Source organism: Rhizobium mongolense subsp. loessense, assembly GCF_900099775.1.
In the GTDB taxonomy this organism is placed as follows: Bacteria; Pseudomonadota; Alphaproteobacteria; order Rhizobiales; family Rhizobiaceae; genus Rhizobium; species Rhizobium loessense.
Genome location: NZ_FMTM01000006.1, coordinates 229,831 through 285,977, shown reverse-complemented (window position 1 = coordinate 285,977; position 56,147 = coordinate 229,831). Strand labels below are relative to the sequence as shown.

At 59.7% G+C, this 56,147-nt stretch carries 55 protein-coding genes and 1 tRNA gene (2 of these 56 only partly in view); 27 read left to right on the top strand and 29 right to left on the bottom strand.

Translation table 11 applies throughout. The features are described 5' to 3' along the window. Both BLP23_RS20675 and acnA read right to left on the bottom strand, forming a co-directional pair. On the bottom strand, window positions 1-180 hold the 5' portion of the coding sequence (locus tag BLP23_RS20675; protein ID WP_092586697.1) for a DUF1223 domain-containing protein. 561 nt of this gene lie to the left of the window's left edge; only the first 180 of its 741 coding nucleotides appear in the window; its start codon is at window positions 178-180; its stop codon lies beyond the left edge, outside the window. Between the two features lie 221 nt (window positions 181-401). After that, window positions 402-3,092, bottom strand: coding sequence for an aconitate hydratase AcnA (acnA, locus tag BLP23_RS20670; protein WP_092586696.1), 2,691 nt, complete (start codon window positions 3,090-3,092; stop codon window positions 402-404). 260 nt (window positions 3,093-3,352) lie between these two features. On the opposite strand from acnA, the gene ccmA reads away from it, so the two are divergent. From ccmA to BLP23_RS20645, 5 genes are all read left to right on the top strand, one after another. Further along, window positions 3,353-4,000 (top strand): heme ABC exporter ATP-binding protein CcmA, encoded by a 648-nt coding sequence (ccmA, locus tag BLP23_RS20665; protein WP_092586695.1) that lies wholly within the window; start codon window positions 3,353-3,355, stop codon window positions 3,998-4,000. A gap of 214 nt (window positions 4,001-4,214) precedes the next feature. Beyond that, the gene (gene ccmB / locus BLP23_RS20660) at window positions 4,215-4,874 is read left to right on the top strand and encodes a heme exporter protein CcmB (protein WP_092586694.1); all 660 of its coding nucleotides are present in this window, start codon (window positions 4,215-4,217) and stop codon (window positions 4,872-4,874) included. Window positions 4,875-4,932: 58 nt separating this feature from the next. Then, window positions 4,933-5,694, top strand: coding sequence for a heme ABC transporter permease (locus tag BLP23_RS20655; protein WP_092586693.1), 762 nt, complete (start codon window positions 4,933-4,935; stop codon window positions 5,692-5,694). Between the two features lie 3 nt (window positions 5,695-5,697). Continuing rightward, window positions 5,698-5,865 (top strand): heme exporter protein CcmD, encoded by a 168-nt coding sequence (gene ccmD, locus BLP23_RS20650; RefSeq protein WP_092586692.1) that lies wholly within the window; start codon window positions 5,698-5,700, stop codon window positions 5,863-5,865. Beyond that, the gene (locus tag BLP23_RS20645) at window positions 5,862-6,467 is read left to right on the top strand and encodes a DsbE family thiol:disulfide interchange protein (RefSeq protein WP_092586691.1); all 606 of its coding nucleotides are present in this window, start codon (window positions 5,862-5,864) and stop codon (window positions 6,465-6,467) included. Before ccmD ends, BLP23_RS20645 begins: the two co-directional genes overlap by 4 nt. Here the strand turns inward: BLP23_RS20645 and BLP23_RS20640 are convergent. The 5 genes from BLP23_RS20640 to dapF all read right to left on the bottom strand — a co-directional run bounded on the left by BLP23_RS20640 (window position 6,464) and on the right by dapF (window position 11,530). Next, entirely contained in the window at window positions 6,464-7,051 is a 588-nt protein-coding gene (locus tag BLP23_RS20640; protein ID WP_092586690.1) for a DUF2585 domain-containing protein, read from the bottom strand. The two genes, BLP23_RS20645 and BLP23_RS20640, sit on opposite strands and share 4 nt — an antisense overlap. Further along, the gene (locus BLP23_RS20635) at window positions 7,048-7,692 is read right to left on the bottom strand and encodes a septation protein A (RefSeq protein WP_092586774.1); all 645 of its coding nucleotides are present in this window, start codon (window positions 7,690-7,692) and stop codon (window positions 7,048-7,050) included. Before BLP23_RS20635 ends, BLP23_RS20640 begins: the two co-directional genes overlap by 4 nt. A gap of 62 nt (window positions 7,693-7,754) precedes the next feature. Beyond that, on the bottom strand, window positions 7,755-9,338 hold the full coding sequence (gene ftsY / locus BLP23_RS20630) for a signal recognition particle-docking protein FtsY (protein WP_092586689.1): 1,584 nt from the start codon (window positions 9,336-9,338) through the stop codon (window positions 7,755-7,757). Window positions 9,339-9,353: 15 nt separating this feature from the next. Beyond that, entirely contained in the window at window positions 9,354-10,628 is a 1,275-nt protein-coding gene (gene mtaB, locus BLP23_RS20625; RefSeq protein WP_092586688.1) for a tRNA (N(6)-L-threonylcarbamoyladenosine(37)-C(2))-methylthiotransferase MtaB, read from the bottom strand. After that, window positions 10,625-11,530, bottom strand: a complete 906-nt coding sequence (gene dapF, locus BLP23_RS20620) for a diaminopimelate epimerase (protein ID WP_092586687.1) — start codon at window positions 11,528-11,530, stop codon at window positions 10,625-10,627. The genes mtaB and dapF overlap by 4 nt, the downstream gene beginning before the upstream one ends. A 287-nt stretch (window positions 11,531-11,817) precedes the next feature. Here dapF and BLP23_RS20615 point away from each other — a divergent pair, with 287 nt between their 5' ends. The 12 genes from BLP23_RS20615 to BLP23_RS20555 all read left to right on the top strand — a co-directional run bounded on the left by BLP23_RS20615 (window position 11,818) and on the right by BLP23_RS20555 (window position 23,016). Next, on the top strand, window positions 11,818-13,776 hold the full coding sequence (locus tag BLP23_RS20615) for an elongation factor G (RefSeq protein WP_092586686.1): 1,959 nt from the start codon (window positions 11,818-11,820) through the stop codon (window positions 13,774-13,776). Between the two features lie 250 nt (window positions 13,777-14,026). Next, a complete protein-coding gene (locus BLP23_RS34650; protein ID WP_233426773.1) occupies window positions 14,027-14,338 on the top strand; it encodes a hypothetical protein in 312 nt (103 codons plus the stop codon). A gap of 137 nt (window positions 14,339-14,475) precedes the next feature. Beyond that, window positions 14,476-16,047: a signal recognition particle protein gene (gene ffh / locus BLP23_RS20605; protein ID WP_092586685.1), complete on the top strand. Its 1,572-nt coding sequence runs from the start codon at window positions 14,476-14,478 to the stop codon at window positions 16,045-16,047. Between the two features lie 16 nt (window positions 16,048-16,063). Further along, window positions 16,064-16,384 (top strand): chorismate mutase, encoded by a 321-nt coding sequence (locus tag BLP23_RS20600; protein WP_022717348.1) that lies wholly within the window; start codon window positions 16,064-16,066, stop codon window positions 16,382-16,384. 50 nt (window positions 16,385-16,434) lie between these two features. Continuing rightward, entirely contained in the window at window positions 16,435-16,803 is a 369-nt protein-coding gene (rpsP, locus tag BLP23_RS20595; protein WP_022717347.1) for a 30S ribosomal protein S16, read from the top strand. Between the two features lie 118 nt (window positions 16,804-16,921). After that, window positions 16,922-17,491, top strand: coding sequence for a ribosome maturation factor RimM (rimM, locus tag BLP23_RS20590; RefSeq protein ID WP_028739973.1), 570 nt, complete (start codon window positions 16,922-16,924; stop codon window positions 17,489-17,491). A gap of 7 nt (window positions 17,492-17,498) precedes the next feature. Further along, window positions 17,499-18,179, top strand: a complete 681-nt coding sequence (gene trmD, locus BLP23_RS20585; protein ID WP_092586684.1) for a tRNA (guanosine(37)-N1)-methyltransferase TrmD — start codon at window positions 17,499-17,501, stop codon at window positions 18,177-18,179. 224 nt (window positions 18,180-18,403) lie between these two features. After that, window positions 18,404-18,940 carry a 50S ribosomal protein L19 gene (rplS, locus tag BLP23_RS20580; protein ID WP_028739972.1) on the top strand — a complete coding sequence of 179 codons (537 nt, stop codon included), beginning with the start codon at window positions 18,404-18,406 and terminating at the stop codon, window positions 18,938-18,940. Between the two features lie 148 nt (window positions 18,941-19,088). Then, window positions 19,089-19,886, top strand: coding sequence for a transporter substrate-binding domain-containing protein (locus tag BLP23_RS20575; RefSeq protein ID WP_092586683.1), 798 nt, complete (start codon window positions 19,089-19,091; stop codon window positions 19,884-19,886). A gap of 16 nt (window positions 19,887-19,902) precedes the next feature. Further along, window positions 19,903-20,724 carry an amino acid ABC transporter permease gene (locus BLP23_RS20570; RefSeq protein WP_092586682.1) on the top strand — a complete coding sequence of 274 codons (822 nt, stop codon included), beginning with the start codon at window positions 19,903-19,905 and terminating at the stop codon, window positions 20,722-20,724. A 240-nt stretch (window positions 20,725-20,964) separates the two neighbouring features. Then, complete coding sequence (leuC, locus tag BLP23_RS20560) at window positions 20,965-22,374, top strand: 3-isopropylmalate dehydratase large subunit (RefSeq protein WP_092586680.1); 1,410 nt, start codon at window positions 20,965-20,967, stop codon at window positions 22,372-22,374. A 99-nt stretch (window positions 22,375-22,473) separates the two neighbouring features. After that, a complete protein-coding gene (locus BLP23_RS20555) occupies window positions 22,474-23,016 on the top strand; it encodes a SixA phosphatase family protein (RefSeq protein WP_092586679.1) in 543 nt (180 codons plus the stop codon). A 53-nt stretch (window positions 23,017-23,069) separates the two neighbouring features. Here BLP23_RS20555 and BLP23_RS20550 read toward each other — a convergent pair whose 3' ends face one another. Together BLP23_RS20550 and BLP23_RS20545 are read right to left on the bottom strand one after the other, a co-directional pair. Beyond that, the gene (locus tag BLP23_RS20550; RefSeq protein WP_092586678.1) at window positions 23,070-23,900 is read right to left on the bottom strand and encodes an aldo/keto reductase; all 831 of its coding nucleotides are present in this window, start codon (window positions 23,898-23,900) and stop codon (window positions 23,070-23,072) included. A gap of 137 nt (window positions 23,901-24,037) precedes the next feature. After that, on the bottom strand, window positions 24,038-24,586 hold the full coding sequence (locus tag BLP23_RS20545) for a L,D-transpeptidase family protein (RefSeq protein WP_092586677.1): 549 nt from the start codon (window positions 24,584-24,586) through the stop codon (window positions 24,038-24,040). Between the two features lie 144 nt (window positions 24,587-24,730). Here BLP23_RS20545 and BLP23_RS20540 point away from each other — a divergent pair, with 144 nt between their 5' ends. Together BLP23_RS20540 and BLP23_RS20535 are read left to right on the top strand one after the other, a co-directional pair. After that, window positions 24,731-25,414, top strand: coding sequence for a response regulator transcription factor (locus BLP23_RS20540; RefSeq protein ID WP_039846414.1), 684 nt, complete (start codon window positions 24,731-24,733; stop codon window positions 25,412-25,414). 13 nt (window positions 25,415-25,427) lie between these two features. Then, window positions 25,428-25,883, top strand: coding sequence for a cyclic nucleotide-binding domain-containing protein (locus BLP23_RS20535; RefSeq protein WP_092586676.1), 456 nt, complete (start codon window positions 25,428-25,430; stop codon window positions 25,881-25,883). A gap of 3 nt (window positions 25,884-25,886) precedes the next feature. Here BLP23_RS20535 and BLP23_RS20530 read toward each other — a convergent pair whose 3' ends face one another. The 6 genes from BLP23_RS20530 to tesB form a co-directional block, all read right to left on the bottom strand. Next, complete coding sequence (locus tag BLP23_RS20530; RefSeq protein WP_092586675.1) at window positions 25,887-26,690, bottom strand: exodeoxyribonuclease III; 804 nt, start codon at window positions 26,688-26,690, stop codon at window positions 25,887-25,889. A gap of 117 nt (window positions 26,691-26,807) precedes the next feature. Then, window positions 26,808-27,476, bottom strand: coding sequence for an outer membrane lipoprotein carrier protein LolA (locus tag BLP23_RS20525; RefSeq protein WP_022717334.1), 669 nt, complete (start codon window positions 27,474-27,476; stop codon window positions 26,808-26,810). Between the two features lie 137 nt (window positions 27,477-27,613). Further along, the gene (locus tag BLP23_RS20520) at window positions 27,614-30,280 is read right to left on the bottom strand and encodes an FtsK/SpoIIIE family DNA translocase (RefSeq protein WP_092586674.1); all 2,667 of its coding nucleotides are present in this window, start codon (window positions 30,278-30,280) and stop codon (window positions 27,614-27,616) included. A gap of 242 nt (window positions 30,281-30,522) precedes the next feature. Continuing rightward, window positions 30,523-31,959, bottom strand: a complete 1,437-nt coding sequence (locus BLP23_RS20515; RefSeq protein ID WP_092586673.1) for an ammonium transporter — start codon at window positions 31,957-31,959, stop codon at window positions 30,523-30,525. Between the two features lie 28 nt (window positions 31,960-31,987). Then, the gene (locus BLP23_RS20510; RefSeq protein WP_027511789.1) at window positions 31,988-32,326 is read right to left on the bottom strand and encodes a P-II family nitrogen regulator; all 339 of its coding nucleotides are present in this window, start codon (window positions 32,324-32,326) and stop codon (window positions 31,988-31,990) included. A gap of 223 nt (window positions 32,327-32,549) precedes the next feature. Then, window positions 32,550-33,434 carry an acyl-CoA thioesterase II gene (tesB, locus tag BLP23_RS20505; protein ID WP_092586672.1) on the bottom strand — a complete coding sequence of 295 codons (885 nt, stop codon included), beginning with the start codon at window positions 33,432-33,434 and terminating at the stop codon, window positions 32,550-32,552. A gap of 84 nt (window positions 33,435-33,518) precedes the next feature. Between tesB and BLP23_RS20500 the strand changes: the two genes are divergently transcribed. Next, window positions 33,519-34,733, top strand: coding sequence for a ubiquinone biosynthesis hydroxylase (locus BLP23_RS20500; protein ID WP_092586671.1), 1,215 nt, complete (start codon window positions 33,519-33,521; stop codon window positions 34,731-34,733). Here the strand turns inward: BLP23_RS20500 and BLP23_RS20495 are convergent. The 4 genes from BLP23_RS20495 to BLP23_RS20480 form a co-directional block, all read right to left on the bottom strand. Continuing rightward, window positions 34,730-34,918: a Trm112 family protein gene (locus tag BLP23_RS20495; protein ID WP_039846422.1), complete on the bottom strand. Its 189-nt coding sequence runs from the start codon at window positions 34,916-34,918 to the stop codon at window positions 34,730-34,732. The two genes, BLP23_RS20500 and BLP23_RS20495, sit on opposite strands and share 4 nt — an antisense overlap. A gap of 10 nt (window positions 34,919-34,928) precedes the next feature. Next, window positions 34,929-35,612, bottom strand: coding sequence for an LON peptidase substrate-binding domain-containing protein (locus BLP23_RS20490; protein WP_074069980.1), 684 nt, complete (start codon window positions 35,610-35,612; stop codon window positions 34,929-34,931). A 105-nt stretch (window positions 35,613-35,717) separates the two neighbouring features. Next, window positions 35,718-36,689: a thioredoxin gene (gene trxA, locus BLP23_RS20485; RefSeq protein ID WP_092586670.1), complete on the bottom strand. Its 972-nt coding sequence runs from the start codon at window positions 36,687-36,689 to the stop codon at window positions 35,718-35,720. 54 nt (window positions 36,690-36,743) lie between these two features. Continuing rightward, complete coding sequence (locus BLP23_RS20480) at window positions 36,744-37,253, bottom strand: prolyl-tRNA synthetase associated domain-containing protein (protein ID WP_092586669.1); 510 nt, start codon at window positions 37,251-37,253, stop codon at window positions 36,744-36,746. A gap of 253 nt (window positions 37,254-37,506) precedes the next feature. On the opposite strand from BLP23_RS20480, the gene BLP23_RS20475 reads away from it, so the two are divergent. Continuing rightward, window positions 37,507-37,581: transfer RNA gene (locus tag BLP23_RS20475), tRNA-Gly, on the top strand. 318 nt (window positions 37,582-37,899) lie between these two features. Here the strand turns inward: BLP23_RS20475 and BLP23_RS33260 are convergent. Both BLP23_RS33260 and BLP23_RS20470 read right to left on the bottom strand, forming a co-directional pair. Beyond that, the gene (locus BLP23_RS33260; RefSeq protein WP_139187093.1) at window positions 37,900-38,220 is read right to left on the bottom strand and encodes a hypothetical protein; all 321 of its coding nucleotides are present in this window, start codon (window positions 38,218-38,220) and stop codon (window positions 37,900-37,902) included. Between the two features lie 414 nt (window positions 38,221-38,634). Continuing rightward, window positions 38,635-39,213: a dioxygenase family protein gene (locus BLP23_RS20470; RefSeq protein ID WP_092586668.1), complete on the bottom strand. Its 579-nt coding sequence runs from the start codon at window positions 39,211-39,213 to the stop codon at window positions 38,635-38,637. 513 nt (window positions 39,214-39,726) lie between these two features. Between BLP23_RS20470 and BLP23_RS20465 the strand changes: the two genes are divergently transcribed. Then, on the top strand, window positions 39,727-41,058 hold the full coding sequence (locus BLP23_RS20465) for a glucoamylase family protein (protein WP_092586667.1): 1,332 nt from the start codon (window positions 39,727-39,729) through the stop codon (window positions 41,056-41,058). Here the strand turns inward: BLP23_RS20465 and BLP23_RS20460 are convergent. The 6 genes from BLP23_RS20460 to BLP23_RS20435 form a co-directional block, all read right to left on the bottom strand. Further along, window positions 41,055-42,095: an ABC transporter ATP-binding protein gene (locus tag BLP23_RS20460; protein WP_092586666.1), complete on the bottom strand. Its 1,041-nt coding sequence runs from the start codon at window positions 42,093-42,095 to the stop codon at window positions 41,055-41,057. The two genes, BLP23_RS20465 and BLP23_RS20460, sit on opposite strands and share 4 nt — an antisense overlap. Further along, window positions 42,092-43,765, bottom strand: coding sequence for an ABC transporter permease (locus tag BLP23_RS20455; RefSeq protein WP_092586665.1), 1,674 nt, complete (start codon window positions 43,763-43,765; stop codon window positions 42,092-42,094). Before BLP23_RS20455 ends, BLP23_RS20460 begins: the two co-directional genes overlap by 4 nt. A 64-nt stretch (window positions 43,766-43,829) precedes the next feature. Continuing rightward, window positions 43,830-44,846 carry an iron ABC transporter substrate-binding protein gene (locus tag BLP23_RS20450; protein WP_092586773.1) on the bottom strand — a complete coding sequence of 339 codons (1,017 nt, stop codon included), beginning with the start codon at window positions 44,844-44,846 and terminating at the stop codon, window positions 43,830-43,832. 139 nt (window positions 44,847-44,985) lie between these two features. After that, a complete protein-coding gene (locus BLP23_RS20445; protein WP_092586664.1) occupies window positions 44,986-45,975 on the bottom strand; it encodes an Ldh family oxidoreductase in 990 nt (329 codons plus the stop codon). Window positions 45,976-46,054: 79 nt separating this feature from the next. Next, on the bottom strand, window positions 46,055-47,593 hold the full coding sequence (gene amaB, locus BLP23_RS20440; RefSeq protein ID WP_092586663.1) for an L-piperidine-6-carboxylate dehydrogenase: 1,539 nt from the start codon (window positions 47,591-47,593) through the stop codon (window positions 46,055-46,057). 43 nt (window positions 47,594-47,636) lie between these two features. Then, on the bottom strand, window positions 47,637-48,920 hold the full coding sequence (locus BLP23_RS20435; RefSeq protein ID WP_092586662.1) for an NAD(P)/FAD-dependent oxidoreductase: 1,284 nt from the start codon (window positions 48,918-48,920) through the stop codon (window positions 47,637-47,639). A gap of 291 nt (window positions 48,921-49,211) precedes the next feature. Between BLP23_RS20435 and BLP23_RS20430 the strand changes: the two genes are divergently transcribed. The 3 genes from BLP23_RS20430 (at window position 49,212) to BLP23_RS20420 (ending at window position 51,701) form a co-directional block, all read left to right on the top strand. Further along, on the top strand, window positions 49,212-50,105 hold the full coding sequence (locus BLP23_RS20430) for a LysR family transcriptional regulator (protein WP_092586661.1): 894 nt from the start codon (window positions 49,212-49,214) through the stop codon (window positions 50,103-50,105). A gap of 72 nt (window positions 50,106-50,177) precedes the next feature. Then, window positions 50,178-50,414 carry an Lrp/AsnC ligand binding domain-containing protein gene (locus tag BLP23_RS20425; protein WP_092586660.1) on the top strand — a complete coding sequence of 79 codons (237 nt, stop codon included), beginning with the start codon at window positions 50,178-50,180 and terminating at the stop codon, window positions 50,412-50,414. Between the two features lie 120 nt (window positions 50,415-50,534). Next, a complete protein-coding gene (locus BLP23_RS20420; protein ID WP_092586659.1) occupies window positions 50,535-51,701 on the top strand; it encodes a glycosyltransferase family 4 protein in 1,167 nt (388 codons plus the stop codon). Here BLP23_RS20420 and BLP23_RS20415 read toward each other — a convergent pair. Beyond that, complete coding sequence (locus tag BLP23_RS20415) at window positions 51,677-52,555, bottom strand: glycosyltransferase family 2 protein (protein WP_092586658.1); 879 nt, start codon at window positions 52,553-52,555, stop codon at window positions 51,677-51,679. The two genes, BLP23_RS20420 and BLP23_RS20415, sit on opposite strands and share 25 nt — an antisense overlap. Window positions 52,556-52,715: 160 nt before the next feature. Here BLP23_RS20415 and BLP23_RS20410 point away from each other — a divergent pair, with 160 nt between their 5' ends. Next, the gene (locus BLP23_RS20410; protein ID WP_092586657.1) at window positions 52,716-54,230 is read left to right on the top strand and encodes a lipopolysaccharide biosynthesis protein; all 1,515 of its coding nucleotides are present in this window, start codon (window positions 52,716-52,718) and stop codon (window positions 54,228-54,230) included. 12 nt (window positions 54,231-54,242) lie between these two features. Next, window positions 54,243-56,102, top strand: coding sequence for a serine aminopeptidase domain-containing protein (locus tag BLP23_RS20405; protein WP_092586772.1), 1,860 nt, complete (start codon window positions 54,243-54,245; stop codon window positions 56,100-56,102). Here the strand turns inward: BLP23_RS20405 and BLP23_RS20400 are convergent. Then, window positions 56,065-56,147, bottom strand: the end of a protein-coding gene (locus tag BLP23_RS20400) for a glycoside hydrolase family 2 protein (RefSeq protein ID WP_092586656.1). Its footprint extends 2,386 nt past the window's final position; 83 of the gene's 2,469 nt are visible here — the last part of the coding sequence; its start codon lies beyond the right edge, outside the window; it ends in the stop codon at window positions 56,065-56,067. The genes BLP23_RS20405 and BLP23_RS20400 overlap by 38 nt on opposite strands.

Below are 56,147 nucleotides of genomic sequence, written 5' to 3'. Positions count from 1 at the left end.
GAGTGCGATGACATCGCCCTGGCTAACCAGCTTCCGGAAGGCTGCATCGGCGGGAGGACAGGAGGAGCATCCCTGCGAGGTGAAAAGTTCAACGACGCCTTTCGGTTTGCCATCTTCGGCATGAAGCGGCGCTGTAAGCACCATACCGGCGACCAGCGAAATCAAAAAACGCGGCGACATTCCAACCTCTTTTCCAGAGACGCGCAGCAGAGAGAAAACCGCAGGCCCTGACTTACGCCCGTAGAGATAATCCTTCCCGCTGCAAACGGGAAGTCACGAAGGGGTGAGACGCCGCCCGTCGGCATCGCTGCTAGAACACATCGGCGTGAGATGGAAACCCGCAAAGAAAAACCGCCGGAGATTGCTCTCCGGCGGCCACTATCTGGCATGTTTGTTAACAATCAGGCAGCGAGATCGCGCAGAACCGTCTGCAGGATGCCGCCGTTGTTGAGGTAGATTACTTCGTCGAGCGTATCGACGCGCGACAGGAGGGGAACCTCCTTCACCGTGCCGTCGCTGTAGGTGATCTTGGCGATCTTCTTCTCGCGTGGCTTGATGTTTTCCAGGTCCTCGATGGTCACGGTCTCGTCACCCTTGAGGCCAAGGCTTTGCCAGGTCGTGCCGTCTTCGAAGACGAAGGGGATGACACCCATGCCGACCAGGTTCGAGCGGTGGATACGCTCGAAGGACTGGGCGATAACGGCCTTGACGCCGAGCAGGTTGGTGCCTTTCGCTGCCCAGTCGCGCGACGAACCGTTGCCGTATTCGACACCGGCGAAGATGACGAGCGGAACGCCCTCTGCCTTGTACTTCATGGCAGCGTCGTAGATCGATTCCTCTTCCTTCGACGGATAGTGGATCGTGTAGCCGCCTTCCCTGCCGTTCGGGCCGAGCATGTGGTTGCGGATGCGGATGTTGGCGAAGGTGCCACGCATCATCACTTCATGGTTACCGCGGCGCGTGCCGTACTGGTTGAAGTCCGCGACCCCGACATTGTGCTCGAGCAGATAAGAACCGGCCGGCGAAGCAGCCTTGATCGAACCGGCCGGAGAAATGTGGTCGGTGGTGATCTTGTCGCCGAACAGGCCCAGGACGCGGGCACCCTTGATGTCCGAGGTGCCGCTGCCCTTCTTGCCCATGCCGACGAAGTAAGGCGGGTTCTGGACGTAGGTCGAGTCGTCGTCCCAGGCGTAGGTCTGCCCTGGGGGCACCTGGACGGCCTGCCAGTTTTCATCACCCTTGAAAACATCGGCATACTTCGTTTCGTAAAGTTCGCGGGTGACGTACTTGAGGATGAACTCCTGAACTTCCTTCGAGGTCGGCCAGATGTCCTTGAGATAGACCGGCTTGCCGTTCTGGTCTTCGCCGATCGGCTCCTTGGTCAGGTCCTTCTGGACGGTGCCGGCGAGCGCATAGGCAACGACGAGCGGCGGGGATGCCAGATAGTTCGCCTGGACATCCGGCGAGATACGGCCTTCGAAGTTGCGGTTGCCCGAAAGCACGCCCGAAACGATGAGGCCCTTGTCGTTGATCGTCTTTGAGACCGGCGCCGGCAGCGGGCCGGAATTGCCGATGCAGGTCGTGCAGCCGAAGCCGACGAGGTTGAAGCCGAGCTTGTCTAGGTCGGCCTGCAGGCCGGACTTGGCAAGATATTCGCCGACGACCTGCGATCCAGGCGCCAGCGAAGTCTTGACCCAGGGCTTGGTCTTCAGGCCCTTGGCAACGGCGTTGCGGGCGAGCAGGCCGGCAGCAATCAGAACCGACGGGTTGGAGGTATTGGTGCACGATGTGATGGCGGCAATGGCAACGTCGCCATGGCCGAGATCGAAGTCCGTGCCTTCGACCGCATAACGGTTCGAAAGCTGGCCGGGCTTCTTGTAGTCGGCGTCCATCGACGTGGCAAAACCGGACGCGATGTCTTCGAGCGCGATGCGGCCCTCAGGACGCTTCGGACCTGCCATCGACGGCACGACGTCGCCGAGGTCGAGTTCCAGCGTGTCGGTGAAGACGAGGTCGGAACCATCGCCTTCGCGCCACATGCCTTGCGCCTTCGAATAGGCTTCAACGAGCGCGATCCGGTCATGGGTGCGGCCGGACATGGTGAGGTAGTTGACGGTTTCGCCGTCGACCGGGAAGAAGCCACAGGTCGCGCCGTATTCCGGACCCATGTTGCCGATCGTCGCACGGTCGGCGAGCGGCATGTTGTCCATGCCGGGGCCGAAGAACTCGACGAACTTCGAAACGACGCCTTTCTTGCGCAGCATCTGCACGACGGTCAGAACGAGGTCCGTCGCCGTGACGCCTTCCTTGAGCTTGCCGGTGAGCTTGAAGCCGATGACTTCTGGCAGGAGCATGGAGACCGGCTGGCCGAGCATGGCGGCTTCTGCTTCGATACCGCCGACGCCCCAGCCCAGAACGCCGAGTCCGTTGATCATCGTCGTGTGCGAGTCGGTACCGACGCAGGTGTCCGGATAGGCGATCGTCTCACCGTCCTCATCCTTCGTCCACACGGTCTGGCCGAGATATTCGAGGTTGACCTGGTGACAGATGCCGGTGCCAGGAGGAACGACGCGGAAGTTCTTGAATGCCTGCTGGCCCCACTTCAGGAAGCGGTAGCGCTCGCCGTTGCGCTGGTATTCCAGTTCGACGTTCTTGGCGAAGGCCTGCGGCGTGCCGAATTCATCGACGATGACGGAATGGTCGATGACGAGGTCGACGGGCACGAGGGGGTTGATCTTTTCAGGATCGCCGCCGAGCGAGACCATTGCGTCGCGCATCGCAGCAAGGTCGACCACCGCAGGAACGCCAGTGAAGTCCTGCATCAGCACGCGCGCCGGGCGATAGGCGATTTCGTTTTCGACGGAGCCCTTGTTGTTCAGCCATTCGGCGACGGCAAGGATGTGCTCCTTGGTGACCGACTGGCCGTCTTCGAAGCGCAGCAGGTTCTCGAGCAGAACCTTCATCGAATAGGGAAGCTTCGACACGCCCTTAAGACCATTCGCTTCAGCCTTCGGTAGGCTGTAATAGACGTAGTCCTTTCCGTTCACGGAAAGCGTGGAGCGACAATTGAAGCTGTCAAGAGATTTAGACACGAGAGACCCCGTTTCTGATAGCCAACACAGTCGTGCGGACGCCTATGCACTAATGCACATCAGGATGCGGGTACGGCCATTTCCGCTGTCCGCACGTGGAGAGGTTTCTCCAAGTTCGGCGCAAGGATGAAATTCACGCCGGCCGCTGGCGTGGTTGCGGGTCTTATAGATAATTTCTAAGAAAGGTGCCAGAGAGGGCTCGGCCCATTTGGGACATTTTTTGCGTCGCGGTGACTAAAAACTTATTGAACGGAAAACCTATGCATCTCGACGCCTCCAATCTCGCTGCCAGGCGGGGCGAAGACCTGATTTTCGCAGACGTATCCTTTCGCCTCGACGCAGGCGAAGCGCTGGTTTTGACTGGGAAAAACGGATCGGGAAAGTCCACTTTGCTGCGCGTCGTTGCCGGTCTTTTAAGGCCCGAAAGGGGCACAGTTGAATTCACTGATTCGCGTGGTGAAACGGACCGGAATTCGCGCGAAGTCAGCCACTATCTCGGCCACCGCAATGCGATGAAAAGCGAGCTGACCGTTTCCGAAAATCTCGCCTTCTGGCAAGACTTTCTCGGCGACGTCCTCGGCGCCTCGGAACTATCGATCGAAGACGCCGCCGAGGCCGTCGGACTTTCGGATATTACGCATCTTCCTTTCGGTTATCTCTCCGCCGGCCAGCAACGCCGCTTTGCCTTCGCCAAGCTGCTCGTGGCCTACCGCCCGGTCTGGATTCTCGACGAACCGACCGCAGCGCTCGATGCGAGCGCCGACCGCTTGTTTGCCGATCTCATCGACACCCACCGGAGAAAGGGCGGCATCGTTGTCGCCGCGACCCATCAGCCGCTCGGGCTTGAGAGTGCCCGGGAATTGAAGATGACGGGGTTTGCGGGCGTGGATCGAGGAGTTTGGGGTTGATGAAGCTTGTGGCACACCAGGACAAGTCCTCTTCCCAACCGCTCACCACAAAAGGGAGAGGCTTTGGTGCTGCAAGCTCTTATGTAAGTCGAACCGTCGCAGCTTGCGGATCGGAAATTTGTCGGCAGCAAACAGCGCCGCACGTTAGCCCCTTCCTCCTGTGGGGAGGGGTTGGAGAGGGGTCCTTAGCCATCCGCGAAGAAGGACACCTCGCATGACCGCCCTCTTCTTGCGCGATCTGAAACTCTCCATCCGCGCCGGCGGCGGCGCTCTGATCGGCGTGCTGTTTTTCCTCACCGTCGTCGCTGTCATCCCGTTCGGCGTCGGGCCGGACCTGAACCTGCTTTCCAGGATCGGCCCTGCCATCGTCTGGATTGGCGCGCTGCTTGCGGCTTTGCTGGGCCTTGACCGGCTTTTCCAAGCCGAACGCGACGACGGTTCGCTGGACTTGATGCTGATGCAGGAAACGCCGCTCGTGCTGACGGTTCTTGTCAAATGCTTCGCGCATTGGACGGCGACGAGCCTGCCATTGGTGATTGCCTCCCCGTTCCTCGGTCTCTTCATGAACATGGACGAGGTCGCGATCGGTGCGACGATGCTAACGCTCTTGGCCGGCTCGCCCGCCATCACCTTCATCGGCGCCGTCGGCGCGGCTGTCGCCGTCGCCCTTCCGCGCGGCGGGCTGCTGGTCTCGATCCTTGTTCTGCCATTGACCATTCCGGTGCTGATCTTCGGCGTCAGCGCCACCTATGCGGCAGTGGAAGATCCGGCACCCTTCCTGCCGCCCTTCCTCATTCTGATCGCATTGACGATGTTCTTTGCCGTCATCGGTCCGGCAGCCGCAGCACTTGCGCTGCGAAACACATCGGATTGATTGGCTCTTTGATCACGATCAATTGCGGGAACACCGCGTTCAAGGTAAAGAACCGTTCATGAACGAAACAAGCCTTGCCATCAGCAAAATCAGCGATCTCGCCAATCCGACGCGGTTTCTGGCGCTGGCGCAGCGCACCATCCCGTGGATGGCGGCGGCAACGGCGCTCTGTCTCATCATCGGATTGTACCTCAGCTTCTCGACGAAAGGCGACTACCAGCAGGGCGAAACGGTCCGCATCATGTATCTCCATGTGCCTTCGGCCTGGCTTTCGATGATGTGCTACACCGTGATGAGCATCTCGGCGATCGGCACGCTCGTCTGGCGCCATCCGCTGGCCGATGTCGCTGCCAAGGCCGCAGCACCGCTCGGTGCCGCCTTCACGCTCCTTGCATTGGTCACCGGTTCTCTCTGGGGCAAGCCCATGTGGGGCACCTGGTGGGTCTGGGACGCGCGGCTGACGTCCGTCTTCATCCTCTTCCTGATGTATCTCGGCCTGATCGCGCTGAACCGCGCCATCGATGATCCGTCAAGGGCCGCGCGGGTCACCGCGGTTCTGATCCTCGTCGGATTCGTCAATATCCCGATCATCAAGTTCTCGGTCGACTGGTGGAATACGCTGCATCAGCCTGCGAGCGTGGTGCGCCTCGCCGGCCCGGCGATCGACCCGGAATTCCTGCGCCCGCTTTTCGTGATGGCAATCGGATTCTCGCTGCTCTTCTTCACGCTGCACATTACGGCGATGCGCAACGAAATCTGGCGGCGCCGCGTCGCCGCCCAGCGCCGTCTTGCCGCGCGCATGGCAAGTCGTGAGGATTGATCGATGACGCATGCCTTTTATGTTTACAGTTCCTATGGGTTCGCAGCTTTCGTCACCATCGCCGTAACGCTGTGGATCTGGGTGGACGGGCGCGCGCGGCAGAAGGAACTGGCAGCCCTGGAAGCTTCCGGTATCCGCCGCCGTTCGGCGCGTCCGAAGGATAGCGAATGAGCACGCCCCAAGCAGATCGGCCAAAACCACGCGGCTTTGCCCGTTACGCGCTGGCATTGATCCCGCTTGTCGTTTTCGGCGGCATTGCCGCGACGGCAGCAAAGATGCTTTACGATCAGGATTTCCACGGCAAGAACATTTCCGAGATCCCTTCGGCACTGATCGGCACCAAAGCTCCGGAATTAAACCTGCCATCGCTCGAAGGATCCAATCGGCCGCCCCTGACCGATAGCGCGATCAAGGGCAAGCTGACGCTGGTCAATGTCTTTGCCTCCTGGTGCCTTCCTTGCCGGGAAGAGCATCCAATCCTGACGGAACTGGCAAAGGACGACCGGCTGAACATCGTCGCGATCAACTACAAGGACAAGAACGACAGCGCGCTGCGTTTCCTTGGCGAGCTCGGAAACCCCTATGCCGCAATCGGCGTCGATCCGAATGGCAAGGCGGCGATCGACTGGGGCGTCTATGGCATTCCGGAGAGTTACCTGGTCGCCGCCGACGGCACGATCCTCTATAAACGCGTCGGCCCCTTCGATGATGTCAGCCTCAAGGAAGGCCTCTATCCGGCAATGGAAAAGGCGCTCGGGAAACCGGTTTCCTAACCCGCACTCTGCCAGACCTTGACCGCCTCGACGGGCCAGATCAGCATCAGCACGTTGAGCGTCAGGTTGTCACGGATCATGTAACCCGTGAAAATCTCGAAGAAGATCGCGATGGCGACTGTGAGCGCGATCGGAGCGCGGGCTGCGAAGAAGAAGCCGGCGACCATAAAGACCGTGTCCATGGCCGAGTTCAGGATACTATCGCCGTAATAATCGAGGGAGATCGTCGCCGCACGGTAGCGGTCGATGATGATCGGCGAGTTCTCGAGCAGTTCCCAGCCGGATTCGACGACGAGCGCCAGAAGCAGGCGGACGGCGATCGGTCTGTTACGCAGTACGAGATGCGCCAGCCCATAGAACAGGAAGCCGTGAATGATGTGGGACGGCGTGTACCAGTCCGAAAGATGCTGGGAATTGCCGCTCGAGTTGACGACGCCTTCCCACAGCTTGACATAGCCGCAGGCGCAGATCGGCGTGCGGCCCATTAGGTATTCGGCAGCGATCTGAACGATCAAAACCGCCAGGCAGGCGGCGAACCAGAAATTCTGATGCCTCGCTCTTTGCGCAGCGCTGAATGCCGTCACTTCTCGGTCTCTCCTGCAGGCGTTATCGAATGCTTCAGGATGAGCGGCATCTGCGCCATGGTGAAGATGATGGTGATCGGCATCGTCCCCCAGACCTTGAAGGTCACCCAGAAATCATCGGAGAAATTGCGCCAGACGACTTCGTTTAGAACGGCAAGGAACAGGAAGAAAACGCCCCAACGGACCGTCAGCTTGCGCCAGCCGTCGGCGTCGAGCTGAAAGGCCGCGTTGAAGACGTAGCCGAGCAGCGACCTGCCAAAGGCAAGCCCGCCCAGCAGCGCGACACCGAACAGCGTATTGACAATCGTCGGCTTCATTTTGATGAAGGTTTCGTTCTGCAGGTAGATCGACAGCGAACCGAAGATCAAAACAACGATGCCCGACACGAAGGGCATGATCGGCAGATGGCCAAGGACGAGCTTGGAAACGACGAGCGAGACGATCGTCGCGGCCATGAAAAGCCCCGTCGCCACGAAGAGCGGCCCGCCGAGTTCGGACAATGCAGGGAACCTCTCGACCAGCCAGGCGCCGCGCAGATTGGAGAAGAAGAAGATCAGCAGCGGCCCGAGTTCCAGCGCCAGCTTCAGCATCGGATGGTGCCGGTCGGCGGCGCTGGGAGTAATATCGCTTTCAGTGGTCATGAATTCGTCAAACCTGTTCGTCGTTCGCGCGGCTTGCGCGCTGTTCCGGCTTATCTGTGGCATCATTGCCCAAGGCCGGCAATGGCTTGAGCGAAATCCTCGGCCTCGAAGGGCTCCAGATCGTCTACGCCTTCCCCGACGCCGATGAAATAGACCGGTAGCTTGTGCTTGGCGGAGATCGCAACGAGGATGCCGCCCCTTGCCGTACCGTCGAGCTTGGTCATGATCAGGCCGTTGACGCCCGCAACATTGCGGAAGATTTCGACCTGATTGAGAGCGTTCTGGCCGGTGGTCGCATCCAGTGTCTGCAGCACCGTATGCGGGGCGTCGGGATCGAGCTTGCCGAGCACGCGGACGATCTTTTCAAGCTCCGCCATCAGCTCCGCCTTGTTTTGCAAACGGCCGGCGGTATCGATGATCAGCACGTCGCACTTTTTCGCCTTCGCCTGCTCGAAGGCGTCGTAGGCGAGACCTGCAGCGTCCGCACCAAGCTTCGTGCCGATGAATTCCGACTTCGTGCGATCGGCCCAGATCTTCAACTGCTCGATCGCTGCGGCGCGGAAAGTATCGCCCGCCGCCACCATGACTTTCAATCCGGCACCCGAAAGCTTCGACGCCAGCTTGCCGATCGTCGTCGTCTTGCCGGTGCCGTTGACGCCGACGACGAGAATGACATGCGGCTTGTGGGTGAGATCGAGCTGCAAAGGCTTTGCGACCGGCTTCAACACTTTGGCAATTTCCGACGCCATGATGCGACTGACATCCTCGCCGGTCACATCCTTGCCATAGCGTTCGGAAGCAAGCGTATCGGTGACACGCATGGCGGTCTCGACGCCGAGGTCGGCTTGTATCAGCAGATCTTCGAGATCCTGAAGCGTGTCGTCGTCCAGTTTGCGCTTGGTGAAGAGCGCGGAAATCTGGCCCGTGAGTTGCGACGAAGTACGCGCGAGACCGGCACGCAGACGCTGGAACCAGCTGAGTTTCGGCGCAGGTGCAACCGGCTCAGGTTCGGTGATTTTCGGAGTGGTTGCAAACCCCTTGGGAAGTACAGGTTCCGTCCTTGAAGCATGCTCTCCATCCGCTTCAGGGCGAGGAGCATCCCCCTCCACCCTGCCGGACACCTCCTCCACAAGGAGGGAGATTGACTGAGTAGGAGCGCTTTGCCCTCCCTCAGCCGTCCCGGAAATCTCTTCTGGAAGAATATCCGTGACTTCATCAGAAGCATCGGAAAGGGGCGGCTCGTCCGCCAACTGATTTCCCCCCTCGTGGGGGAGATGTCCCGAGGGGACTAAGGGGGGTGTCTCCGCCAAGGGCGCTTCTTGCGCTGACGTCTCTGGCTCGGCTTGAGCCTCGGCCTCCAGCAACGAGAGTGGTATCACTCCAAGATCGCCGATCTGGTAGGATGCCGGAAGGATCGCCGACTCTTCGGCGTCTTCGGAATGCTCTAAAGCGTCCGCAGCCGGGCCGCCTGCGGTATCCATCTCCTCCGGCAAAACGGGATCACTTGCGAGCGGCAAGTGTTCCTCGCGCGAATGCGGCTCCAGTTCGGCTTCGAGAACTTTTGTCTCCGAAGCCTCTGGCGCCTGCTCTTCCGCCGGCTTTTCCTTGCCGAAGGTGAAGACCTTTTTGATGAAACTGAGCGCCATGGGAATTCCGTGAAATCAGGCCGCGTCGGCGGCTGTCAATTGCATGTCGAGATGTTTGCCATTATGGCCAGTGATGTTTGCCTCGACGAACGAACGCGGGCGAAGACCGGGGGCTGCGACAAGCGTGAAGTTTTCGGTATGTGCAAGCCCGTTGTTTTCCACCAGCAGCCATTGCCGCGTTCCGACCATCTGATCCAGATGGGACTGATGAAGCTGATGTCCAGTAGCACGAAGCCGTACCGCACGATCCTTGACGATCGACCGGTCGAACTGCGGCATGCGGGCTGCCGGCGTGCCTGGACGAGGGCTATAAGGGAAGACGTGCAGATGCGCGATCTTCGCTTCTTCCGCCAGGCTGACGGCATTTTCGAACATCTGTTCGGTCTCGGTCGGGAAACCGGCGATCATATCCGCGCCGAAGCACATCTGTGGACGCAGACGGCGAACCTGATCGACGAAGGCCAGCGCATCAGCGCGTGAATGCCGCCGCTTCATGCGCTTCAGGATCATGTCGTCGCCATGTTGCAGCGAAAGATGCAGGTGCGGCATGAAACGCGGTTCATCGGCAACCAGATCAAACAGGTGCTTGTCCACCTCGATGCTATCGATCGATGACAGCCGCAGTCGGCGGATGTCAGGAACCTGCTTCAGAAGCGTCTTGGCAAGCAGCCCGAGCGTCGGTTCGCCGGGCAGGTCGGCGCCGTAACTGGTGGCATCGACACCTGTCAACACGATCTCTCTGTAGCCGCTTTCAACGAGGTTGCGCGCCTGATCGACCACGGCGCCCATGGGCACGGAGCGCGAATTACCGCGGCCATAGGGGATGATGCAGAAGGTACAGCGATGGTCGCAGCCGTTCTGCACCTGGATAAAGGCGCGCACATGCCCGTCGATGTGCTTCACCATCTGCGGCGCCGTCTGGCGCACACTCATGATGTCGTTGACGCGCAGCTTCTCTTCCGCAGCCACTCCGAAATCGGGCAGGGCGCGATATGAAGCGGTGATCAGCTTCTCCTCGTTGCCGAGAACGGCGTCGACCTCGGCCATTTCTGCGAAGGTCTGCTTTTCGGTCTGGGCTGCGCAGCCCGTCACGATGATACGGGCATGCGGATTCTCGCGTCGTGCGCGGCGGATGGCCTGCCGCGCCTGACGCACGGCCTCGCCTGTGACAGCGCAAGTGTTCACCAAAATGGCGTTGTTGAGCCCGGCCCTTTCCGCCTCCGCCCGCATCACTTCGGATTCGTAGGTGTTGAGACGGCAGCCGAAGGTAATGACCTCAACGCCGCTCACCGCGCCTCGGCCCCCTGCGCCTGATCGCGCGCCCACGAGCCGGTGGAGGGGTCCACCGTACCGGACCATTCCCATTCGGCAGGGCCGGTCATGATCACGTGGTCGTCGCGGTCGCGCCATTCGATCGACAATATACCGGGCGGCTTGGCGCTGGCGACATGAATCTCGACCTTGCGGCCGGTGCGGCCTGTGCGGGCAGCGCAAACCGCTGTTGCGCAGGCAGCCGAACCGCAGGCAAACGTCAAACCCGCACTGCGCTCCCATGTCCGTGTCGTGATCGATGCCGGCGAGGTGACTTGCGCCAGCGTGATATTGGCGCGCTCGGGAAACATCGGATGATTCTCAAGCAACGGTCCGATGCGCGCAAGATCAAAGGACATCACGTCCCTGTCGACCCAGAAGACGGCATGCGGGTTGCCCATCGACATGGTGGATGGCGAATGCAGGACCGGGCTGTCGATCGGGCCGATTTGGAGTTCAATGCGGCTGGTATCGTGAAATTCTTCCGCTAGCGGGATCTTGTCCCAGTCGAAAACAGGCTTGCCCATGTCGACCGAGATCGTACCGTCGTCATGTTCGACGGCATTGAGGATGCCTGCCACCGTCTGGAAAGTGAAAACCTTGTTGCCGGTTTCCGCGGCAAGAGCCTGCACCACGCAACGCGTGCCATTGCCGCAGGCTTGCGCCTTTGATCCATCGGAATTCAGGATATCGATCCAGGCATCGGTCCCTTGAGCCTTTGGGTCGTGGATCGCCATGATCTGGTCGAAGGCTGTATCGGGATGGGCATTGAGCGCAATTGCCGCAGCAGGCGTCACCTTGTCGGCGCGGCCGCGCATGTCGACGACCAGGATCTTGTTGCCAAGCCCGTTCATCTTCGCGAATTCGACCGTTGCGCTCATAGGATCATTCCGTGTCCATTTCGGCTGTATATGGCGGAAACGCGCGGGAATTACCAGTGGGTGCGGGCAATGACTGGCCAGCGACGCTTCGCTCATTCGCCCTTCTTCGCCGGTAATCGCGTGGGGAGCCCGGCAAGGCAGACGCCATGCTGCCCAGGCAAAACTGTCTCATGAGGGGACAGCCGCCGCCTCATGCTGGAGAAAAGTCGCAATGGCCTAGCACTTTTCAACGGTTGAAGGCATTCTTGACAATCGGATGCGTGTTCTTGGCAAAGGGAGGATGGCCGATGCGCTGCTTCACGGTACTTGGACCCTCGCAGACGGGAAAGTCGACGCTCGTCGCAAAACTGGCTTCGCTCGAAGGGACACCGAGAAAGTCCGTCTCGCCATACGGATCGAGCCTGACGGAATTCGAATTCGGAAGCGAGGGATGGTGTGCGCTGGATACACCCGGCGCGAACGAGGCGCTGGCGCTTGCCCAGGATTCATTGCTGGCAAGCGATGCTTGCATCCTTTGCGTATCGCCGACGCCGGACGAGGCGGTGCTGGCAGCACCCTATCTGCGCGCCATCGAAGCTTCGGGAACACCCTGCATTCTTTTTGTGAACCGCATGGACGAGCCGCAGGGGCGCCTGCGCGATGTCATCGCGGCCCTGCAGGCCTATTCCAGCCACCCCCTCGTCCTGCGGCAGATACCGATCCGCGACGGAGATGTTGTGGTCGGCAGCTGCGACCTGATTTCGGAGCGCGCCTGGCGCTACCAGGAAGGCCAGCCTTCGGCCCTCGTCGAACTTCCCGACAGTGCTGCAGCGCGCGAGCACGAGGCACGTTCCGAATTGCTGGAACAGCTTTCCGAGTACGATGACTGGCTTCTCGAGGAACTGATCGAGGACCGCGAACTACCAAGCGACGCTCTCTTTGCCATCGCCTCGCGGATCCTGAAGGAAAACAAGGTCATTCCCGTGCTCTTCGGCGCAGCATCCCACAGCAATGGCATCAAGCGGCTGATGAAGACGCTGCGCCACGAAGCGCCGCCTGTTGAAGCCCTGAAGAGCCGGCTGGCTGCCACCGCCAGCCTGGACGAAACGGCATTGGCTGCCGTGAGCTTCCACGCCTACCACCGGCCGAGCGTTGGAAAGACGATTCTCATCCGTGCGCTTGCCGACGGACTGAAACAGGGCGCTGCGTTGGGCGGCGCTAGTCTCGGGTCGGTTCAGGAGGGAGGAAACGGCCGTCCGCTTGCCGGCAACTCGGCACGCGGCAGGATTTTCGCCGCAGTCAAGTCAGATCACTTGCCCGCACCCGCCTTGCTGACAGCGGCCGAGGCACTGGCACCTCCCGCTTGGACGGCACCGCCGACGCCGATGCTCGAACGCATCCTTGTTCCGGGCACCGAGCGCGACGAAACAAAGCTCTCGGCGACGCTTGCAAAGCTGGCCGAGACCGATCGCGGCCTGAAGGTGATGCAGGAGGAGGGAACAGGCGCGCAGCTGATCTGCGCGCAAGGACCGATGCATTTGCGCGATCTGCGCAAGACCCTGTCGGAGGTATTCCGCGTCGAAGTCACGGATCGATCGCCGAACCCGATCTATCGGGAAACGATCTCAAAGCCCTCGAACGTCCACTATCGTCACCGCAAGCAGACGGGTGGCGCAGGGCAGTTCGCAGACGTGCAGCTGAGTGTGCGTCCCAATGAACGGGGCCAGGGCTTCACCTTCGGAGAGACGGTCAAAGGTGGCACCGTTCCGCGGAACTACATTCCGGCGGTGGAGGCCGGCGCCCGTGAAGCCATGGAGAAAGGCCCGCTCGGCTTTCAGGTGATCGATGTCGACGTGACGCTCACCGACGGCCAGTACCACTCCGTCGACAGCTCCGACTTCGCCTTCCGGGCAGCGGCACGGATGGGGGTACGGCAGGCACTGTCAGAGGCAGCGGCGGTGCTGATGCAGCCGGTAGTCCGGGTCGAAATCCACATACCATCCATCTTCTCTGGCAGCATGGTGGCGATCGTCTCGGCACTCAAGGGTCAGGTGCTCGGCTTCGATCGCGATGAGAGCGCCAAAGGATGGGATGTCTTCCGGGCACTCGTTCCCGGTGCAGCGCTCGACGAATTGGCCCGCACGTTGCGCTCCGCTACGCAAGGAATCGGATACTTCTCCAAAGCCTTCGATCACTTCGAGGAGATCTACGGCAAAGAGGCCGATGCAATCATCAGCGCACACGGTTCGGGATCGCACCCGAATTAAAGCACGACCTGGCAAATCTTGCCAGCTGGGCACCAGCTGGACCTCAAACCGCGCCGTATCCGTCTCCCGTCGGCGTTATGACGATAACCGCTCGCCGGCCACAAGCCTCGCCTGGTCGCGCCGTCGTGCCCATCTTGACGGCACCGATGCGTCCAAAGGGGGATAGGCGCGACCCCGGTCCTAAGGCCGAGCACATCGCCAATGCCCTAAACGGGCGGATTGCGATTGCTTCAGGATTCCAAAGAGTAGCTTGTGGTCGGTCAAGGAGCTGTCCGGGCCACCCGTGAAGGTGCTGCCGCGATCGATCCAGAAATCCCAATTGCCGCTCATGGCTGCCACGTTTTTTCACACAATGAAATTCATGGAGGCGAAACTCATGGAGGCGGCACTTTTGACCGTGTCACTTGAGATTACACAAGCGGCACCGAGGGCTTCGCAAGCCGGCAATGCGGTCATTTTTCCGCATTCTCTTGACTTTATCCGCACTTTCCTGTTTACCGCCGCTCATTCTGTGACGAGCTTCAAGACTCGAGCCGCCGACCGGGACCCGATAAAGGTATAAAGAGATCCCGGAGGTCCACACCCGACAGCGCGATGCGCCCTCGGGTGCTTTTTGGCTTTGCGTCTTGTTTTCGCCAACGAAAAGCACGACGTTTCCGGGCATACCAATCCTGCCCGAAACGTATCAAGGAAGAGCCGATGTTTGAAAACCTCCAGGACCGTCTTGGATCCATTCTGAATGGACTGACAGGCCGTGGCGCGCTTTCGGAAGCCGATGTTTCCGCAGCGCTGCGCGAGGTTCGCCGTGCATTGCTGGAAGCCGACGTTGCACTCGATGTCGTACGCTCCTTCACCGATCGCGTGCGCGAAAAGGCCGTCGGCGCAGAGATTTTGAAATCGATCAAGCCCGGCCAGATGGTCGTAAAGATCGTTCATGACGAGCTGATCGAGATGCTGGGCGGCGAAGGCGCCGGTGTCGATCTGCACGCTGCCGCCCCCGTCGTGATCATGATGGTCGGCCTGCAGGGCTCCGGCAAGACGACGACGACGGCGAAGATCGCCCTCCGCCTGACGACGCGCGAGAAGAAGAGGGTGCTGATGGCATCGCTCGACACACGCCGTCCGGCAGCCCAGGAGCAGCTTCGCCAGCTCGGCGCCCAGACCAATGTCGACACGCTTCCGGTCATCGCCGGCCAGTCACCGACGGATATCGCCGCGCGCGCCGTGCAGGCAGCCAAGCTCGGCGGCCATGACGTCGTCATCCTCGATACCGCCGGCCGTACGCATATCGATGAGCCCTTGATGGTCGAAATGGCCGACATCAAGAAGAAGTCGAACCCGCATGAAATCCTGCTCGTCGCGGACTCACTGACCGGTCAGGACGCCGTCAATCTGGCCCGCAATTTCGACGAGCGCGTCGGCATCACCGGACTCGTGCTCACCCGCATGGACGGCGATGGCCGCGGTGGTGCGGCTCTCTCTATGCGCGCCGTCACCGGCAAGCCGATCAAGCTGATCGGCGTCGGCGAAAAGATGAGCGAGCTGGAAGAATTCCATCCCCGCCGCATCGCAGACCGTATCCTTGGCATGGGCGATATCATCTCGCTCGTCGAGCGCGCGGCGGAAAATATCGATGCCGAAAAGGCGGCTGCCATGGCCGCCAAGATGGCCAAGGGAAAATTCGACCTCAACGACCTCGCCGACCAGCTGCGCCAGATGCAGAAGATGGGCGGCATGGGCGGCATCATGAGCATGATGCCCGGCATGGCCGGTATGAAGGACAAGATGGCATCCGCCGGCCTGAATGACAGCCTCTTCGGCCGCCAGCTTGCGATCATCTCTTCGATGACGAAGGCTGAGCGCGCCAACCCTGACATCCTCAAGCATTCCCGCAAGAAGCGGATCGCCGCCGGCTCCGGCACCGACGCTGCCGACATCAACAAGCTGCTCAAGATGCACCGCCAGATGGCGGACATGATGAAGATGATGGGCGGCAAGGGCAAAGGCGGCATGATGAAGCAGCTGATGGGAGGTCTTGCCGGCAAGATGGGCCTTGGCGGCGTGGGTGGGATGGGCGGAATGCCTGATCTTTCGAATATCGACCCCAAGCAGCTGGAGGCACTTCAGAAGCAGGCCGAAGCGGCGGGCCTTGGAAAGCCGGGTGGGGGCATGCCCGGTTTAGGTGGCGGCTTGCCAGGTCTTGGCGGCGCAAAGCTTCCGGGTCTCGGCGGTGGTTTCCCGGGGCTGCCCGGATTGCCGAAGAAGAAGTGAAAGGATCGCCTGCCCCATGATTGATCCAGACGTCAAAGCCCAGCTTTCGAGCTACCGCCAGTCGATCGACAATATCGACGCCGCGCTCGTTCACATCCTGGCCGAACGCTTCCGCTGCACCAAAGAGGTCGGCGTTTTGAAGGCCAAGTACAAGTTGCCGCCGGCCGATCCGGCGCGCGAGGAATACCAGATCGCCCGTCTTCGGCAGCTTGCCGAAGATGCGCATCTGGATCCGGATTTCGCCGAGAAGTTCTTGAACTTCGTCATCACGGAAGTCATCCGGCATCATGAGCAGATCGCTGCGGATCACGCTGAACAAGGCGCCGCCGCAAAATGAACCAATACCGCCTCACGAAGCGGTCAAGAAAAGCCTAAGGAGTAAATGACATGGCACTGAAAATTCGTCTCGCCCGCGGTGGTTCCAAGAAGCGCCCGTATTATCACGTTGTTGTTGCCGACGCCCGTTCGCCGCGCGATGGCCGCTTCCTCGAAAAGCTCGGCTCCTGGAATCCGATGCTCGCCAAGGATGACGCAAAGCGCGTTGAACTGAACGCCGAGCGCGTCAAGCACTGGCTCGACAACGGCGCGCAGCCGACCGACCGCGTTCTGCGCTTCCTCGACGAAGCCGGCGTTGCAAAGCGCGAGGCCAAGAACAACCCGGAAAAAGCAAAGCCGGGCAAGAAGGCTCAGGAACGCACTGCCGAGAGGGCTCAGAAAGCTGCCGACGCAGCTGAAGCCGCCGCTTCCGCAGAATAATCCCGGGATCATATCCAGGTCGGACGGGCGGCATGTCGACATGCCGCCCGTTTTCATTTTCATTCCGGCAGACTTCGTTTATGAGAACCCAGATTTCCGGCTTCACATGAAGGGCCCCATGACAAAGCTTGAAAACCCCGTATTGATGGCAACGATCGGCGGTGCGCAGGGCATCCGCGGCGAAGTGCGCGCCAAGGCTTATACGGCCGATCCGACGGCACTCGGCGACTATGGTCATTTGCACAGTATGGACGGGCGGACCTTCGAAATCCTCGAAATCCGCGAGATGAAGAATGTCGTCGTCGTTCGCTTCCGTGGCATCAACGACCGCAATGCGGCCGAGGCGCTCAACGGCCTGGAGCTCTACATCGAACGCGGCAACCTGCCCGACGACGAACTGGAGGAAGACGAATTCTTCTATGCCGATCTCGAAGGGCTGGAGGCAGTGGACGACAAAGGCGTCAGCTACGGCACCATTACCGGCGTTTTCGACTTCGGCGCGGGCGACCTGCTCGAGCTTAAGGGACCGGGCAAGCGCCCCGTGCTCATCCCCTTCTCCGAAGCATCGGTTCTCGAAATTGATCTCGAAGACGGCACAATCCTGATCGATCCGCTGGCGGCGGGACTTGTCGATGATCCGCAGGAAATCTCCAAGCTCGCCTCCGGCAAACCGAAGAAAAAGAAGTGAGATTGCCATGGGTTTCCGGGCGACCGTCCTGACACTCTACCCGGAAATGTTTCCGGGGCATCTGAGCTATTCGCTCGCCGGTAAGGCGATGGAGCGCGGGCAATGGTCGCTGGATAGCGTGCAGATTCGGGATTTTGCGACCGATAAACACCGCACCGTCGACGACACGCCCGCAGGCGGGGGCGCTGGCATGGTGCTGAAGCCGGACGTGTTGGCGCGTGCGATCGACAACACTTGCGAAAATGATCCTCGTCCGCGGCTTTTGATGAGCCCGCGCGGCAAGCCGCTGACGCAGGAACGGGTGCGCGAGCTTGCGTCGGGCCAGGGCGTGATCATCGTCTGCGGCCGTTTCGAAGGTGTCGATCAGCGGGTGATCGATGCGCGGGAGCTTGAAGAAATTTCGATCGGCGATTACGTGCTCTCGGGCGGCGAGCCCGCCGCCTTGGTCGTTCTCGACACGATCGTGCGCATCCTGCCAGGCGTCATGGGCAATGATCTTTCCGGCCTGCATGAGAGTTTCGAAGACGGGTTGTTGGAGCATCCGCACTACACCCGGCCGCAGGAATGGGAAGGCCGCGAAATTCCAGCGATCCTGACGTCGGGCAATCACGGCGCCATCGAAAAATGGCGACATGAGCAGGCGGTTGCCTTGACAAAGGAAAGGCGGCCGGACCTTCTGAAAGACTGAAAGCCGGAAAATCCGTGTCTTAGCCTTACAAAAATGTCGTCCAAGGGATGACAAGGCCCAGGCTTTCGTGTAGTAGCGCACGCGGAAATGGGGCTAGCCCCGTCTGCCAGCAAACAAAGAATGGCGAAACCGCTCCCGCCCGCGAAGGGCAAAATCCCGAGGCAATCCCAAAGGATCACGTGTCGAGCGCTCTGGCTGTTTCAGAAGAACCAAAGGTTAAGACGATGAACATCATTCAGCAGCTCGAGGCCGAACAGGCCGCCAAGATCGAAGCCAAGCGCACGCTTCCGGAATTCTCCCCGGGCGACACGCTCCGCGTCAACGTCAAGGTTACGGAAGGCAACCGCACCCGCGTTCAGGCCTATGAAGGCGTCTGTATCGCCCGCTCCGGCGGCGGCCTGCAGGAAAACTTCACGGTCCGCAAGATTTCCTACGGCGAAGGCGTCGAGCGCGTATTCCCGATCTATTCTCCGATGATCGAAAGTGTCGAAGTCGTTCGCCGCGGTAAGGTCCGCCGTGCGAAGCTCTACTACCTGCGCGACCGTCGCGGCAAGTCCGCCCGTATCGTTGAGAACACCGGCACCCGCGCCCGCAAGCTCAACGACGCCGAGCGCGCTGCTGTTGCCGAGGAAAAGGCACGGATCGAAGCCGAAAAGGTTGCAGCAGCTCAGGCTCTCGCAGCCGAAAAGGCAGCAGCCGAAGCCGCAGAAGCGAAGGCAGCAGCTGAAGCTGCAGCCGCTGCAGAGCCCACGGCAGAATAAGCCCTGGGAACGCAAATTTTTTGCATGAGAAGGCGGTCTTTGGGCCGCCTTTTTCTGTTTTGGGCCACCGGCATCGGGGCAGATGCTCTTGCCATGTGCTTCGCAACTATGACAATTTCGCCAAGCCACATTTCATTGGAGATTTCTGATGCCGTTCCGCCGCACCATTCTTGCAGGCCTCGCCGCGCTCGTTCTTTCGCCATTGGCGGCCCTTGGTGCCGATCTGCCGGATCTTGGCGGCAAGACGGTGGTCGTCGTGACCGAGAATGCCTATCCGCCGCTGCAATTCGTCGACCCCAAATCCGGCAAGCAGATCGGCTGGGAATATGACGCGATGAACGAGATCGCCAGGCGGCTGAACTTCAAGGTCGAATATCAGAACACCAGCTGGGACGCGATGATCCAGGCCGTCTCCGACGATCAGTACAACATCGGCATGACCGGCATCACCATTAAGGACGACCGCAAGCAGAAAGTGGATTTCTCCGATCCTTATATGCGCTCGCAGCAATTCATGCTGGTCCGGGCCGATGAGAGCCGCTTCACGGACGCGAAGACCTTCGGTGAGTTCAAGGAAGGCCTCGTAGGCGCGCAGCCGGGCACCTCGCCTTTCTATACGGCCGTCTATGAAATTCTTGACGGCAACGAGCAGAATCCGCGTATCAAGCTCTTCGAAACCTTCGGCGCGACGGTCCAGGCGCTCAAGGCCGGAGATGTCGATGTCGTACTGACGGACAGCGTTGCGGCGAAGGGGTATGTCGATGCCTCGAACGGCACGCTCAAGGTCATCGGCGGCGCGCTCGGCACCGAAGATTTCGGCTTCATCTTCCCGAAGGGTTCCGATCTCGTAACCCCCGTCAACGCCGCGATCGCCTCATTGAAAGCCGACGGCACGCTCGACGCACTGAACAAGAAGTGGTTCCTCGACTACAAGATGGGCGAATGATCCAGGTCAGCCGCTGATGGCCCTGCAGCCTTCTCCTGCCGGAAATCTCAAGGGCGACTATCCGTGGTGGCTGGTCGCCCTTGCTGCGATCGGCGTCATCCTTGCGATCGTCATCGTCACCAACGGCGTCTATGCGCAGGTCTTCCGCACCGTCGTCAACGGCGTATGGGTCACCGTCTTCGTGACGTTGGTCGCCTTTGCGCTGGCGACATTGCTTGGTCTCGGCATCGCTCTTCTCGGACTTTCCGATAGCGTCGCGCTGCGCCAAGCATCCCGCTTCTATATCGAGATCATCCGCGGCATCCCGATGCTCGTGCTGCTCTTTTATGTGGCCTTTGTCGGCGCTCCGGGCATTGTCGCCGCCTATAATTTCCTGATCACGCCATTTGTAAAAGCCGGATTGGCGGAACCGATCCTGGTGCGTGACCTTTCACTGATGTGGCGTGCGATCATCGCCTTGATGATCGGGTATTCCTCTTTTATTGCCGAGATTTTCCGCGCCGGCATCCAATCGGTCGACCAGGGTCAGATCGAAGCGGCAAAGGCGCTGGGCCTGTCGCGCTACCATCGCTTCCGGCTGGTTGTCTTTCCGCAGGCGATCCGCGTCATCTTTCCGCCGCTTTCGAACGACTTCGTCTCGATGGTGAAGGACAGTTCCCTCGTTTCCGTGCTCGGCGTTTCCGACATCACGCAGATGGGCAAGGTCTACGCCTCCGGCTCCTTCCGCTTCTTCGAGACCTATTCGATCGTCACCTATATCTACCTGATCCTGACGATTGGTTTGTCGCTCGCACTGCGGCAGATCGAGCAGCGCATGCGCAAAGCTCACAGCCGGTAGCGCTCACATGATTCGAATTGCCGTTTCCGAGAAAAATCGCTATATGCAGGCCCATGGAAAGCAAGTTCAGGTGCATTGGCGCGCATATTTTCGTGCTGCAGGATCATTATCGCCTGCCGGCACGCTTCTTTGCGACCGTTTCCGGTGCGCTCAACAGCCGACTTCGTTGATCGAATGATGGCCGGCGGGCCTTGCCGCCTATTCCTTTTCCCATTGCATTCAAAAACGGACTGAAATGCCATGAGCGCACCGCGTACCCTTTACGACAAGATCTGGGACGACCACCTTGTCGACGAACAGGCAGACGGCACCTGTCTTCTCTACATCGACCGCCACCTGGTCCACGAAGTGACCTCTCCGCAGGCGTTCGAAGGTCTGCGGATGACCGGCCGCAAGGTTCGTGCTCCCGAAAAGACGCTTGCCGTCGTCGATCATAACGTTCCGACCTCGCCTGATCGCCATCTCGGCATCAAGAACGAGGAGAGCCGCATACAGGTCGAACAGCTTGCCAAGAACGCTGCCGAGTTCAAAGTCGAATATTACTCCGAGAACGACAAGCGTCAGGGCATCGTGCACATCATCGGGCCGGAACAGGGCTTCACCCTTCCGGGCATGACGATCGTCTGCGGCGACAGCCATACGTCTACGCACGGCGCCTTCGGCTCACTCGCCCACGGCATCGGCACGTCCGAGGTCGAGCACGTCCTGGCGACACAGACGCTTATCCAGAAGAAGGCGAAGAACATGCTGGTGCAGGTCGACGGAAAGCTTCCGGCCGGCGTCACCGCCAAGGACATCGTTCTCGCCATCATCGGCGAAATCGGCACGGCCGGCGGTACTGGCTACGTCATCGAATATGCCGGAGAAGCGATCCGTGCGCTGTCGATGGAAGGCCGCATGACGATCTGCAACATGTCGATCGAAGGCGGCGCCCGCGCCGGCCTGATTGCGCCCGACGATACGACCTTCGAGTACATAAAGGGCAAGCCGCGCGCGCCGAAAGGCGAGGCTCTGGAACAGGCGATTGCCTACTGGAAGACGCTGAAGTCCGACGAAGGCGCACATTTCGACCGCATCGTGAAGCTCAACGCCTCCGAACTGCCGCCCATCGTCTCCTGGGGTTCTTCGCCGGAGGACGTCGTCTCGGTTCAGGGGGTCGTTCCGAACCCGGACGAGATCCAGGACGAAACCAAGCGAGCCTCCAAGTGGCGCGCGCTTGACTACATGGGCTTGAAGCCTGGCACGCCGATCACCGAGATCAACATCGATCGCGTCTTCATCGGTTCCTGCACGAACGGCCGTATCGAAGACCTTCGAGCAGTTGCCAAGGTCGTCGAGGGCAAGACCGTTGCCTCGACCGTCAACGCGATGATCGTTCCCGGCTCCGGACTCGTAAAGGAACAGGCGGAAGCCGAAGGTCTCGACAAGATCTTCAAGGCGGCCGGTTTCGACTGGCGTGAGCCGGGCTGCTCCATGTGTCTCGCCATGAACGACGACCGCCTGAAGCCGGGCGAGCGCTGCGCCTCGACGTCCAACCGCAACTTCGAAGGCCGTCAGGGCTTCAAGGGCCGCACGCACCTCGTTTCGCCGGCCATGGCTGCCGCTGCTGCAATCGCTGGCCATTTCGTCGATATCCGCGAGTGGAACTGACGGATATTGCCTCCCTCTTGGACCGAGAGGGAGGCATCTTAAGAAGACAAGACGCGCATTCGATGAGACAATGGCCTCTGCCCTTTTCAGGTGAGCGGAATGAATGCGTCAAGAAAGCCTTCGCGGAAGTACCTTCGCCTTTTTCTTCTGCGCCACGCAAAATCCGCTTGGCCGGACGATGTCGCAGACCATGACCGCCCGCTTGCGAAGCGCGGGCGAAAGGCTGCGCCCTTGATCGGCGCCTATATGACGCGCGAAAAACTTTTCCCGGATCTCGCTTTGGTGTCGACGGCGCGGCGCGCGCAGGAAACATGGAAGCGTGTAGCGAAAAAACTTTCTACCTCGACTGTGGAACGCGACGTGCCGGATTTATACGAAGCCTCGGCAACGCGCATTGTCGGCCTCCTCCATAAGCTTGAGCCGTCGGTTCGAACGGTCATGCTTGTCGGACACAATCCCGGTTTTCAGGACCTCGCGAACAATCTCATCGGCAACGGCGATCCGGAGGCTTGTAAACGCTTGAAGGAGAAATTCCCCACTGCCGGCATGGCGATCATCGCGTTCGAGGCGAATAGCTGGGCGGATATATCGCCGGGAAGCGGACGTCTCGAGTGCTTCGTGACACCGCGTGAACTCACGTGAGCAAACGTCTCCTCCTCCCGCAATGATAAAGGAGGAGACGGAAGGTCTCTTGATCAGAACGTTGCCGTATAGGGCTCGGGTCCCATGCGGGCATTCCTGTCGTCAAGCTTGGCGATCGCTGCCATGTCCCCGGCATCGAGCTTGAAATCGAATACCTTGAAGTTCTCCTCAATGCGCGACGGCGTCACCGACTTGGGGATGACGACAAGACCGCTATCGATATGCCAGCGGATGATGACCTGCGCCGGTGTCTTGCTGTGCTTCTTGGCGATTTCACCGATAACCGGGTTGGCGATGAATTTTCCCTGACCGAGCGGACTCCAGGATTCGGTAACGATATTCAGTTTCTGGTGCGCGTCCTGCGCCGCCTTCTGCTGAAAATCCGGGTGGAGTTCGATCTGGTTGATGACCGGAACCACGCCGGTATCGCCAATGATGTGATCCAGATGATCCGGATAGAAGTTGGAGACGCCAATCGAACGAGCACGGCCTTCTTCCCTGATCTTGACGAAGGCCTTCCAGGTTTCGCGATAGAGTCCACGGTGCGGCGACGGCCAGTGGATCAGGTAGAGATCGACATATTCGGTGCCAAGCTTCTTCAGGCTGCCCTCGAGGGCGCGCAGGGTGCTGTCATAGCCCTGGTCGGTGTTACGAAGCTTTGTCGTGATGAAAACATCCTTGCGGTCGAGACCGGAGGAACGCACGCCCTCGCCGACACCCTCTTCGTTGTCGTAGCCCGAAGCCGTGTCGATATGGCGGTAGCCGGCTTCGAGGGCCTTGCGGACTGTCGGAGCCGCGACGTCCTGTGGCGTCTGCCATACGCCAAGGCCGACCTGGGGAATGGAATGTCCGTCATGGAAAGTGATGATGGGTTGATTGGCCACAATATATCTCCGGAAGTTTGAAGGATTGGAGGGGCATGAAATTGAATCCGCAAGCGGATTTCCCGGCATGCCATTCAGCCTGAGCGCCGGTCAAAACGGATATAGGAGACGGTGTGCAGATTATCACCCCTGATACCTCAGAGAACGCGTACGACCGTCCCCTTGCGCATGTGCGGCAAAAGCCGGCGCATGTCGCGCGGATGGACTGCGACGCAACCGGCTGTCGGCTCATAGTCCGGCCTGATGAGATGGAAGAAGATGGCCGATCCCCGATTGCGGGCGCGGGATGTGATATTCCAATCCATGACGAGACATATGTCGTAGAGTCCGTCCTTGCGCTTCAACTCTTCATGGCTTGGACGGAAGGGCGCTCTGACGAGGCGATTGTAGTTCGGATCGCCGGGCTGATCGCACCAGAGCATGTCCTGACGGATGCGGCGGAGCGAGAGCGGCGTTTCGAGGCGGCTCGGACGTTCGCCGCGGCAAAAACCGTAAAGCAGCTTCATTGAAGCAATCGGCGTTGCACCGTCGCCCTCGCGCTTCAAGATGGTGCGGCCGCAACGGCCGATTGCGGCGGGAAAGACAAAGGGCCCGCATTGAACCAGTGCGCGGCTTTGCCTGCCGGGCGCCGGACGCACAATAATGGTGGATGATACCGTTCTCGCGCTTCGCCTTGTTTTCTCCATTTTTCTCACATGTTTTTGTTTTGCTTGGGACTTCGATTGAAATCACATCGGCCCTGGCCCGGCAACAGCACATCTCCCGGTCTTTGCCAGCGATCGAAATATGGCGTAGGACTTGATGAGACGGAATCTGAGGAACAGAACCGCATGACCGCACGCACCATTCTACTGGTGGATGACGACAACGACCTTCGCGAAACCCTGACGGAGCAGCTTGCGCTCTACGATGAGTTCACGGTGCTGCAGGAGGCGACGGCCGGCAAGGGCATACAAGCTGCGCGCAACACGCCCGTCGATCTGCTGATCATGGATGTCGGGCTGCCGGATACGGACGGACGCGAAGCCGTGAAGCTACTGCGCAAGGGTGGCTTCAAGGCGCCGATCATCATGCTGACCGGACACGATACGGATTCAGATACGATCCTCGGTTTGGAAGCCGGCGCCAACGACTATGTCACCAAGCCGTTCCGCTTCTCGGTACTTCTGGCGCGCATCCGCGTCCAGCTCCGGCAGCACGAACAGAGCGAGGACGCGACCTTCACAGTCGGGCCTTATCTCTTCAAGCCCAGCCAGAAGCTGTTGACCACCGAAAACGGCCAGAAGATTCGCCTGACGGAGAAGGAAGCGGCGATCATCCGCTATCTCTATCGCGCGGAACAGAAGGTGGTTACCCGGGACGTCCTTCTCGAAGAAGTGTGGGGCTACAATTCCGGCGTGACGACCCATACGCTCGAAACGCACGTCTACCGCCTGCGCCAGAAGATCGAGCGCGATCCCTCGAACGCCGAAATCCTGGTAACGGAAAACGGCGGCTACAAGATCGTACCCTAGGGCAAAGAGCCGCATGGCGCTGACAGACGATATCAACATGCTTTCGCAGCAGCCGCTCTTCAGTGGCATGTCCGCCGACCAGTTGCGGCTGATCGCCTTCGGCGCCGACCGGCGTTTGATTTCCACCGGGCAGATGCTTTTCCGAGAAGGATCGCCGGCGGAAAGCGCTTATGTCGTCGCCAGCGGCGCGCTGGAGCTCAGCACGGCGGGCCCAGATGGCCATCCCAAGGTCGCGCACATCGCAGGCCAGGGCACATTACTGTCCGAACTCGCTCTGGTAACGCTGGTGGAGCGAAAATTCACGGCCGTGGCGCGGGAGGATTCCAGCGTCATCCGCATCACGCGAGCGCTGTTTTACAGGCTGATCGAGGAGTATCCGGATGCGGCCCGCATCATAGAAAGTCGCATTCGCGACAACATCGCGGAATTGGCGACACGGGCGAGCGCACAGCTTCACCGCTTTTCGTAGGTTTCAGAGGTTGAAATGCGCGGTCACCGGCACGTGATCGGACGGACGATCCCATCCGCGAGCCTCCTTCAGGATGTCGATGCGCTGGAGCAGGGGGCCGAGGTCCGATGACGACCAGATATGATCGAGGCGGCGGCCGCGATCGGCAGCCTCCCAGTCCTTGGCGCGGTAACTCCACCAGGTATAGAGCTTCTCGTGCGACGGCACGTGCTGGCGCATGAGATCAAGCCAGGCTCCGCGCTTCATCGCCTCAAGCAGACCCTCGGTCTCGATCGGCGTATGGCTGACGATCTTCAGCATCTGCTTGTGCGACCAGACGTCATGCTCGAGCGGCGCAATGTTGAGATCGCCGACGAGGATTGCCGAGGTATTCGCTTCGCCGTTGGCTTTCAAGAGCTTCATTTCCTCGACGAAATCCAGCTTGTGGGCGAACTTCGGATTGATGGCCGGGTCCGGCTCGTCGCCGCCGGCGGGCACATAGAAATTATGCAGCCGGACGCGGCGCCTTCCACGTTCGAAGATCGCCGAGATATGGCGCGCGTGGCCGACATTTCCGTAGTCAAGGCGATGATCCTCCTGGAGCGGGATGCGCGAGGCGATAGCGACGCCATGATAGCCCTTCTGGCCATGCACGATGATGTGCTCGTAACCCATGGCGCGCAAAGGGGCCGCCGGAAAGAGCTCGTTCGGAACCTTGGTTTCCTGCAGGCAGAGGATGTCCGGCCTATGCTTGAGGACGAACTGCTCGACGATCGGCATGCGCAACCGCACCGAATTGATGTTCCAGGTGGTGATCGAGAAGCTCATGCCATTGCCTTTCAACGAGACTGAAAAGGCCTTAGAGCAAAGGCGCTGTGGATGGAACGTCCACAAGCAAAAACGCCCGGCTTTCACCGGACGTTTTTCACAGAAAGTCATATGGCATCAGTCACGGGAAGCGGCAGTACCTGGAATGCTTTCGTACGGCACTCTGAAGACCTTCTGATCAAACTGAACGCCGGTCCTCACATTGAACACCATTACGGACGTGTCCTTGCCCTGATTATCGGTGATCGTCCACTGACGCAGATCGTAGGTCTTCGGATCGAACATCATCGTGATCGTCGAATTTCCGAAGATCGTCTTATTGCCAAGCGCGATCGTCGTCAGGTCCGATTCTTCCTTCACGCTCTTTACCGAACCGTCCGACAGGTTGATCCTGCGTGCAAGCAGCAGGCTGAGCGGCGTCTTGGAAAGCGGATAGAGACTCCAGGTCTTCAGCTTCAGGTTACCGACCGCAACATTCCTACCATCGGAGATCACCCGGATCGGCGACGGATCGTCGTAGTTAAAGCGAAGCTTGCCGGGACGCTCAATGAAGAATTTGCCGCCCGTCTGCTCGCCGCGCGGTCCGAACTGCACGAATTCGCCCTGCATGGTGGCTACGTTGGAGAAATGGTTGGCAATCGCCTGTGCCGTCGAAGAACCGCCGGCCGCTGCCTGCGCGAAGGCGTCGAACGGCGCTGCAGCCGAAACAGCCGCTAGAGCCATGGCGCCGAGAAGGTGACGGCGGTTCAGCAGCAAGCCACTGGAATGGAAATCGGAGTTGGTCATCTAGGTCTCCTATGATGCGACCTGCATGCTGCCGAAAGGCGGCGTCTTCAAGGCGCAGAAGCATCGCTGCAGAAGGTAACGTTTCCGAGGCGATCAGGTTTCCGTGAAGTCATTGCCCCGGCAGATTTTTTCAGCCTCTAGCGATCGAGGATATCGCCTTCGGTCGGAACCAGGATTTCGCGCTTGCCTGCGTGGTTTGCAGGTCCGATGACGCCTTCCTGCTCCATGCGTTCGATCAAGGATGCGGCGCGGTTGTAACCGATGCCGAGACGGCGCTGGATGTAGGAGGTCGAGGCCTTGCCGTCGCGAAGCACGATGGCGACTGCCTGATCATAGGGATCGTCGGAATCCGCCAGATTGGACGTCCCCGCCGGACCGCCGTAATCATCGTCCTCGTCGTCATCAGCGGTGATCGCATCGAGATATTGCGGTGCGCCCTGGGTCTTCAGATAGGAAACAATCTCCTCGACTTCCATATCAGCCACGAAGGGACCATGGACGCGCTGGATGCGCCCGCCGCCAGCCATGTAGAGCATATCGCCCATGCCGAGCAGCTGCTCGGCGCCCTGCTCGCCAAGGATCGTGCGGCTGTCGATCTTCGACGTGACCTGGAAGGAGATGCGCGTCGGGAAATTCGCCTTGATGGTGCCGGTAATGACGTCGACGGACGGACGCTGGGTCGCCATGATGACGTGAATGCCGGCGGCGCGCGCCATCTGCGCCAGACGCTGGACTGCGCCTTCGATATCCTTGCCGGCGACCATCATGAGGTCGGCCATTTCATCGATGATGACGACGATGTAGGGCATCGGCTGCAGGTCGAATTCCTCGGTTTCGTACATCGCTTCGCCGGTGTGGCGGTCAAAGCCTGTCTGAACGGTTCGGGAAATAGCCTCGCCCTTGGCCAGCGCCTGCTCGACGCGCGCATTGAAGCCGTCGATGTTGCGGACGCCGATCTTCGACATCTTCTTGTAGCGCTCTTCCATCTCGCGGACGGTCCATTTGAGCGCGACGACAGCCTTCTTCGGATCGGTGACCACCGGCGACAGCAGATGCGGAATGCCATCATAGACCGAGAGCTCGAGCATCTTCGGATCGATCATGATCAAGCGGCACTGTTCCGGCGTCAGACGGTAGAGCAGCGAGAGGATCATGGTGTTGATGGCAACCGACTTACCGGAGCCTGTCGTACCGGCAACCAGCAGGTGGGGCATCTTCGCAAGATCGGCGATGACGGCTTCGCCGCCGATCGTCTTGCCGAGTGCCATGGCGAGTTTCGCCTTCGAACCTTCGAAATCACGCGATGCGATCAGCTCGCGCAGGTAAACAGTTTCACGCGTTGAGTTTGGCAATTCGATGCCGATCGCGTTGCGGCCAGGGACCACAGCGACACGGGCGGCGATCGCGCTCATGGAACGGGCAATGTCGTCGGCAAGGCCGATAACGCGTGAGGACTTGATGCCCGGGGCCGGCTCGAGCTCGTAAAGTGTGACGACTGGGCCAGGGCGGACATGGATGATTTCGCCCTTGACGCCGAAGTCTTCCAGGACGCCCTCGAGCATGCGTGCATTCTGCTCCAGCGCATCGGCGGAAAGCGATGAGTCACGGATGACATTCTTTGGTTCGGCGAGCAGATGAATCGAGGGAAGCTGGAAACCTTCCGGACGAATGAAGGAACCCTGCTGTTCGCGTTCGATGCGGGCACCGGGCTTCGGACGGGCGATCTGCGGCACGACGCGCGGCTCGGGCTTGCCGCCGGCGGCTTTTGCCGGCGCACGTATTATCCAGTCATCTTCATCGTCATCCGGCAGAATATCGGCCGGACGCGGAGGCATGTCGCTATCGAATGGCACTTCGCCATCATCGTCGTCGAGCGAAATCGAGGGGGCAGAGACGACCCGGCGCGGCGAACTGACGCGCGGTTCCATCGACGGCTCCAGGCGCTCGCTGCGGCCTGCCGGCGCCTTGGCGCGGACGGGCTCGTTCAGCGTACCGAATTCGTCATCGTTGAAGTCGTAGGGCGATTCGAAATCGCTCTGGCGGCGCTTGCGTGGCGCCATGCCGAGGATGCGGCGCATCCGCGCTTGGCTCATATACCAGGCATGTGTCAGCGCTCCGAATGCAAGCCAGCCGCCGTCTTCGTCGTCCTCATCCTCGTCGGCATCACCAACAGAGCGGGCCTTGGAAGGTATGGCCGCGAGTGCATCGCCCTCATCCTCTTCAGCTTCCGTGCGGCCGACGATGCCGGCAGCAAAGAGCATCATCCAGGCGGTGGGCAGCGCGAACACGCAGCCCACAGCCGTAGCGAACGCACCGCTCGGGTAGGCGCCGACGAAGAGAGCCGGAAATCGAAGGATCATATCGCCGATGACGCCGCCGATGCCGTTCGGGATCGGCCATGTCAGCGGCGGTGGGAAGCAGCCGATCACGGCAGACGAAAGGATCGAGCCGAGAGCCCAGGCGCCGGCCCGTTGAGGAATGCGGCTCATGCGGCGGCCTGAAATCAATGCCAAGGCCCAGGCGACGACCGGCAACAGCGCCACGACGCTTGCAAGGCCGAAGAACTGCATCGCGAGGTCAGCAAAGGCGGCGCCGCCATATCCCAGGACGTTTGCCGGCGGATTGCCGGTCGCGTAGGAATAGCTTGGATCTGTGACGTTCCATGTCGCGAGTGCCGCGACCGCGAGCGCCAATAGCAGGAATATCGCAAAGCCCAGGAGGGCCTGCGCCTGCCGGAACACGAACCCTGAGAGGGAGAAACGGTCCGGCCGGCTATCAATCACCGGCGACGTGCTTCTTGCCATATACCCAACCCGTCCAATGCTGAGCGCGCGAATCGCCGAGGCGTCGCCACGCAATATGCGTCCGCCCCACCTAATCAAAGGAGGGTTAAAGCGATGTTAACCATGAGAGACTGGACAAGCAGGGCCGGCAAATAAAAAGGCCCGAACCTAGGGTCCGGGCCAAGATGCAGCCTATGTAAAATTCGATAGGCCGCGACGGGCTGTTCAGCGGCGCCCTTTGGCGGACGCCGCTATCCCTGCGATCAAGAAGAGTGGTAGGCGGCTTCGCCATGGGTCGACAGGTCGAGGCCTTCGCGTTCTGCCTCCGGGGTTACGCGCAGGCCGACGATGAGGTCGACGATCTTGTAGAGGATCGCAGAGCCGACGCCCGACCAGACGAGGGTAGTCAGGACGCCCTTTAGCTGAGCCCAGACCTGGGTTGCCGTACCGGCGTAGGATGCTGCAAAGTCCGGCGTCGAGTAGTCGACGATACCTGCGCCGCCGAGAGCCGGGTTGACGAGAATGCCGGTGCCGATGGCGCCGATGATGCCGCCAACGCAATGCACGCCGAAGACGTCCAGGCTGTCGTCGTAGTTGAACTTGTTCTTCACGACGTCGACGAAGAAGTAGCAGGCCGGCGAAACGATCAGGCCGAGAACGATCGAGCCCATCGGACCTGCAAAGCCTGCTGCCGGCGTAACGGCAACGAGACCGGCAACAGCACCCGAAGCGGCACCCAGCATGGAAGCCTTGCCGCGGGCGAAGGTTTCGACGATGCACCAGGAAACAGCGGCAGCAGCCGCTGCGACGAAGGTGTTGATCATCGCGAGCGAGGCATAGGAGTTGGCTTCGAGGTTGGAACCGGCGTTGAAGCCGAACCAGCCGACCCACAGAAGCGATGCGCCGACCATGGTGAGCGTCATCGAGTGCGGAGCCATGATTTCCTTCTTATAGCCCGTGCGCTTGCCAAGCATGATGGCGCCGACAAGGCCGGCAATACCGGCATTGATGTGAACGACCGTGCCGCCGGCGAAGTCGATTGCACCATAGGAGAAGATCAGGCCGGATGGCGAGCTGTAGGAGCTCGGACCGCCCCAGAACCAGACCATGTGCGCCATCGGGAAGTAGATGAAGGTGACCCACAGGACAACGAACAGCATGACGGCGGAGAACTTGATGCGCTCGGCAAACGCACCGACGATGAGGCCCGGCGTGATGCAGGCAAACGTCATCTGGAACACGATGAAGGTATATTCCGGAATGGCGACGCCCTTCGTGAAGGTCTCGGCGAGCGACGACGTGTTGACGCCAGCAAGGAAGGCCTTGGAGAAACCGCCGATGAAGCTGTTCAGCGAACCGCCGTCGGTGAAGGCCAGCGAGTAGCCGTAGGTGACCCATATCAGGGACACAACGGCGGTGATCATGAAGACCTGCATCAGCACGGAGAGCATGTTCTTGGCGCGCACGAGGCCGCCATAGAAGAGAGCCAGGCCGGGAATGGTCATCAACAGCACGAGCGCCGAGGACACGAGCATCCAGGTATTGTCACCCTTATCCATGGTGAAGGCCGGAGCCGCCGCAGCCGCGGCGTCGGCAGCAGCCGGCGCGGTCTCCTGCGCAAAGGCGACGACCGGCGCTAAGAGCGCGGCAGACGCAGCCCCGAGCCGCGCAAATGTGGAAGAAAACTTCGAAATTGACATTGGAATAAAGCTCCTTGCTCGGCCGTTCTTACAGCGCTTCGGTATCGGTTTCGCCCGTGCGGATACGGACGGCATGGTCGATCGAGTAGACGAAAATCTTGCCGTCGCCGATCTGACCGGTCTTGGCCGACGACGCGATGGCTTCGACGGCCTTGTCGACGATTTCTGATGCGACTGCGATTTCGATCTTGAGCTTCGGCAGGAAGCTGACCGCATATTCCGTACCGCGATAGATTTCGGTATGTCCCTTCTGGCGTCCGTAGCCCTTCACTTCGGTCACGGTCAGGCCCTGGATGCCGATCGCGGTGAGGGCTTCGCGGACCTCATCGAGCTTGAACGGCTTGATAATGGCCATCACAATTTTCATCTGGTTTTTCCCATCCTTCGTTATCCTCGGCGCGGAGCCGACTCTCCTTGCCGCTGACGTTCACGAACAGCGACTGGGGATCTACATTCAAAGGGCGTGCCAGTTTCGAGCAGATTATAAGTTATTGAAAAGTAACGAGTATAATGAACGATGCTATTTAAGAGGCAAATGACGTAGCGACAACCGCCCAAATAATGCCCAAATTCGCAAATTTGCACATTTTTTATTCATTTGCCTTTTTCCGAATCAAACCTTCCTGCGCGACTGACGCAATCAGAACACCCGACCGGGAAAAAAGGCTACCGCGCGTGAGACCACGAGCACCAAAAGCCGATGGACTATCTTGTGTGTAAAGCAGCCAATCCTCAAGTTTATCGGGCCGATGAAACCACATGGAATGGTCAAGGCTCGCAACCTGCAGGCTCTGGTCGAAGATCGACGTCCCGTGAGCATAGAGCGAGGTATCGAGCAGCGTCATGTCGGAGAGATAGGCAAGCACAGCAGCTTGATAGAGCCGGTTGTCCGGGACCGGCCCTGTCGCGCGCACCCAGACGTCCTGGCGGGGGTCGAGTTTCTTGTCGGAAAAGTAGTGTATCAAGGAGATCGGCCGGATTTCGATCGGCCGTTCGCGCTCCCAGTACTTGCGCACAGCCGCCGGCGCATGCGCGAGATACTGCTCCTTGATCTGCTGTTCGCCGAGCAGTCTTTCCGGCATTGGGACATCGGGCATCACGATCTGATGATCGAAACCCGGTTCCTCGATCTGGAAGGAGCACGAGAGTGCAAAAATTGCCTTGCCGTGCTGGATTGCCACGACCCGGCGCGTGTTGAAGCTCGCTCCGTCACGGATGCGCTCCACCTGGTAGACGATCGGTACGGAAGGATCGCCCGGACGCATGAAATAAGCATGCAGCGAGTGAACGAAGCGCTCTGTCTCAATTGTCCGCTGGGCAGCCATCAATGCCTGACCGATCACCTGTCCGCCAAAGACGCGCTGCCAGCCGACCTGCGGACTGCGGCCGCGAAAAATATCGACTTCGATCGGCTCGAGATCGAGCGTTTCGAGCAGCGTTTCCATGGCTGTGGGTTTGGCCGCGTCTTCCATCATTTGTTCAGCTCCCAACGGTAGGAAGTGGGGATGCGATGATCTATATAGATCATCATTGTAATCACAAGGCGCGGAGAGCGGGCGATGCAGGACATGCTGGTTGTTGGCGGAGGTTACGTCGGCCTTTCCGCGGCGGTCGCCGTCAAGCAGGCAGCTCCCCACCTCGATGTTGTGGTCGTTGAAGCGGCGCCCGAGTATGTCTGGCAGAAGGATATGCGCGCATCGGCAATCATCGCCGCGGCCACGAAGATGCTGGAGGTCTTCGGCATCTGGGGGGAAATCCAGTCTGAAGCTCAGCCGATCACCAAGATGATCGTGACCGATTCGAGGACCGCCGACCCGGTCCGCCCGGTTTTCCTCACCTTCGATGGTGAAGTGGAAGATGGCCGCCCTTTCGCACACATGATCCCGAACGCCGTCCTGGTCCGCGCGTTGCGCGGCGTCTGCGACCGGCTCGGTATCGAAATCCGGCATGGACTGAGCGCCACCGGCCTGAAGACGGAAGAAAACCGGATCTCCGTGACGTTGTCCGACGGCAGCGCACTGGAATCACGCTTGCTCGTCGCCTGTGATGGCGTGCGCTCGAAGCTCCGCGATCTGGCGGGCATAAAGACGGTCAGCTGGGACTACGGCCAGTCCGGCATCGTAGTGACCGTCGAGCACGAGCGGCCGCACAATGGCTGCGCCGAAGAGCATTTCCTGCCTTCCGGTCCCTTTGCGATCCTGCCGCTCACCAACAACCGGTCTTCCCTTGTCTGGACCGAGCGCGCCCACGATGCCGACCGGCTTGTCGCCGGCGACGACCTGATTTTCGAAGAGGAACTGGAGCGCCGTTTCGGCCACAAGCTCGGCGCGCTCAAGGTGATTGGCGAAAGGCGCGCTTTCCCGCTCGGCCTCACGCTCGCCCGCGCCTTCGTGGCGCCGCGCTTTGCACTTGCAGGCGATGCAGCCCACGGCATTCACCCGATTTCCGGCCAAGGCCTCAATCTCGGCTTCAAGGACGTGGCAGCATTGGCAGAAACCATCGTCGAGGCCGACCGGCTCGGGCTCGATATCGGCTCGATCAATATCCTCGAGCGCTACCAGACTTGGCGCCGCTTCGATACATTCCGCATGGGAGTGACGACCGACGTGCTGAACCGGCTGTTCTCCAATGACGTGATGCCGGTGCGCATTGCCCGCGACGTCGGCCTGGGCATCGTCGACAGGATCCCGAGCCTCAAGTCCTTCTTCATCGGGCAGGCGGCCGGTACCGCGGCCAGGAACAATCCGCGGCTTTTGGCAGGCGAGACGATCTAATCGTCCAGCCGCCGCGCCTCTGACACCAGCATGATCGGGATGCCGTCACGGATCGGATAGGCTAGGCGCGCCTTTTCCGAGACGAGTTCGTTGTGCTCGCGGTCATAGCGGAGCGTGCCCTTGGTGAGCGGACAAACAAGGAGCTCAAGCAGTTTCGGGTCAACACGACTGAGTTTTTCGTCCATACCCGATGATTTACTGCAAAACGGTATCCGAGTCACCGAAGACCCGCGCGAGCACGATTTCAGTGATTGCGATCAGGGTTTCTGCCCTGGTCTTGAGATCGGGAGCCTCCAGCAGAGCCTGCTTTTCTGCAGGGCCAAACGGCGACATCATCGCAAGCGAATTAACGAGCGTCAGATTGCTGGCGCGCTCGACGCTTTCCCAGTCGGCCTCCAGCTTGTTCGCATCGAGATAGGCCCTGAAAGCGGAAAGCAAAGCGCCACGATCAACGGCATCTTCCTCATCGCGCGCGGAGAGATCGGAAATGAAGGGAGCGATGCGGAAGCTTCTGAACGGCTCATGCGTCATTTTTTCGCCAAGCAGGCGGAAACGGCAAACGCCCGTCAGTGAAACGATATAGCGCCCGTCGCCCGTCTCAGCGAAAGAGGTGATCCGCCCGATGCAGCCGACGGGAGCAAGATGAGGTTCACCGCTTTTGTCGCCCGCCGTCGAATCATTGTCGCCAAGCGCCGGCTGGACCATGCCGATGAGCCGGTTGCCAGCCAACGCGGCGTCAAACATCGCGAGATAACGCGGCTCGAAAATATTCAGCGGAAGCTGTCCCGTGGGCAGGAGCAGAGCGCCAGTCAGAGGAAAGACGGCGATCGAATCTGGCAGATCGCCGGGCTTTAAATATCTTGCATTCCCGACTTGCATCAAAACTTGTCCCACAACCAAGCGGCAGGAGAAAAACGGTGCTCCCTGTCCTGCCTCTGAAATGTGGTGCCCTTGCCCAAAAACGCAAGGGCAAGGTCTTGAAAGTTACGAGAAGAGCATCGCCGAAAGCTTGCGCCGCGCGGACACCGTTGCTGGATCCTTGAAGCCCCAGACTTCGAAGAACTGCAGGAGTTGGCGGCGTGCGCCGTCGTCATCGAAGGTCCGGTCCTTGCGCATGATATGGAGCAGATGCTCGGCCGCCTCGTCGCGCTTTCCCTCGACGTTTAGGATCTTGGCAAGCTTCATGCGCGCATCGTGGTTATCCGGATCGACCGCAAGGTCGTTTTCCAGGGCGATTGGATCACCGAGCTTGCGGGCTTCGTCGATCTGATCGAGCTTCGTGATGACGGCCTGAATCCCGGCGTCCTTGGCAAGCTCGTCCGGCAGATCAGCCAGCGCTTCGCGAGCGCGCTGATGCTGGTTGGCGGCAATCATGCATTCGGCCATCCCGGCAAGCGCCTTGGCATTTTCCGGATCGGCTTGCATGACAGCGCCGTAGAGTTGCGCGGCACCGTTGACGTCACCCGCGGCAAGAAGCCCCGCGGCCTCCTCGAGCACCCCTTCGATCTCCGCCGCCTGATCCGCATCAGCAGGACCGGCGATGCGGTCGATGAACTGGCGAACCTGGCTTTCCGGCACGGCACCCATGAAACCATCGGCCGGGCGGCCGCCGACGAAAGCGATCACAGCCGGGATCGACTGAATCCCAAGCTGACCTGCGATCGACGGATGGTCGTCGATATTCATCTTCACGAGCTTCACGCGGCCTTGCGCTTCATTGACCACCTTTTCGAGCACTGGCGTCAATTGTTTGCACGGGCCGCACCAAGGCGCCCAGAAATCAACGAGCACCGGCTGATTGCGCGATTCCTCGATGACGTCCTTCGTGAAAGTGGCGGTTGTCGTATCCTTGATATGTCCGCCGCCTGCCGCCGGCTGCGGCGCCGAACCGAAGTTCGCCGTTGCCGACATCTGGCTGCCGAAGGAATTGCTGTAAGAATTATCGCTGCCGCTCATTGGTATCTCCCGCCATGCCGGTTGCCCGGCTTTTTCTAGCGCTAAAATCGTATGTCAGGACGTCACTTTCAAGACAAGCGGCTTATGGCCGGTCGCTTCCATGAAGCGAATAAGATCTGCGCTTGCAATCGACGTCGTCGCATCGTTGGACAACGGATGGCAATTGACGATGTCCTCCTTCATCAAGTCCGCATCGAGCACGAAGGTCACATTGTTGTCCATGTCGTTGATTGCGCCAAAGGCGGTGACCGCGCCGGGGATCACGCCAAGATATTCCATCAGCTTTTCCGCCTTGCCGAACGAAACCTTGCTGGCGGCTCCGATCAGCCCATGCACGGTCTTGAGATCGACAACGGCATGTTCCTCGACCGTCAACAGGAAGAACTGATCCTTCTTATCTTTCACGAAAAGGTTTTTTGTATGCCCACCGGGAATAGCATCGCGTAGCGACACCGATTCGGCCACGGTGAAGACCGGAGCATGCTCATGCGTGCTATGCGCGATGCCGAGCCCGTCAAGGAAGGCGAAAAGATCGTTCTTGTTTTTCGGCGTGGCTTCAGTCATCGCGGCATCCGTGCGCAAAGAAGGAGATAAGCTGCCCTGATTAAGTCGGAGGAACGTGTTTTGCAATGTTCGGCATCGACGCTTATCCCTGAATTTGCGGCAGTTTGCGAATGAGCTTCTGAAGTCGTGGAATTTTTCTTGGCCTTTGCGTGATTTCCCTGTTGCATTTGAAAATCGATTGGGCCATATAGCGCCCGTCGCCGCAAGGTGGCAGCCCACGGTCCAACAACTACCCCGGACTGATGCGGATTGAGCGGGTGTAGCTCAGGGGTAGAGCACAACCTTGCCAAGGTTGGGGTCGAGGGTTCAAATCCCTTCGCCCGCTCCAAAAATTCTTCCAGCCCGGAAACATAGGTAACAAAACGTACCTAACACATGGGTGACAACCTCGTGCCGAACGGGTTGTCGATGGTTTGCAAGGTCCTCTGCTCCAGGTCGACATATCCCAGATCATAATGCATGAAGCTGACGAGCCAATTGCCGTCGTCGACTTCCTTGAGTCCCAGTTTCTGGCCGGCAACGACGATTGCCTATTCGCCTGGATAGAACCTCGATGGCTGGTTCTGCAACTTCATCCACGAAGGACGTAGGGGTGGAGTGTCATTTCTTGCCGATCGCCGGATCCGTTCAACGAAGGCAACACTTGTCATCGGGAACCTGACGTCGATTGATTGTGTGAGGATGATCGGCAACGCGCCAGCCGGCATCGTGGCTCGTCAGCGGTCTTGACTGATGTCGGCGCGGCTTCGTCATCGCTGTCGCACTGGGCCTTGTTACGCACGTACCGTTTGTAAAGCGTCATACCGGGTACTGTCTCAGACGGATAACGCAGGATGGCCGCTCCATCGCGGGCGATAATCCGCTGAGCGGCGGCGCAGGTCGTCGAGCCGGCATTCAACCGCTCGATTGCGAATGAAGGTTCGACCGCGAACATGAGCGCAAAGAGTATAAGGCTGGTCCTTTTCATCGGCTTAGCTTTCCTCTGTCAAATAGGATTTCAGCAAGGCACGGGTAGGTGCGTCCTCCGTGATTTATACATGATCGTGGAGATCCAGTGGCAAGTAAGGTGTCGGAGCAATCACGCCATCGGGCCTTTGTCCCAGTATGGCCCAGGTCGTGTATTCGAAATGTGACAAGAGCTCAGTTGACGCGATCTTCAGGAGTTCATTGGCTCTGTCGTCGAAGGGGTAGTCAATCTCAATCGGGCCCAAACTGCCGGCCGTGCCGGGGCGGGCCGCACCTAGGCCACCATCGCAACGCTTATTCACACCGCCAAGATGAACGATATCGATCCGCAGCGAGCGAAATCCAAGCTCTCGTGCCGTGGAATTTTGCAGCGTAACGGCCTCGGCTCATCGCTTGCCATGCAAGGGTGCCCGGTTTACGCCACTATGAAATCGTAGCGGCCGAATTTTCCGTCGCTCGTCGCCCTGACATCGAGCAACAAGGCTGCGTTGAATATCCGGTCACGTTCATTGTCCGGCTCACCGGGAAAATAGAGCTGCGTCGTCAGCACGTTTCCTCCGGGCCGTTGGACTTTCAGGTGGTAATGCCGGGTGCGGCCAGGATAGACGCCTGGTACGATCGTCTCAAACCACCATTTGCCTTCAGCATCGGTGAATTGATGTCCGCGGAGTTTGTATCCGCGGTTGTCATAGGCGCCAACCTCATTGGCATGCCATAACTCGATCAACGCTTTTGCCACGGGCTGGCAGTTCCCGGTGAGCACGTAACCGACAAGCGTCATCCTTTCACCGCCCGGCGCATCTCTCACGAAGTCCTGTTTTTCAGGGCTCTCCGGGGTGAAATACGGGCCTTCTGTCTGCGCTGGCGTCAGATCGTCGTCATCACAAGTTGGTGTAGGCGACAGCTGCGCAGGAGCGCCGGCTGCATGGCCGAGTCGCGAGAGCACAATCGGCGTGGCAATGAAGCCGATAAGGAAATGTCGCCGGGTCGGCATAGCGCGGTATCTCCCGAACTTGGAAATCAGATCCTTGCGGCTCCGTTGGGCAGAAGTGGGGCGGGGCGCTAACAGAATTAGGGGATTCAATATGTTGTAAACGCAATACTATCTCTTCCGGTCATCGCGCGGTCACAGTCGCTGCATTTCAGGCAAGTCCGATCCCCGTCAATCGAGTGACATGTAAATTCAACTTGCGGATTTTTCGATGGCGCCGCAAAGCGGCTTCCTTGCGCATTGCAGTGAACTCTGCAGTATCGGCACGCGTTGCGCAGACATTGCATTTTATGCTTTGGGTCAAGGGTCAAATCCCTTTAGCGAGATCGAATTTTCATAGAATATCAAATTGTTATATTAATCAACCATATGGCGGCTTTGGTTTTTTCGCCATCTCGCAACGCCAGCGCCAAAACCACCGAGCGCAGCCATTTTGCCGCATTATCTGAAAAGAATTTGATTTGCGCGCAACGCATCGCCATGTTGAGCGTGGGCGGGCAACGGTTGGTTTGATGTATGCTGCAACGAATTGACGACACGGATGCCGCACTGATCGACAGGCTGCAGAAATCCGCATTCGACTATTTTCTGAACTATTCCAATCCCGAAAACGGCCTGGTCGCGGATACGTCAGTGCCCGGAGTGCCCTGCAGCATCGCTGCCGTCGGCTTTGCGCTCTCCAGCTACACGGTCGCTGCCGAACGCGGATGGATGACGCGGCAAGAAGCGGCAGGCAGGGCTGTCACGACGCTGCGTTTCTTTGCCAGGAGCCATCAGGGACGCGAACGCCACGCCACCGGCTATCGCGGCTTTTATTACCACTTCCTGCATGTGGATACCGGCCACCGGGCCTGGAACAGCGAGCTCTCGACAATCGACACGACCTTGCTCGTCGCCGGCATGCTGACGGCTGCGGCCTATTTCGATCGGACCGATGCGGTGGAGACGGAAATCCGCGCGCTTGCGAATTTCATCTATGAGCGCATCGACTGGCATTGGGCGTTGAACAAGGGGCAGACCGTCAGTATGGGCTGGAAGCCGGGCAGTGGCTTTCTGCGCTGGCGCTGGCAGGGATATGACGAAGCGATCCTGCTCTATATGCTGGCACTTGCTTCGCCGACGCATCCGATCCCGCCATCGAGCTACGATGCCTTCGTCTCAAGCTATTCCTGGATGCTCTTCGGCAAGGAGCCCTATCTCTATGCTGGGCCGTTCTTCATTCACCTTTTCCCTCATGCCTGGATCGACTTCCGCGGGATCCAGGACAGAGAGATGGCCGCCCGCGACTGGGACTATTTCCGCAACACGCAGGTTTCGATCGCCGTGCAGCGCGATTATGCCGAGCGCAACCCCGGACACTTCATTGGCTACAACAAGGATGTCTGGGGACTTTCCGCCTCCGACGGCCCGCCGCCAACGCGCAACATGCGTGGCGGCCGGCGTCCGAAGGTGCTGGGTTACGCCGCCCGCGGTGCACCGCTTGGCCCGGATGACGGGACAATTGCACCTTGGGCGGCGCTTGCAGCATTGCCCTTTGACCGGCAGGCATCGCTTGATGGCCTAAAGGCGCTGCTCGCCGCCTATCCTGATCTGCTCTGCGAAGGCCGCTTTCCAGGCGGCTTCAACCCGACGGTGAAGACTGCCCGGCCGGAAGGTTGGGTGGACGATCGATGCGTCGCGATCGACCAAGGATTGCTGGTAATGACGATCGAAAATGACCGGTCGGAGTTCATCTGGAACCTGATGCGGCAGTCGCCGGTTATCCGTCTCGGCCTTGAACGCGCCGGTTTTACGGGCGGCTGGCTGGAACAGGCTGAAACGGAAAGGTTGTCGAGAAAGACCGCTTAACGGCGGCCGAAGACATGCGCCTTACCGGCGATATCAAGGCGAACACGATCGCCGGGTTCGGGCAAAGCCACGCTGGATGTCTTGATGAAGATCGGCGGAAGCGCCACGCCTTCCAGCGACACTGCCACGGTGCAGGTCGCGCCGCCGAACTCGACCTCGACGACGCGACCACCATAGGCAGGCTCGCTTTCATCGGCAACGACGCGAATCTGCTCCGGCCGCAGCATGATCTCGGCCTTGCCTTGATGGCTGCCTTCCACTGCAACGCGGCCGAGCGCGCAATCGGCAAAGCCATTGCGGATAATCGCCGGAAGCATCACCGCATCACCCAGGAAGAGTGCGGTCTCGCGGTCCTTCGGCTGCAGGTAGAGTGATTGCGGTGAACCCGCTTGGATCAGCTTGCCTTCCCTGAGCACCGCGACCTGGTCGGCAAAGGAAAGAGCCTCTGCCTGATCATGGGTTACGAGAATCGTCGTGATATCCGCCGACTGCAGCACGCGCGCGACAGCCTTGCGCATGTGTTCTCGAAGGCCGGTATCGAGCGCCGAGAAGGGCTCGTCGAGCAGCATGAGGCGCGGCTTGCGGCCGAGGGCTCTCGCCAGCGCCACGCGCTGCTGCTGGCCGCCGGAAAGCTGGTGGGGACGGCGCGTCAGCATGTTGCGGTCGAGCTCGACCATATCGAGTAGTTCGACGATGCGCTTTTCGCGATCGGGGGCGCGCCGCTCGAAACCGAAGCCGATATTGTCGGCAACGCTCAGATGCGGGAAAAGCGCACCGTCTTGCGAGACGATGCCGATGCCGCGCTTGTGCGCGGGAAGGGCTGCCGAACCATCCGCGAGCACTTCGCCGTTCAGGACGACCTTTCCTTCATCCGGCCGCTCGAAGCCGGCGACGATGCGCAGCAAAGTCGTTTTGCCGGAACCCGAAGGGCCGACGACGGCGGTGCGGCTGCCGGCGGCAACGTCGAGCGTCACCTTGTCCAGCGCTGTCACTGGGCCATAGCGCTTGCTGACAGACTGGATCGTAAGCAAGGTCATTGGCCGGCGGTCCGTTTCGATTGGGCATAGAGAAGAAGGGTCAGCGGCAGCGACAGCACTATCATCATCACCGCATAGGGAGCGGCCGACACATAGTCGATTTCGCTGGTCAAAGACCAGAATTTCGTTGCCAGTGTTTCAACACCGTTCGGCGACAACATCAGAGTTGCCGTCAGCTCGTTGGTGATGCCAAGCGCCGATAGCGCAATGCTTGCAGCAAAGCCCGGGGCAGCAAGGCGCATGGTAATCTGGCGCACGGCCTGCGATGGCGTGCGTCCCAGGCACATGGCAGCCCGTTCCAGCTCCACAGGTGCTTGTGCGATGCTGGCCCGAAGGCCGACCATCGCCCGCGGCAGGAAGAGCAGGACATAGGCAACGATGAGGGTCGCAAAAGTCTGGTAGAGCGGCAGCGCCAGCCGCACGGTGATCGTCACCAATGCCAGCGCCACGACGACGCCCGGAAGCGAGCCGACATAATAATGGCAGGCTTCGAGCAAGCGCTGGAAGCGCCCCGGCGCGCGGACCGACAGCCAAGCCATAGGCGCGGCCGCGATCGTCGTCAGCACGCCGCCTGCGACCGCAAGGACGATCGTTTGAACGAATGCGTTTCCGACCGCATCCAACCGCCAGATCTCGCCGCCGCCGAGATAGAGCCAGCGGCCGAGCGTCATGAGCGGGACGCCGAGGGTCAGCAACGCAAGTGTGCCTGGCAGCAGAATGGCCGGCACGACAAACCAGCCGAGACGGTGGCGATCGGCGGGACGCGCGGAACCGGAGCCGACGCGGGCGTAGCGCTCGTTGCCGCGCAACAGGATTTCGAGGCCAAGCAGGAAAAGGCAGCAGGCGACAAGCACACCGCCGAGCATATTGGCTGCAGGGCTGTTATAGGCCGACTGGAACTGATCGACGATGGCGGTCGAAAAGGTGTCGAAGCGGATCATCACGTAAAGCCCGTATTCCGACAGGAGATGCAGCCCGATCAAGAGCGAGCCTCCACAGATCGCAAGCCGCAACTGCGGCAGGATCGTGCGGAAGAAGACACGCCAGGGATCGAGGCCAAGTGACGCCGCCGCATCCTCGATCGCCGGATCGAGGCGGCGAAGAGCAGCAGCGACCGGCAGGTAGAGAAAAGGATAATAGGCGAGCACGGAAACGAAGACACCGCTCTGCAGGCCGCGCATGCCGGGAATAAGGCTCACCCAGGCATAGCTGTGCACGAAGGCCGGAACGGCAAGCGGCGCAACGGCAAGCCAGGACCACAACCGCGGAAACGGAACATCGGTCCGCTCCGTCAGCCAGGCGAGCGTCACGGCAAGAGCGATCGACAGGGGAATGGTGAGCGCTTCGAGGAAGATCGTGTTGACGAGCAGCTCGCCGACACGTGGCCGCAAGACCAGCTCCTTGACCGTCTGCCAGCCGACATTGACGGTAATCCAACCGATGAAGCCGAGCGGCACGAGGCTCATAATTGCGACTAGCGTTGCAAAGACGACGACGGAGGCGTGCGGCATACGCCCGCGCAGCAAACCTGTTCCGCTGACTGGCGCTCCATTGCCGGGCGCGAGCCCGGAAACAAGCGATCTGTTGTCTTGCAGCAAGGCCGACGCCTTTGATACGCTGAAAAAGGAAGGCAACCGCCTCTTTTTGAAGCGGTTGCCGGATTGGGTCATGCCCTAAGGTTTTCTTGAGCCAAAAGCAATAGTTTTGACTCAATCCGGCCTGCGGCAGAGAGGCTCAGATCAGGCCCGCGGCCGTCATCAGCTCGACGACTTTCTTGCTGTCAAGCTCGGAAGCCTCAACCTTCGGCGCATTGAGATCGGCAAGCGGGACGAGCTTGTCGTTCGACGCACCGCTGACCGCGTATTCGTAAGACGTGCCGTCCTTCAGGATGTCCTGGCCGGCTTTGCCGGCGACGAACTTCAAGAACGCCTGGGCTTCCTTCATATGCTGCGTCGACTTCAGGATGCCGCCGCCCGATACGCTGACGAACGCGCCCGGATCCTGGTTCTTGAAGTAGTGCAGGCCGACATTCTTGCTGTTTTCGCCAGTCTTCGCCTGATCGCCGAACCAATAGTAATGATAGATGACCGCACCTTCGACTTCGCCGGCATTGACGGCCTTCATGGCAACACTGTTGCCCTTGTAAGGCGTTGCGTTTTCCTTCATGGACTTCAACCATTGAGCCGTTGCTTCTTCGCCCTTCAGCTGCAGCAGTGCACCGACGATCGCCTGGAAATCGGCACCGGCAGGCGATGCGCCCCAACGGCCCTTCCAGGCCGGATCGGCGAGATCGAGCATCGATTTCGGCAGCTTGTCTTCGGTGAGCTTCGTCTTGTCATACACAAACACCGTCGAACGGGCGGCGATGCCGGTCCACATGCCGTCGGCCGGACGGTACTGCGCCGGGACCAGATCAAGTGTTTCTTTGTCGACCGGGGCAAACAGGCCCGCGCCATCGACGAGCGCCATCGCCGGAGAGTTCTCGGTCAGGAACACGTCGGCCGGGGAAGCGTCGCCTTCCTGTATGATCTGGTTGGCGAACTGCATGTCGCTTCCTTGGCGCATCGTGACCTTGATGCCGGTCTCCTTGGTGAAGGCATCGATCCATTCGCGGCCGAGGCTTTCGTGCTGAGCGTTATAGACGACGATACCTTCGGATTCCTGCGCATTTGCGCTGGATGCCAGCGACGTCGCAGCAAGAAGCGAGGCGGCCAAAGCGAGCGCGGATATGCGCGTAAGAGAAATTTTCATGATGCCCTCCATGGCGGTGTCACCCAAACTCCCCGGGTGATGCGCGCCCCGTATATTTTTCTTGATTTCGTTTTTCAAGTTTCGCCTTGCCGCCGGTCTTCACAAATACTTGAACCCATCCATCAACTTTAGAATAATTCTATATATTGAGGATGGCGTCGATCACGTCGTCCTCGACTTCGATGCCATGCTCCAGCGCGTATTTTCGCGCGTTCTGACCGCGGCGACCAGGCAGGCGGACACCGGGATCGGAGGAAATTTCAGCGGCAAGTTCGCCCAGACGCGATGCTGCGAAGCTTCCACCGCTGGCTTCGGGATTGATAACGATCAGCATCTGCCCAAGGCCGGGCGCTGCTCCTTTGTCATCGAACAGGGAAGTGGATTCGAAGGAAAAATTGGCGCCCGCGAGCGGTGCTGCGAGAATCTCGACCATCATCGCAAGCGCAGCACCCTTGGCCTCGCCGGATGGCACCATCGTGCCCTCCAAGGCGGCAACCGCATCGGTTGTCGGCTGGCCGTCACGATCAAAGGCCCAATCGGACGGGATCGACGCGCTCTTTTGCCGGGCGGCCATGATCTTGCCACGGGCAACGCGCGACAGCGCAAGGTCGATGACGATCGGATCATCTGCGGGAACGGGAGCCGCAAAGGCAATGGGATTGGTGCCGAAGACGGGCTTGCGTCCGCCCCAGGCAGCCATGGAAGCCGTGGCGTTTGCAACCATCAGCGCCACGAGACCAGCTTCGGCAAAACGTTCAACAGTCAGCGCGAGCACACCTGCATGATGCGAACGGCGGATAGCGGCAAGCGCAATGCCCTGTTTGCGCGCCATCTCCGACAACAAAGGCACGGCGAGATCGAAAGCCGGATAAGCATAACCGTGGCAGGCGTCGATCTGGATGACGGATGGAAAAGGCTGGAAGACCACCGGCTTGGCTATTCCGTCAACCTTTCCGGACTTTGCCTGGGCTGCATAGGCAACGACGCGGCGCAGCCCGTGGCCACCCTGTCCTGCGGCTTCTGCCGCAACCAGCGCACGCGCGACGGAGCGCGCATTTCCCTCCTCCACTCCGCTGCGCTTCAACGCGTCGATAACCAGTGCTTCGGCTGCGGCAAGTGTCAGATGCATGGAGAAGAACCTTGGGCAAAAAAGAAGGGACGATGACGGTGTTACGTCATCGTCCCTTCAGGTTCAATGCGGCTCTCGATCACTCGAGGTCGAACTTGACACCCTGAGCGAGCGGCAGCGTCTTGCCGTAATTGATCGTGTTCGTCGTGCGGCGCATGTAGGCCTTCCAGGCATCCGAGCCGGATTCGCGACCGCCCCCGGTTTCCTTTTCGCCACCGAAAGCACCACCGATTTCGGCCCCCGACGGACCGAGATTGACGTTGGCGATGCCGCAATCCGAGCCGCGGGCGGAAACAAAGATCTCGGCTTCACGCATGTCATTGGTGAAGATCGAGGAGGATAGGCCCTGCGGCACGGCATTGTGCAGTTTCAGCACGTCGTCGAAATCCGTGTACTTCATGACATAGAGGATCGGTGCGAAGGTCTCGTGTTCGACAGGACCGGTCTGAGACGGCATCTCGACAAGCGCCGGACGCACATAGAAGGCTTCGCCAGCGCCGTTTTCGACGCGCTCGCCGCCCGTGACCTTGCCGCCAGCCGACTTTGCCTCGGATAGAGCCGACTGCATCTTGTCGAAGGCCGCTTTGTCGATCAGCGGACCGACAAGCGTCCCGTTTTCCAACGGATTGCCGATCGTGACCGATCCATAGGCTTTTTGCAGGCGAGGCACGAGTTTGTCGTAGACGCTCTCGTGCACGAAGAGACGGCGAAGCGTCGTGCAGCGCTGGCCAGCGGTTCCCATCGACGAAAAGGCAACGCCGCGCAGAGTGAGATCGAGATCGGCTGTCGGGCAGATGATGGCGGCATTATTGCCGCCGAGTTCAAGGATCGCGCGGGCAAAGCGCTGCGATAACCGCGGGCCGACGGCGCGACCCATGGCCGTGGAGCCGGTGGCGGAAATCAGCGGCACCTTCGGGTGATCGACGAGGGCCTCACCGACATCGCGGCCGCCAATCAGCAACGTCGAAAGGTTCGCCGGTGCCTGCCCGCCTTCGGCGACGAAGCGCTTCAGCGCCTTTTCGAACAGCGCCTGTACGGCAAGTGCCGTCAGCGGCGTCTTTTCCGACGGCTTCCAGACGGTGGAATTGCCGCAGACGAGGGCGAGCGCCGCATTCCACGACCAGACCGCGACCGGGAAGTTGAAGGCCGAAATGATGCCGACCACCCCGAGCGGATGCCAGCTTTCCATCATGCGGTGCTCGGAGCGCTCGGTTGCAATCGTTAGGCCGTAGAGCTGGCGCGAAAGGCCGACCGCGAAATCGCAGATGTCGATCATTTCCTGGACTTCGCCGAGGCCTTCGGACGTGATCTTGCCGACTTCGATTGAAACGAGGCGGCCGAGCGCCGGCTTTGCCGCGCGAAGCTCTTCGCCAAGCAAACGGACGAGTTCGCCGCGCTTTGGTGCAGGGACTGCGCGCCATTCGGCAGATGCGGTGTGCGCCGCGTCGATCGCCTCTTTGGCATCGGCGACGGAATGTTCCTTGAGCAGGCCGATTTCCTTGCCGGTGATCGGCGAAGCGACACGCAGCGAGCCGCCGGTGTAGCGGGCCGCATCGACGCCGAGTTCGGAAAGCAGTTTCTTCGTCTCGGCTGCAAGATCGAGCGTAGCAATGGTCATTGTCGTGTTTCCAACCTTCTTGTTCTTGATTGCGAGCTTTTAGTCAAAAGCGCGCGTCGGCGAAGTGAGCGACCTGGGCGCCGGCTTCGTACCACATTTCCTTGAGCGCGCGGAAACCAGGCTCCCGCAGGTCCGTCACCGGCAAGGGCAGGTCCGCCTCCGCGATCCGGCCCAATATATGGTGTGCCAGCGTACGGCCGAATACCGTGCCAGGCGCAATGCCCCGGCCGTTGTAGCCGGAGAAGCCAACGGCATTCGGCGCGAACTTGTGAAAGCGTGGTAGCGCATTGTCGGTCATGCCGATCTTGCCGTACCATTCGTATTCGAATTCTACGTCGCCGATCTGCGGAAAGAGCCTCTTGAGCGAGCGTTTAGCCCAGCTTTTGTGAACTGCAGCGCCGGTATTGCGCAACGCTCCGACACTGCCGAAGACGAGGCGTCCGGCACGATCCATCCGGAATGAGGACAGTATCTCCTTGGTATCCCAACAGCCCTCGCGACCGGGCAGAATCGATTTGCGCAGATTATCGCTGAGCGGCGCCGTCGCGAAATTGAAATAGGGAAGATGCACTTGCTCGCAGCGGACCTGTTCCCATGGTCCAGTGCTATAGGCATCCGTCGCGACGATAATCCAGTCAGCGGTCACTTGGCCGCTGTTAGTCTTCACCGTCCATCGGCTGCCGTCGCGCTCGGTTGCGATAACGGGGCTCGATGTATGGATCGAAACGCCCGCCTTGCTAGCCGCATGCGCCAAACCTCGTGCATAAGCGAGCGGCTGCAGTGTTCCCGCACGCATATCGAGCAGCGATCCGGCATAGGCGCTGCTGCCAACGCGACGGGCGGTCTCGGCGGCATCAAACAGCCTCACTGGCGCCCCGCGCGCGGACCACTGCGCAGCACGCGTCTCGATTTCCTTCAACCCGTCCGCTCCGACGGCGCAATGCAGGGTACCGTTCTTTTCAAGCTCGCAGGCGATGTCATGCTTTTCGATCAGCTCCATGACAAGGCGAGGCGCCTCGCCCAGCATACCGAGCAGGCGATCGCCGTAGGTCTGCCCGAGAACGCCAGGCAGATCGTCCGGCATCACCCACATGCCGGCGTTGATCAGCCCGACGTTGCGGCCAGCCCCACCGAAACCGATCTCCTTGGCCTCCAAAAGCACGACCTTCGAACCGGCTTCGGCAAGATGAAGGCCGGACGACAGCCCGGTGTAGCCGCCGCCGACAATCACCACATCGGCCGACAGCATGCCCTTTAGCGCCGATGTCTCCGGCGGCAGCGGTGCGGTCTTTTCCCAAAGCCCGTGGGAGCGGGGATCATTCAGCATCGGTCAATCCATTCCAAGCAAACGCGGCAGCACTCTAGCGCCGTCCACGGCATCGCGGAAGCAGCCTCAGTCAACGGTTTTCAACTCCACGCCGACGATCCCAGCGTCTTCATCACAGCGTCGAGAGAAGCCGACTGGAGCTCGGCATAGAGCTTCAGCTCGTCCTGCACGGTGCTCGGCATCAAAGACCTCCGGGTCATTCCGATTTTGGAAGATAGAACTCTTTACAAAGGCTCCAGCACCATGAATATCGACGTTTTGGAAACAGATCATTCTCAGTTGGAATGAACCATGCTGCCTTCGCGACGTTTTCTGCCGTCGACTTCATTGCTCGCCGCCTTCGAGGCCGTCGCCCGAACCGGCAGCGTGACGTCGGCAGCACGCGAACTCGACCTCACCCAGAGCGCCGTCAGCCGCCAGATCAAGGCGCTGGAAGAACAGCTTGGCGCTGAACTTTTTCATCGCGAACGCCAGACGGTGCGCCTCACGCTTGCTGGCGACAGCTACGCCCGCGAGATCCGCGAGGCACTTCGCCGAATTTCCAGTGCCTCGCTGAACCTGCGCGCTAATCCGCATGGCGGTACGCTGAACCTCGCCATCCTGCCGACCTTCGGCACCCGCTGGCTGGCACCACGCCTCGGCCGGTTCCTGGGCGAGAACCCGGGCGTTACGATCAATCTCGTCACCCGGCTCTCCCCCTTCGATTTCCGGCTCGATTCCATCGACGCCGCTATTCACTTCGGCCATCCGCATTGGCCGGGAGCGGAATTGACCTTTCTGATGTCCGAAAAGACGGTTGCTGCCTGCAGCCCCGCCTTCCTGAGGCAGCACGGCATCACCAAGGCTGAAGACCTGCTGAATGTTCCCCTATTGCATCTGACGACCCGCCCCGATGCCTGGGAGCGGTGGTTTGCCGATAACGGCGTCGCCTTCCAAAACGTACACGGCATGTTGTTCGACCAGTTTGCGACGGCGGCCCAGGCAGCGATCACCGGCCTCGGCGTGGCGCTGCTGCCGACATTTCTCATTGAGGACGAGCTGAAGCGCGGTGATCTTGTCGCGGCGATCGGCCGGGAAATGGAAAGCAGCGAAAACTATTATCTCGCCTGTCCTCCCGAGCGGGCCGACTATGCGCCGCTTTCAGCCTTTCGCGGCTGGATCATCGCAGAAGCCAAAGCGGGATGACAGAACGGCTTGCATCGGAAGAGCGCTTTCGAGCATTATGCGCCCAATCAAAATTTTTCGCAGGAAACTCCCATGAAGCCCATTTTCGTCCAGCTCCAATGCGCGCCCGGCAAGACCTACGAGGTGGCCGACGCGATTTACCAGACCGAACGCGTCTCGGAGCTTTATTCGACGAGCGGCGATTACGACCTGCTTCTCAAGGTCTATATCGACGAGGGTCAGGACATCGGCAAGTTCATCAACGACAACATCGCCAATATCCCCGGCATTGTCCGTTCGCTGACGACGCTGACCTTCAAGGCATTCTGACAGATACGATTAACCTTCTTCCGCAACAATCGATCCGCCGGTCTCCCCGTAAACCGCGCTTTAACGCCATCCATTATCTGGTCAGGGCCGAGTTGCGGCCATGTGGCCGGTAGGTGAACGATGTCAGCAGTGGAAACAGAGACCGTCACATCGGTGCCGCAGGCAGATGCTGCACCACTGATCGTGCATGTCGTGCGCCAGTTTCTGCCTAATCGCGGCGGGCTGGAAGATGTTGTCGCCAACCTTGCCTACCAGACGATCAAACACGGCTATCGCGTCCGCGTCATAACGCTCGATTCGCTCTTCACGTCGCGGGACAACAAACTGCCCACTCATGAGACGATCGACGGTATCGATGTCGTCCGCATCCCCTGGTCAGGCAGCCAGCGCTATCCGATCGCGCCGCAAGTCTTTCGCCACCTGGGGGACGCCGCCGTCATTCACGTGCACGCGATCGACTTCTTCTTCGATGCATTGGCCCTGGGACGCTTCCTTCACGGCAAGCCGATGATCGTGACCACCCACGGCGGCTTCTTCCACACTCGAAAATATGCCACGATCAAGAAGCTTTGGTTCCAGACCCTGACACGCATGTCGGCAAGGGCGTACAAACGCATCATCGGCTGTAGCGTCTCCGATCTGGAACAGTTTCGCAAAATCTCGCCAAGAACGAGCATCCTGATCGAGAACGGCGTGGACATCGGCAAATTCGCCGACAGCGCATCTCAAAAACCACAACGCCGCGTCATGACCATCGGCCGCTTTTCCGTCAACAAGCGGCTCGATCATCTGCTGGATGTCATGGTCATCCTGAAAGCACGCAACCCCGAATGGCACCTGGACATCGTCGGCTCCGAATCCGACCTCAATGAAGCAGACCTTCGCCGAGAAATCCAGGCGCGCGCGCTCGACACTGCCGTGAGGCTAACTGTTTCGCCGGACAACGATTCGATCGCCGGCCTCATTCGCAGCGCGTCGCTTTTCGCTTCCGCCTCTGAATATGAAGGCTTCGGCCTCGTCGCCCTCGAAGCCATGAGTGCTGGCCTTTTGCCGGTACTCAACGAAAATGCAGCCTATTGCGGTCTGGCCGCAAAACACCCGTTGCTACGCCTTGCCGACTTTTCCGATCCGCAAGCCGCGGCTGATATTTTGGAGTCGGCCTATCTTGCTCTTCCAATTGATCCGGCAGGCATTCGCCTGGCGTTGATGCAGGAAGCCGGCCGGTATTCGTGGCAAACGGTCGCGGGGCGCTATTTCAGCGTCTACGACTCAATCCTAAGCGACTGATCAACGCCGTTCCATCTCGGCCAAGCCTTGTACCCTTCGACGATCCCTTTGAGCCATGCTCGCTTGAATGCCGCTTCATCCGCATTAAATCGCAACCGCGCAACAAGCCAGCCGATCGCCGGGCGTGCAATTCTGTAGGTCACGTACGGCAAGGAAAAATCGTGCTTGCGCAGCAGCGCACCGAAACCGCGGCCATATTTTCGAGCGCGTTCGATCTGCTGGGTACCGATCACGCTCACAACCTGATCGTGATGGACGATGAGTTGCGGGAAGTACATGAGTTTTTGGCCGGCACCGACGAAGCGCAGCAGGAGATCGGCCTCCTCTCCGCTTTGAAATGGCGACGCCGACCCAACGCCCAGATTCTCATCGAAGCCGCCGATTGCTGAAAGTGCTTCACGACGAACGAAGATGCCGTTCGAATTGCCGCAGCTAAGATAAGTTCGGCGGGATATCTCTACGCTGCGATCACCCGTGGGGCTAACGGAAGGCTTGCCATCCGCATCAAGCGTTCGACCCGTTACGATCGAAAGCGCGGGATTTTCTCGAAAGAGCCGCGCAGCGATTTCCAAGGTAACGGGCTCGTACCAGCAGTCGTCGTCCGGAAAGCACACATAGGTTCCCGAAGCTTTCGCAATTCCGTTATTGCGCGCATGCGAAAGCCCGCGCCCGGAGCGTAGATGGTGAATAGGAAAGGAAGCAGCGAAGCGGTTCACCAGATCGAATAGCCGACCATCTTCATTCTGATCAACCAGAATGATTTCAAAGGTCTTCAGCGTCTGCCTTGCCAATGATCCAAAGAGACGCTCGAGTTGATCGAAACGGTCAACGGTACAGACGATGAGGCTGAACAAATAATACCCCTGAAGGCAGAAGCCGGCAAATTGCGGAGATTTTCATAACGACCACCGGTGCGACGTTTAACTGGACTTTAAGCGACAAATATTAAGGTATCTGAAATAGACACTTCATTATGCGCTGTGGTCTCCGGGAAAAGGAAAAGCGGTAGTATTCATGGCGAAGGGCATAATGGCAAACTCGGCGCTCAATGCGGCAGCAGGCCTGACCCTGCTTGCAACGGGTTTTGCATGTTCGATCATCGCCGCGCGGCTGCTCGGCCCGGAAGCAAACGGGATTATCGCATTTTCCCTGTGGCTGGTAACGACCGGAGCGCTTGTCGCCGAACTAGGAACTGGCGTCATGCTTCTGCGCATCCTGCCGCAACTGCGGGCCCAGGGCAGATCCTATGAAGAACGCCGTAGCTTTGCCGCCTATCTCGCACGACCAACGATCATTGCGTCGCTGATAGTGCTCGCCGTTTATTCCCTTGTCTATTTAGAAGCCGAGCAGCTTCATTGGGCCGTCGGCGCCCCGGCCGTGATTGTCATCACCGGCGTCCTCTTCCTTTTCCAGTCGATCGGCGCTTACACCAAGAACTATCTCATCGGGGAACAGAATCTCGCGCCTTATTTTCTGCTGACGATCGCAAGCTCTGTCATACAGGTCGTCATCGTCCTTGCAGGTGCGCTGCTATATGGCGTCAGCGGCGCCTTGGCCGGTTATGCAGCCGGTCAGTTCCTGATGTTCCTCTTTACGCTCAGGATTGCCTCCGTTCGCGCAAGCTCGTGTGGCATCGGCGTGAATTATCTTGCGAGCTCTTCGTTCATTCTGTCCTTGGAATACGCAAACACATCGATCTTCCTAAATCGCATTGAGCTCTTCTTCCTGCAGAAGGATTGGGGCGTGGAGGCTGTCGGCTATTATGCCGTCGGTTTGTCGCTAGCCAATCTCGCGCTGCAGCTTCCCGTCCAACTGAGCGGCAGCCTTATTCCCTATTATTCTGAAAAAATTCATTCCAATCCCAGCGGCAAACTCCCGGCGAGCATCTTTGAAGGGGTCGTTCGAAGCATTGCATACATCACGCTGCCGATGAGCTTCGGCCTTGCCGCTATCGCCAAGCCGCTCGTCGTTGCAATCTTCGGCCAGCCCTTCGCGCCGGCGGGCGGTGCAGTCGCCATATTGGCGCTGACTGCCATACCTTACGTCTTTACGCAGATTTGCACGCAATATCTGTATTCCGTCGATCGAATTCGCGAACGCCTGATGATCGGAGGCATCGCCAGCCTGGTACTCGCTGTGGGCTGTTTTGCGGCCGTGCCCTGGTACGGCGGAGAAGGTGCCGCGGCAATCCGTTTTCTGGCATTTACGGTCATGTGCATCTTGATGGTCACGCGGATCGACCTCGACGGTTCGATCTACCAAATGTCGATCCCTGTTGTCCGCATCGCCGCTGCCGCGGCCCTTTGCGGGGCGACAGCCTATGGAGCGGTCCATCTTGTTCCAGGAATTGGCGGTCTTGTTGTTGCGGTTATCGCAGCGGCAGGCGCCTATGGAATCGCCCTACGCTTGCTGAGCGCCATTCCGGCTGCTGATATTGCCGTGATGGAACAGATCGTCAATCGCTTGCCGAAGCTGGCGCATCCACTGGCATTTCATGCACTGGCGTTGCTCACGCCGCGCAGGATATGACGAGGAATGGAAATGAGCACGGGGTTGGATACCAACAAAAGCAAGACAACGCAAAAAGCTGCCGCAGCAGCCGAGCCGGTGACTTTTGCCGGCACAATCGGCCTTTACGCACCTGCCAGTCAAGCCGTGCGTAAATCCACGGCCGTTCTCTTTGTCAGCCCCTGGGGCTTCGAGGAAATGTGCACCCGCAAGTTCTTCCGTATCCTGGCAGAAGAACTTGCCGAAGCGGGTGTGGCAAGCCTGCGCTTCGATTACGCAGGAACCGGCGACGCGCTGGAGGTAGCGGACCATAGTCGTGGCCTAGCGGTCTGGCTCGAAACCGCGGAGCAGGCTGCAGCGCAGCTGAAATCGCTTTCCGGCTGTGACAGCATCATACTTGTGAGCCAGAGTCTCGGCTGCAAGATCGCTGTCGATCTGGCGCAAAGGCTCGGTGGTGTCGAGGGCATTGCATTGATGGCGCCTGCAATCTCCGGCCGGCTCTATCTGCGTGAACTCTCAGTATGGTCGAAGATGATCGACGACGGAATGGGCGTTGCCGAGAGCCAGCGCGAAACACAGGGCGTATGGATCGCCGGCCTTCGTATGTCGGACGAAATCGCCGCGGAAGTTCGCAAAATCAACCTCATGGAGCTCTCGAAGCTCGACGCAAGAAACTGCTTGGTGCTGACACGCCCGAACCGTTCGGCCGACGAAGATTTTGCCGCCCATATCAAAGACCTGCATCCGGCCACGCGGGAAGCTGTCTATCGCGGCTATGACGAACTCGTCTTCAACCCGACGATCGCAACGATGCCGGTAGAGACCGGCAATCACATCGTCGAATGGGTGAAATCAATTTCCGGTTCTCAAATAGGGACATCAACGCGAAGGCAACGCCCGACCGTGGCACCGCTAACATCCGCCGAGTTCACCGAGACGCCGTTGCGGTTTGGAAAAGCTGGCGAACTTTATGGCATTCTTTGCGAGCCGACGGCTCCGCGTCGGGGTGCAACCGCAATCATCTTGACGACGGCTTACGACCGGAATGCGGGCTGGGGCCGCACATCCGTAAAAATGGCGCGCGCACTTGCCCGCGACGGCATTCCCTCGCTGCGCTTCGACAATGCGAATGTCGCAGATAGCCCGCCCACACCGGGCGCGCCAGAGCAGGTGCTCTATTTCAAGGGACAGAACGACGAGATCACAGCGGCCTTCGATCTTCTGGAGGCATCCAGGCTGCTGCCAGCCGTGCTTGTCGGCCGCTGCAGCGGCGGTTACCTCGCTTTCCAGGGCAGCCTCTGGGATGAACGCTCCAGCGGCTTGATTGCCGCCAATCCCTATGTCTTCCACTGGTCCGGTAAGCTCACGGTCGACGCATCGCTTCGCCATGTACCGCGCTCGCTCGAAACTTACCGCCTGAAGCTGCTGCAGGTCGAAACCCTAAAGCGGTTGTTGCGCGGTGAAATCGATGTCCCGCGGGCTATCAAGAATTTCATCACCTCTCTAGTGCGACGAGCGATCAGGCTAAGCCGTCCGATGCTGGATTTCCTGCCGTTCCGATCCGAGGAGCGGACCGCAATTCTCGATCTCTTCCAGTCCCTGAAAGCCCGCAAGGTTGACGTGTCGCTGATCTATACCGCCCATGATACCGGTCTTGAGCAATTCAATGATCATTTTGGCAAGAATGGCTCATATCTGAAACGCTACGGCAACGTTCGGCTCAATATCATACCGGAAGCCGATCATAACCTTACACAGGCACATGCTCAGGCCTTCTATCTTCAGGAAGTCCGCTCCATATCGCTGAAGATCGGGACGCGCCAGGCAACACCGCATGAGGACCGCAGCCACGCGGTCAGAACGCCAAAATACGCGAACCTCCCAACGTCCTGATTTCACCAGGGGGCGCCTCGCCCTTCGTCGCGCCCGCAAGTGCAT

Bases quoted from the DNA above. Each gene is read 5' to 3' on its own strand.
- BLP23_RS20600 (WP_022717348.1), top strand. From the start codon at position 16,064: ATGATTGATCCAGACGTCAAAGCCCAGCTTTCGAGCTACCGCCAGTCG.
- ccmB (WP_092586694.1), top strand. From the start codon at position 4,215: ATGACCGCCCTCTTCTTGCGCGATCTGAAACTCTCCATCCGCGCCGGC.
- BLP23_RS20455 (WP_092586665.1), bottom strand. From the start codon at position 43,765: ATGACCCAATCCGGCAACCGCTTCAAAAAGAGGCGGTTGCCTTCCTTT.
- dapF (WP_092586687.1), bottom strand. From the start codon at position 11,530: ATGAGCGCAACGGTCGAATTCGCGAAGATGAACGGGCTTGGCAACAAG.
- BLP23_RS20435 (WP_092586662.1), bottom strand. From the start codon at position 48,920: ATGCTGAATGATCCCCGCTCCCACGGGCTTTGGGAAAAGACCGCACCG.
- BLP23_RS20510 (WP_027511789.1), bottom strand. From the start codon at position 32,326: ATGAAAATTGTGATGGCCATTATCAAGCCGTTCAAGCTCGATGAGGTC.
- BLP23_RS20655 (WP_092586693.1), top strand. From the start codon at position 4,933: ATGAACGAAACAAGCCTTGCCATCAGCAAAATCAGCGATCTCGCCAAT.
- BLP23_RS20535 (WP_092586676.1), top strand. From the start codon at position 25,428: ATGGCGCTGACAGACGATATCAACATGCTTTCGCAGCAGCCGCTCTTC.
- BLP23_RS20420 (WP_092586659.1), top strand. From the start codon at position 50,535: ATGTCAGCAGTGGAAACAGAGACCGTCACATCGGTGCCGCAGGCAGAT.
- trxA (WP_092586670.1), bottom strand. From the start codon at position 36,689: ATGAGCGGCAGCGATAATTCTTACAGCAATTCCTTCGGCAGCCAGATG.
- BLP23_RS20515 (WP_092586673.1), bottom strand. From the start codon at position 31,959: ATGTCAATTTCGAAGTTTTCTTCCACATTTGCGCGGCTCGGGGCTGCG.
- BLP23_RS20525 (WP_022717334.1), bottom strand. From the start codon at position 27,476: ATGACCAACTCCGATTTCCATTCCAGTGGCTTGCTGCTGAACCGCCGT.
- BLP23_RS20645 (WP_092586691.1), top strand. From the start codon at position 5,862: ATGAGCACGCCCCAAGCAGATCGGCCAAAACCACGCGGCTTTGCCCGT.
- leuC (WP_092586680.1), top strand. From the start codon at position 20,965: ATGAGCGCACCGCGTACCCTTTACGACAAGATCTGGGACGACCACCTT.
- BLP23_RS20410 (WP_092586657.1), top strand. From the start codon at position 52,716: ATGGCGAAGGGCATAATGGCAAACTCGGCGCTCAATGCGGCAGCAGGC.
- BLP23_RS33260 (WP_139187093.1), bottom strand. From the start codon at position 38,220: ATGAAAAGGACCAGCCTTATACTCTTTGCGCTCATGTTCGCGGTCGAA.
- BLP23_RS20530 (WP_092586675.1), bottom strand. From the start codon at position 26,690: ATGAGCTTCTCGATCACCACCTGGAACATCAATTCGGTGCGGTTGCGC.
- ccmD (WP_092586692.1), top strand. From the start codon at position 5,698: ATGACGCATGCCTTTTATGTTTACAGTTCCTATGGGTTCGCAGCTTTC.
- rimM (WP_028739973.1), top strand. From the start codon at position 16,922: ATGACAAAGCTTGAAAACCCCGTATTGATGGCAACGATCGGCGGTGCG.
- BLP23_RS20615 (WP_092586686.1), top strand. From the start codon at position 11,818: ATGCGCTGCTTCACGGTACTTGGACCCTCGCAGACGGGAAAGTCGACG.
- BLP23_RS20450 (WP_092586773.1), bottom strand. From the start codon at position 44,846: ATGAAAATTTCTCTTACGCGCATATCCGCGCTCGCTTTGGCCGCCTCG.
- BLP23_RS20460 (WP_092586666.1), bottom strand. From the start codon at position 42,095: ATGACCTTGCTTACGATCCAGTCTGTCAGCAAGCGCTATGGCCCAGTG.
- BLP23_RS20545 (WP_092586677.1), bottom strand. From the start codon at position 24,586: ATGGAGAAAACAAGGCGAAGCGCGAGAACGGTATCATCCACCATTATT.
- ffh (WP_092586685.1), top strand. From the start codon at position 14,476: ATGTTTGAAAACCTCCAGGACCGTCTTGGATCCATTCTGAATGGACTG.
- BLP23_RS20405 (WP_092586772.1), top strand. From the start codon at position 54,243: ATGAGCACGGGGTTGGATACCAACAAAAGCAAGACAACGCAAAAAGCT.
- ccmA (WP_092586695.1), top strand. From the start codon at position 3,353: ATGCATCTCGACGCCTCCAATCTCGCTGCCAGGCGGGGCGAAGACCTG.
- BLP23_RS20470 (WP_092586668.1), bottom strand. From the start codon at position 39,213: ATGCCGACCCGGCGACATTTCCTTATCGGCTTCATTGCCACGCCGATT.
- BLP23_RS20490 (WP_074069980.1), bottom strand. From the start codon at position 35,612: ATGCAAGTCGGGAATGCAAGATATTTAAAGCCCGGCGATCTGCCAGAT.
- BLP23_RS20575 (WP_092586683.1), top strand. From the start codon at position 19,089: ATGCCGTTCCGCCGCACCATTCTTGCAGGCCTCGCCGCGCTCGTTCTT.
- tesB (WP_092586672.1), bottom strand. From the start codon at position 33,434: ATGATGGAAGACGCGGCCAAACCCACAGCCATGGAAACGCTGCTCGAA.
- trmD (WP_092586684.1), top strand. From the start codon at position 17,499: ATGGGTTTCCGGGCGACCGTCCTGACACTCTACCCGGAAATGTTTCCG.
- BLP23_RS20465 (WP_092586667.1), top strand. From the start codon at position 39,727: ATGCTGCAACGAATTGACGACACGGATGCCGCACTGATCGACAGGCTG.
- ftsY (WP_092586689.1), bottom strand. From the start codon at position 9,338: ATGGCGCTCAGTTTCATCAAAAAGGTCTTCACCTTCGGCAAGGAAAAG.
- BLP23_RS20445 (WP_092586664.1), bottom strand. From the start codon at position 45,975: ATGCATCTGACACTTGCCGCAGCCGAAGCACTGGTTATCGACGCGTTG.
- BLP23_RS20635 (WP_092586774.1), bottom strand. From the start codon at position 7,692: ATGACCACTGAAAGCGATATTACTCCCAGCGCCGCCGACCGGCACCAT.
- BLP23_RS20540 (WP_039846414.1), top strand. From the start codon at position 24,731: ATGACCGCACGCACCATTCTACTGGTGGATGACGACAACGACCTTCGC.
- BLP23_RS20480 (WP_092586669.1), bottom strand. From the start codon at position 37,253: ATGACTGAAGCCACGCCGAAAAACAAGAACGATCTTTTCGCCTTCCTT.
- rpsP (WP_022717347.1), top strand. From the start codon at position 16,435: ATGGCACTGAAAATTCGTCTCGCCCGCGGTGGTTCCAAGAAGCGCCCG.
- BLP23_RS20430 (WP_092586661.1), top strand. From the start codon at position 49,212: ATGCTGCCTTCGCGACGTTTTCTGCCGTCGACTTCATTGCTCGCCGCC.
- BLP23_RS20425 (WP_092586660.1), top strand. From the start codon at position 50,178: ATGAAGCCCATTTTCGTCCAGCTCCAATGCGCGCCCGGCAAGACCTAC.
- BLP23_RS20555 (WP_092586679.1), top strand. From the start codon at position 22,474: ATGAATGCGTCAAGAAAGCCTTCGCGGAAGTACCTTCGCCTTTTTCTT.
- BLP23_RS20500 (WP_092586671.1), top strand. From the start codon at position 33,519: ATGCAGGACATGCTGGTTGTTGGCGGAGGTTACGTCGGCCTTTCCGCG.
- BLP23_RS20570 (WP_092586682.1), top strand. From the start codon at position 19,903: ATGGCCCTGCAGCCTTCTCCTGCCGGAAATCTCAAGGGCGACTATCCG.
- BLP23_RS20520 (WP_092586674.1), bottom strand. From the start codon at position 30,280: ATGGCAAGAAGCACGTCGCCGGTGATTGATAGCCGGCCGGACCGTTTC.
- rplS (WP_028739972.1), top strand. From the start codon at position 18,404: ATGAACATCATTCAGCAGCTCGAGGCCGAACAGGCCGCCAAGATCGAA.
- amaB (WP_092586663.1), bottom strand. From the start codon at position 47,593: ATGACCATTGCTACGCTCGATCTTGCAGCCGAGACGAAGAAACTGCTT.
- BLP23_RS20495 (WP_039846422.1), bottom strand. From the start codon at position 34,918: ATGGACGAAAAACTCAGTCGTGTTGACCCGAAACTGCTTGAGCTCCTT.